This is a genomic window from Peribacillus sp. Hz7 (assembly GCF_042136355.1).
In the GTDB taxonomy this organism is placed as follows: Bacteria; Bacillota; Bacilli; order Bacillales; family DSM-1321; genus Peribacillus; species Peribacillus asahii_A.
In genome coordinates this window covers 346,029-403,699 of the sequence record NZ_JBHHJV010000002.1, presented here as the reverse complement: position 1 = coordinate 403,699, position 57,671 = coordinate 346,029, and the positions used below count along the sequence as shown (strand labels likewise).

Below are 57,671 nucleotides of genomic sequence, written 5' to 3'. Positions count from 1 at the left end.
ACGATTAATAATAGTGAAGGCTGTACAAGCTCCTGTTTTTAGAAGAAGATTTGACTAATAATATGGAATATAGCCTAGAAAAATGAGAGGTGCTTTTACGTACATGAATAAAGGGCAAAGGCATATAAAAATTCGAGATATTATTACAAATAATGATATAGAGACGCAGGATGATTTAGTCGATCAGCTGAAAAGCGCGGGCTATAATATAACTCAAGCAACGGTTTCGCGAGATATTAAAGAGTTGCATCTTGTGAAAGTTCCTTTACCAGATGGACGTTATAAATATAGTTTACCTGCGGATCAGCGTTTTAATCCTCAGCAAAAACTTAAGCGAATGTTAGTAGATGCTTTTGTTAAAATCGATGCAGCGAATAACTTGCTTGTTATGAAGATGCTTCCGGGAAATGCACAGGCAATATGTGCACTCATTGATAATTTAAATTGGGAAGAGATTCTTGGAACAATCGGTGGCGATGATACATGCTTAATTATTTGTCGCTCGGATAAAGAAGCAGAGATGGTTGCTCAAAAATTTTTAGATATGCTCTAGACGGTTTGGAGTGAGGAATTTTGTTATCAGAATTATCGATTAAAAATTTTGCCATTATAGATAGTTTAGCGATTTCTTTAGAAAAAGGTTTAACGGTGCTAACTGGAGAAACGGGAGCGGGAAAGTCCATTATTATTGATGCTGTTCACTTATTAGTAGGGGGACGGGGGTCAGCGGAGTTTATTCGACATGGGGAAACGAAGGCTGAAATCGAAGGGCTATTTCAAATTGATGAGCCGCAGCACCCTGTTTTTGTTAAAGCATCGGAATTTGGGATTGATATAAGTGATGGCATGGTTGTTATAAGACGAGAAATGTCTACGAGTGGCAAAAGCGTATGTCGAGTAAACGGAAAGCTTGTGACCATCGCTACGTTACGTGAAATTGGTCGAACGCTTATCGATATTCATGGACAGCACGAACATCAAGAGCTGATGGATGAACGTCTTCATTTACCTTTACTTGATCAATTTGGCGGGGAAGAGGTTATGTTAGCGCTTTCGGAATATGAAAAGCTATATAAGCGCTATAACACTGCTCAGAAGCAGTTAAAAAGTCTCAGCCAGGACGAGCAGCAAATGGTGCATCGACTCGATTTAATTCAGTTTCAATTTGATGAAATTCAAAAGGCTGATTTGAAGCTGCACGAAGACGAGCAGCTTCTTGAGGAACGAAAAAAAATTAATAACTATGAAAAAATTCATGAAGCTCTGCAAACGAGCTACAATGCTTTGAATGGTGAACAGCATGGGCTAGATTGGCTGTCGATTGCGATGCATCATTTAGAAGAAGCAGCTAACCTTGATGAATCTTTAAAGAATAGTTCAGATATTGTTTCAAATAGTTACTTTTTATTAGAAGATGCCATTTCAACGATTCGTGATCAGCTGGATTCTCTTGATTTTGATACGGAACGGATTGATTTTATTGAAGGGCGCCTAAATGAAATTAACCAATTGAAACGTAAATACGGACGTACGATTGAGGAAATTGTCGAATATGGAGCAAAGATTGAAGAAGAAATTGAAACGTTGCTTAATCGGGAAACGCATATTGCTAAGCTGGAAAAGGAATTAAACTCGATTAAAGCAGATTTACTCATTGAGGCCAAACATTTATCGAGTCTTCGTCAAACCTATGCAGAGCAATTAACGAAAAAAATTAAGCAAGAACTGAAAGAGTTATATATGGAAAAAACTGTTTTTGAAGCTCGTTTTCATCAAACGGCTCATACCTTTGATGAAACAATCGACAGAGAAATTAATCGAACAGGACTTGATGTCATGGAGTTTTATATTTCAACGAATCCTGGTGAACCGCTAAAACCGTTATCGAAAATTGCCTCTGGCGGTGAAATGTCCCGTATTATGTTGGCTTTAAAAAGTATTTTTTCGCAGCATCAAGGGATTACATCGATTATTTTTGATGAAGTCGATACAGGAGTAAGCGGACGAGTTGCTCAATCGATTGGAGAAAAAATTTACAAAGTAGCTACAGGTTCTCAAGTGCTTTGTATTTCTCATTTACCTCAAGTCGCTGCAATGGCTGATACGCATTTGTTTATTGCTAAAAAAGTGACAGAAGGAAGAACACATACATCTGTTACACCATTAGCTGAGGAAGAAAAAATAAAAGAAATCGGCCGGATGATAGCTGGTGTTGAAATTACTGATTTAACGAAGCAACATGCTAATGAATTAATTCAACAAGCTCATAAAATTAAAGTCACATCCTAAAAAAACTATGTCTTGAAAAGCTATCCATATTCGGATAGCTTTTATTTCGTTGTGAGGTTATAAATGATTGTAAGGAAGGCTAAATTAAAGATGTAGCCATAAGCGTGTAAATAGCGAGGAGAGTGTATAAATGAAGTTTGCAATGTTAAACAAAGTCATCGGTGGAATTCTCCTGATTTCGCTATTAACATTAGGGTTATACCAGCCATTGCGTGAAGTATTTTTAATTCCCAATCACCTTGTGTTATTTGAGGGAAGTCACTATAATATTTCTACATCCTTACCCGTTTCAGCTAAACATGTAAATGCAAGTACAGCTAGTGTTACGATTCATAAAGATGACTCGGCTATCATGTTAGATGCTGATAAGCCTGGTACAAACGAACTTCTTCTTGATGTGGCCGGATTGCCGGTTAAGAAAGTGGATGTTCAAGTGTTGGAAGATTTTAAAGTAGTCCCAGGGGGCCAATCTATTGGTGTAAAATTAAATACACTAGGTGTACTCGTTGTTGGTCATCATCTAGTTGCTACGTCAGAAGGAAAAAAATCACCTGGAGAAACGGCTAAAATTCAAGTTGGCGACATTATCACAAAAATTAATGGCCAAACGATTAAAAAAATGGGTGATGTTACTCCTTTTGTTCAAGAAGCAGGAAAAAAAGGTGAACCGTTGAATTTTGATATTCAACGAAATCAAGAAAAACTAAAAGCGTCCTTACTTCCTTTGAAAGATAAGAACGAGGGAACGTATAAACTAGGTCTGTACATCCGTGACTCCGCAGCAGGAATTGGAACGATGACCTTTTATCATCCATCTTCTAAAAAATATGGAGCACTTGGACATGTTATTTCTGATATGGATACGAAAATGCCGATTGTTGTCAAAGATGGACAAGTTGTTCAATCGACTGTTACATCTATTGAAAAAGGGAGCAACGGTGATCCCGGAGAAAAACTTGCTCGTTTTTCATCGAATCGAGAAGTAATAGGGAATATCAATCGTAATAGTCCATTCGGTATTTTTGGAAAATTAAATCAACAAATTGATAATGGAATTATGGATAAGGAGATGCCTATTACCCTTTCTCATGAAGTAAAGGAAGGTCCAGCGAAAATTTTAACGGTTGTCGAGGGATCAGAAGTAGAGGAATTTAATGTAGAAATAGTTAGTTCCATTCCACAAAAATTCCCGGCTATTAAGGGAATGGTATTAAAAGTAACTGACAAGGAGCTTTTAAAGAAAACAGGTGGGATTGTTCAAGGCATGAGTGGAAGTCCAATTATTCAAAATGGGAAATTAGTTGGTGCAGTAACCCATGTATTCGTTAATGATCCTACAAGCGGATACGGTGTTCATATCGAATGGATGTTAAATGAAGCAGGCATTAATATTTATGAAAAACCAGTCGTTAATAAGGCGAGTTAAAGGGGGGCGAATGTTCGCCTTCTTTTATTTTTGCATGTTTAATTAACGGTGTTACAGAACGCATGCGTATAAATTTTTCCGCCTGGACAAAAAATTACAGACTTTTTGCCTTTGTAGATTGCTTGTTTTTAGGGTAGGCTGTTAAGTAAGAAGAAAAGGTTTAGTAAATAGACAAGATTTTATGATAAAATATATTGCAGTAAAGCTTTTTTTGACAACTTTTAAATGTGTTTAGTAAGAAAAGTTAAAATTAGTAGAAATCTGGAGAAAAATATTATTTTTCATTATTTTCCTAAAAATAAAAGGTATTTTGTTTCTATTGTCGAAAAGAAAAACAAGACCAATTTATAGTAGAGGAGGAAATCAAGCTTGAAAAAAATTAAAGTGTGCGTTGTGGACGATAATAGAGAGCTTGTGGCTTTATTAGAAGAATATATATCAGCTCAGGACGATATGGAAGTCATGGCTGTTGCACATAATGGGCAGGAATGTCTAAATATGCTAGAAAACGTTCATCCTGATATTTTGATTCTCGATATTATTATGCCTCATTTAGATGGGTTAGGTGTGCTTGAAAAATTGCGCGAACAAAGGGGAACGATGCCCCATGTCATCATGCTGACTGCATTTGGCCAAGAAGATGTTACAAAAAAAGCAGTCGATTTAGGAGCGGCTTATTTTATATTAAAACCGTTCGATCTAGAGAGTTTAGTAAACCATATTCGTCAGGTGAGCGGAAAAGGGCAAGTGGTTATGAAGAATACGACACAAACAGCCTATCGTACACAACCGGAAGCAAAACCGAAAAATCTCGATGCGAGTATTACAAGCATTATCCATGAGATTGGTGTACCTGCCCATATTAAAGGATATTTGTATTTAAGGGAAGCTATTGCAATGGTTTACAATGATATAGAATTATTGGGTTCGATTACAAAAGTATTATATCCTGATATTGCTAAGAAATATAATACAACAGCAAGCCGAGTAGAGCGAGCTATTCGACATGCGATTGAGGTTGCTTGGAGCCGAGGAAATATTGAATCAATTTCATCTTTGTTTGGCTATACGGTCAGTATGACAAAAGCAAAACCGACGAATTCTGAATTTATTGCAATGGTAGCAGACAAGCTTCGCTTAGAACATAAAGCTTCATGAGAGAGTTAGGAATCCCCAGTACTTATAGTTATTGGGGATTATTTTTTTTGATAACGCTTACTTATGAATTAGTACAAATTATTCATAATTTAGTCAAAATTTCTGACTCGATTGTTATATAATAATATGTAGATAGTCCAAAAGTTGGTTAATGGAGGTGCTTCTATGATTATCGAAAAAAATGATGAAATGTTATTAGAGGAAGAAGATGGGGTCATTTATTTAACCGTCTATCAAAAAGGTTGCTCGTTTTTGCAGATTCATTCGATTATGGTTCAAAATCCACAATTAGATTTAGATTTGAAGAGCATTAATGATGCAATTACAGATGCCAGTGGCAGTAAAGTTCGTGCAGGTAGAAAAAAACCAATTATTGAATGGGGAATTACTTCAAACAAAATGTCTGCTTCTATAAAATTGAATTGTACAAATCAATACCTTCATCAGCATTACTCCGAAATCGTCTCCGATATATTCAACCATCTTAATCAAGAGAAAATTACGGAAGGGATTCTAATACATGTAATTCAAAATGAGCTAGTTGTGAATGAAAGTATTGTGATTGCTAAAGGGCAAGAACCTGTACCCGGAAGTGATGCAGTGATTACATACTATAAACGTTCAGAACGAAAGCCTGCCATTCGTGATGATGGGAAAGCTGACTATTATGATATGGGTTTCTTGGATCAAGTGAAAAAAGGGGATTGGCTTGGAGAGAAAATTCCTCCAACCAGCTCGATTCCTGGAAAAACCATTACAGGGGAATATGTTGTTATTCCAAATGGTAAAAATAAAAAGCTTCTCTATGATTCAAAAACAGTGGGTGCTTTTAAAGAAGATGGAAAAATTGTTCTTCGCGCTTTAATAAATGGTGTAGTCGAATTTCATTCAGGAAAAGTCACTGTCGGAGATCACTTTATTATTGAGGGGGATGTTGGCGTAGAGACAGGAAATATTAATTTTGATGGAAATGTGACGGTTACAGGAGCAGTGTTGGATGGTTTTTCAGTTACTGCAACGAAAGACATTTCGATTTTAGGTGAGCTGGGTGTGAGTAATGTTGAAATGATTGAATCAAAGCTAGGAGATGTCTTTATTAAAGGCGGTATTTTTGGAAAAGGCAAATCAAAAATTGCTGCAGGGAGAAATATTTACGTTAAGCATGCAAATGAATGTTATTTAGAGGCCGGGGGAGATATTCATATCGGTTATTATTCACTGGGCAGTACATTAAAGGCGCAAAATATTATAACAGACGAACGGTGCGGTAAATTAATTGGGGGCATGATTGAAGCGCGTGGGAAAGTAAGAGCAGGGGTTATTGGAAATCGAATGGAGCGTAAAACGTGTATTCATGTAGAGGGCTTTGATCGTAATCAGCTGAAAGAAGAGTTAAATGAAATATTGACTCATTATAAAACAAAAATTCAAGAACTTGAGAATATTAAAGAACGATTAAATGTGTACGATACCTTTATGGATGAACTTAATGCTGTCCAAAATAAACAATATGAGCAAACGACATTAGAATTTGAAAAAATTACTGAAGATATTTTTAATTTTGACCAAAAGCGTAAGGTATTAATGGAAATCCTCGAATCGAAGGGTGATGGAGAAATTACGATTGGACAAGTTGCTTATCCAGATACAAATTTACAAATTAAAAGTATGAGGAAGAAGCTAGTAGAATCGACGAAAGGAACGTTTTTTGTACAAGACAACAATATGCACTTTGAAAAATAACCATTATTAAATGTTTATCTCTCTTCATAAAAATGAAAAGATAGTGATTTTCATGAAGGGAGGTAAGTGTTTATGATGCATATTATTGCCCATCGAGGAGCAGCAAGTACGCATCCGGAAAATACAATGAGTGCATTTATAGAGGCACAGCGAGTGGGAGCGGATGGAATAGAAGTAGATGTGCAATTATCCGCGGATGGAGAAGTTGTCATTATTCATGATGAGAAACTAAATAGAACGACTGGAGCAAAAGGATATGTAAAGGATTGGAAGTTAAGTGATTTAAAAAAATTAAATGCTAGTTTTGGTCATAAAGCGAAATCGGTGTTTGAAAAAATTCCTACATTAGTGGAGCTGTTTGATTGGCTTCAAACTAATCAATTAAGCTGTATTATTGAATTGAAAAACACGGTCTTTGAGTATCCTGGATTAGAGGAAAAAGTGATTCGATTAATTCGAATGTATGGGTTTGAAAATAGAGTTATATTAGCTTCCTTTAATCATTACAGCCTTGTCTATTGTTATCGCTTAGCTCCTGATATAGAAACGGCTCCTAATTATCGAGAAGGAATATTTATGCCATGGATTTATGCGAAGTCAATTGCTGCCAAAGGAATTCATCCTCAATTTCGAGCTGCTCATGATGTAATCATTAAAGAGTCATTGGATGCAGGGGTGGCCATTCGGCCTTATACGATTAATACAGAAGTGCAAATGAAACATTTTTTTGAAAGAGGCTGTAGCGGCATTATTACAGATGATCCTAAACTTGCTAAACAAGTAAGGGATCGGTTGATTTCTATGACGAATTAAAGACCGAGCAACAGAGCTCGGTCTTTTATGATTTAAGGCAGTTTCATTTTATCAAACCGACTTTGAACTTTATGACGTTTACGATCACGGTGAAGAATAAATCCAGCTATAAAGGCAATCCCGCCAATTGTAAATAGAAGACCAGCTATAGATTGTACCCAAAGCGCAGGATAAGGCGGTTGTTGAATGGCGAATAACATATCTCTCATAAGCTTAATACCGTAAGCGGCCAATGCTCCGGGGATAAACAGGATTGTAAAAGCGATTAAACGTTTCATTTGGTCAAATCCCTTCCAATAGTTTCCTTTATAATAAAAATGATAAAGAATATGTATTATTTGTCAAGTTTCCAATATAAGGATTAAAATAGGGGGTAGACTATTTTTTTGCAGGGAGAGGAGTGACCTAGATGCAGAACGTCATGATTGTCGGCGCGGGTCAGGGAGGCACAACCCTTTTGAACATTCTTTTAGAAAGTGATGCTTTTTCGGTTCTCTGTATGGTAGATATTAATCGAGAAGCACCCGGGATGCAGTTAGCGCGGGGTTTCCATATTCCTACAGCATTATCATGGAAGAATGAATATACAAATAAGGCAGACATTATTATCGATACATCGGGAAATGAGTCCGTTTTTCAAGAGATAAGAAGGGAGAAAGGTCATGAAGCATTGCTGATTCCTGGCAGTGTAGCGCAGATTATCGCTAAATTGTCGAAAGAGAAACAACAGCTTATACATAAATTAAAGACAGAGTCGAATACGATGCTTGAGGCGATTATCCAATCGAGCGATGAAGCTATTTCCGTAGTAGATGAACAAGGACGCGGGTTGCTAATCAATCCAGCTTATACGAGGATTACCGGATTGACGAAGGAACAGGTGATCGGTAAACCTGCGACAACGGATATTTATGAAGGCGATAGCATGCATATGCAAGTACTAGAAACGAGAAAACCTGTTCGCGGTGTCAATATGTGTGTTGGTCCAAGACGAAAAGAAGTTATTGTCAATGTGGCTCCTATTATTGTAGATGGGGAATTGAAGGGAAGTGTTGGGGTTATACATGATGTATCTGAAATTCAAAAATTAACGACTGAATTAAAGCATGCTCAGCGACTTATCCGAACATTACAAGCGAAATATTCTTTTGAGGATATTATTGGACAGTCCGATGATATGGTGCTGGCAATTGAACAAGCTAAACTTTCTGCGAAAACGCCAGCAACGGTGCTGCTGCGCGGTGAATCAGGAACAGGAAAAGAGCTATTTGCTCATGCGATTCATAATGAGAGCGATCGGAAATTTAATAAATTTATACGTGTCAATTGTGCGGCTATTTCGGAATCTTTGTTGGAAAGCGAGCTGTTTGGCTATGAGGATGGGGCGTTTACAGGTGCAAAACGCGGCGGGAAAATTGGCTTTTTTGAGGAAGCAAATCATGGTAGTTTATTTTTAGATGAGATCGGCGAGTTAGCTCCGAAAATTCAAGCAAAGCTGCTTCGCGTACTGCAAGAGCGCGAAATTATGAGAGTTGGCGGAACAAAACCAATTCCGATTAATGTACGTGTCATTGCTGCAACGAATATTGATTTAGAACAATCTATTAAAAATGGGAGTTTTCGAGAAGATCTTTATTTTCGGTTGAATCGTATGCCTATTTTTATTGCTCCTTTGAGAAAAAGAAAAGGAGAAATGAAGGAGTTAGCGGAGCATTTAATTCATAAGATTAATCAAGAATATGGACGAGGCATTGAAGGAATCTCAGAAGATGCGATTGAGAAATTGAGGCAGTATGATTGGCCAGGCAATGTTCGGGAGTTAGAGAATATTTTAGGACGAGCGATTATTTTAATGAAGCTGAATGAACAAGTGATTGAGGCCAAGCATATTCCAAATTTAGTAGGTACAAGTGCTGAACATCCAAAGGAATCCGCTTTATTGTTTACACCTTCTTTTAAAAGCAGTGAGTCATTAAATGAGCTGGTCGGAGCTTATGAAGCGAAAGTAATTCAACAAGCGTTACAAACCTTTAAAGGCAATAAAACATTAACTGCTAAATCATTAGGGATTTCGGTAAGAAGCTTATATTATAAAATGGAGAAAACTAATTTGTGCAAATGATTGCATGCAATATTTTGCTTAACTGTGCAAAATATTGCATTTTACGAACGAGAGTGTACAGAAAGATGCTGTGAACCTATTCAGCATCCTCTTTTTTTCCTTATGAATACAAGGGGAGAGACTTCTTTTATGAAATTTATACAGAAATTACATATAGTGGCATTAAACTTGCATGTTATATGGGTGAGAAGTTTATTTCAGGTTAACCATGTGAATGAACTATTCATATTTTAATCAATATAAAATGAAAATACATCTTCCGGGGGATTTTACTATGGAAATGTTTCAATATCTTGAGAAATATGATTATGAACAGGTTGTTTTTTGCCAGGATAAACAATCGGGTTTAAAGGCTATTATTGCGATTCATGATACAACATTAGGCCCTGCCCTTGGTGGTACTCGAATGTGGATGTATCCATCTGAAGAGGCTGCAATTGAAGATGCGCTTAGATTAGCACGAGGGATGACATATAAAAATGCGGCAGCTGGTTTGAATTTAGGTGGGGGAAAAGCCGTAATTATTGGAAATCCACATACGGATAAAAACGAAGCTATGTTTCGTGCATTTGGACGTTATATCCAAAGTTTAAATGGACGCTATATTACGGCAGAAGATGTAGGGACGACTGTAGAGGATATGGATCTTATTCATGAAGAGACGGATTATGTAACAGGAATATCACCTGCCTTTGGTTCTTCGGGGAATCCATCTCCGGTGACTGCTTATGGTGTATATCGAGGGATGAAGGCTGCAGCAAAGGAAGCATTCGGTACCAATTCTTTAGCAGGAAAAACAGTCGCCGTCCAAGGAGTGGGGAATGTTGCCTATCATTTATGCCGTCATCTTTATGAAGAAGGAGTGCAGTTGATTGTAACAGATATTCAGCAAGCCGCTGTTCAGCGAGCAGTAAATGAATTTAGAGCAAAAGCGGTTGAACCAGCAGAGATTTATAGCGTAGACTGTGATATTTATGCTCCGTGTGCTCTTGGCGCTGTTCTGAATGATGAAACGATTCCGACCATAAAAGCAAAAGTCATTGCAGGATCAGCGAATAACCAATTAAAGAACTCGCTTCATGGCGAACAACTTCATGAAAAAGGGATTATTTATGCTCCGGATTATGTCATTAATGCTGGCGGAGTAGTCAACGTAGCAGATGAGCTAATAGGTTATAATCGTGAGCGCGCATTAAAGAAAGTAGAGAACATTTATGATAATATTACTAAAGTGTTTGAGATTGCAAAGCGCGACAACATTCCAACATATAAGGCTGCTAATCGTATGGCAGAGGAACGGATTGCTAGAATGAGATATTCACGCAGTCAATTTATACAAAATGAAAAACATATTTTAAATCGTCGTAAATAAGTCAAGGATATGTACAAGAGGAAGGAGGAGTAATATGGCAGAGGAGTATGATGTTGTTATTCTAGGTGGGGGGACGGGAGGCTATGTTGCCGCTATTCGGGCTAGTCAGCTCGGGTTGAAAACAGCTGTTGTTGAAAAGAGAAAATTAGGAGGAACGTGTCTTCATAGCGGCTGTATCCCTTCAAAGGCCCTTTTACGAAGTGCGGAAGTATACAGGACTGTAAAGAAGAGTGAAGAATATGGCATTTTAAAGGACCATGTTGGAATAGATTTCGCTAGAGTACAGCAGCGAAAAGAGGGAATTGTGAACAAACTCTACAGCGGTGTACAACATTTATTAAAGCAAGGGAAAATTTCTGTGTATGAAGGGATGGGCAGAATATTGGGCCCTTCTATTTTTTCCCCCATGCCAGGGACTATTTCTGTAGAGATGAATGATGGTAGTGATAATGCCATTTTGCTGCCGCAGCATGTCATTATTGCGACGGGCTCTCGGCCAAAAACATTACCTGGTTTATCAATTGACGGTCAGTATGTCCTTTCATCGGAAGAGGCTCTTCAATTAGAAACATTGCCGCAGTCGATCATTATAATCGGAGGAGGAGTCATTGGGGTAGAGTGGGCTTCGCTGTTGCACGATTTCGGGGTGCAAGTAACGGTCCTTGAGTATGCTCCGTATATTCTTCCTCACGAAGATGAAGAAGTGGCGAAAGAAATGATGCGTATTCTTCGGGAAAAAGGAGTTCGTATTGTGACGGAAGCAAAAGTATTACCTGAAACCTTGAAGACAGGAGAAGTTGTCTCAATTAAGGCAGAGGTCAATGGCGAACTTCAAGAATATATGGGAGACAAAATTCTTGTTTCCGTAGGACGGGACGCTAATGTAACTGATATTGGTTTAGAAAATACAGAGATTGCTCTGGAACAAGGTTACATTTCAACGAACAGCATGTACCAAACGAAGGAATCTCATATTTATGCAATAGGAGATTGTACCGGGGGATTGCAGCTTGCACATGTAGCTGCACGCGAAGGCATTATTGCTGTTGAGCATTTAGCAAGACAGCAGCCCACACCTTTAGATCCTTCATGGATTACAAGATGTATTTATGCCAGTCCAGAAATAGCAAGTGTAGGTTATACAGAGCAAGAGGCATTGAAAAAAGGATTTACAATAAAAGTCGGAAAGTTTCCATTTACAGCGATTGGTAAGGCACTTGTATATGGTGAAACAGAAGGCTTCGTTAAAATCATTGCGGATGAACAAACGAATGATGTGCTAGGTGTGCATATGATTGGGCCGCATGTGACGGATATGATCTCTGAAGCGAGTCTTGCAAAAGTATTGGATGCAACTCCGTGGGAAATAGCTTCAGCGGTTCATCCTCATCCAAGTTTATCGGAAGCTATCGGTGAAGCGGCTCTTGCAGTTGATGGCTTAGCATTACATTTTTAATAGACTGTAGGGAGGGGTTTAAATGGTTGAAAAAGTTGAGAAACGACACCATAAACTCGGTTTAAGTGATGAAATGGTTTTGGATATGTTTCGAACAATGCTTCTTGCTCGTCGGATTGATGAACGGATGTGGTTGTTAAATCGTTCAGGGAAAATACCATTTGTGATTTCTTGTCAAGGTCAAGAGGCCGCTCAAGTAGGAGCTGCATTTGCTCTTGATCGAAAGCTTGATTATGTACTTCCTTATTATCGGGATGTTGGTGTTGTATTGGCATTTGGGATGACGGCTCGTGATTTAATGTTATCAGGATTTGCCAAACTTGAAGATCCAAACTCAGGAGGTAGACAAATGCCTGGTCATTTTGGGCAAAAGCGCAATCGAATTGTCACAGGGTCCTCTCCTGTAACAACACAAGTGCCTCATGCAGTTGGTATTGCGCTGGCAGGTAAAATGAACCGGGAAAAATTAGTGACCTTTGTGACGTTTGGAGAAGGGTCTTCGAATCAAGGGGATTTTCATGAAGGAATCAATTTTGCCAGCGTTCATAAATTGCCGGTTATTTTTATGTGTGAGAACAATAAGTATGCTATTTCCGTACCAATTTCTAAACAATTAGCGTGTGAAAATGTATCTGACCGTGCTATCGGTTATGGAATACCAGGTGTAACGGTTGATGGAAATGATCCGTTGGCCGTGTATCAAGCAGTTAAAGAAGCGGCAGATCGTGCACGGGCAGGTCACGGTCCGACATTGATTGAAACGGTTTCTTACCGACTCACGCCTCATTCAAGCGATGATGATGATCGAGCGTATCGGACACAAGAGGAGGTAGCGGAAGCAAAAATAAAGGATGCTTTGTTGACCTTTAGCCAATATTTAAAAGACGTCGATGTAATGGATGAAGAGCGTGAAAAACAATTGAATGAAGAAGTGATGCAAATTGTTAATGAAGCAACAGATTATGCTGAACAGGCGCCATATGCAAGTCCAGAATATGCGATGAAACATGTATATGGGGAGGAATAAAGATGGGAGTCATTTCTTATATTGAGGCTGTTACACACGCTATTCGTGAGGAAATGGAAAGAGATGAACGCGTGTTTGTACTTGGTGAGGATGTCGGTAAAAAAGGCGGTGTATTTAAAGCGACACAAGGTCTATTTGATCAATTTGGTGAAGAGAGGGTAATCGATACGCCATTAGCAGAGTCAGCCATTGCTGGTGTTGGAATTGGTGCTGCCATGTATGGCATGCGGCCAATTGCAGAGATGCAGTTCGCGGATTTTATTATGCCTGCTGTCAATCAAATTATTTCGGAAGCGGCACGTATCCGTTATCGGTCGAACAATGATTGGAATTGTCCACTTGTTATTCGCGCTCCATATGGCGGCGGTGTTCACGGTGCTCTGTACCATTCACAATCAGTAGAAGCGGTCTTTGCTAATCAACCAGGCTTGAAAATTATTATGCCATCGACACCGTATGATGTAAAGGGCTTATTGAAAGCGGCGATTCGCGATGAAGATCCTGTTCTGTTTCTTGAGCATAAACGAGCGTATCGTCTGATTAAAGGAGAAGTGCCTTCGGACGATTATGTATTGCCAATTGGAAAGGCAGATGTGAAACGAAGCGGAGAGGATATTACCGTTATCACATACGGGCTTTGTGTTCATTTTGCTCTCCAAGCAGCTGAAAAGCTTGCTAGTGATGGGATTTCTGTTCATCTTTTAGATTTGCGTACAGTTTATCCGCTTGATAAAGAAAGTATTATCGAAGCGGCTGTCAAGACAGGGAAAGTTCTGCTTATTACAGAAGATAACAAGGAAGGGAGTGTCATAGGCGAAGTGGCTGCCATTATTGCAGAATATTGCTTATTTGATTTAGACGCTCCTATTATGAGATTAGCAGGCCCAGATATTCCAGCGATGCCCTATGCACCAACAATGGAGAAATACTTTATGGTAAACCCAGAAAAAGTAGAAAAAGCGATGCGTGAGCTAGCTGAGTATTAAATCTGCGCAGAAGGAGGAGTAATATGGCGATTGAACAAATGAAAATGCCGCAGCTGGGCGAAAGTGTAACAGAAGGAACGATTAGTAAATGGCTCGTTACACCAGGTGATTTCGTACAAAAATACAGTCCAATTGCCGAAGTGATGACGGATAAAGTAAGTGCTGAAATCCCATCGTCATTTACAGGTGTCATTAAAGAGCTAGTCGCTAAAGAAGAGGAAACATTAGCAGTGAATGAGATCATTTGTTTAATTGAAGTAGAGGAAGCGAGCCCAAAACAGACAATAGCTAGCTCTAGTACGAAATCACTTCCTGCACATCAAGATACCCTCTTGGAAAAGCATTCGATGAAGATGCGTTACTCACCAGCTGTATTAAAACTTTCACAAGAGCATGGAATCGACTTATCGCAAGTGGAGGGGTCTGGAAAAGGAGGGCGGATTACGAGAAAAGATGTGCTAGCCCTTATAGAAGCAAATAATGTACCCCAAGAGAAGCAAGAAGCGGTTGCTCCTTCTGTTACGAAAACAGAAGCTCGAGAACAATCCAGTAAAACTCTCTCTTTACCAGTAGAAGCTGGCGATCGGGAGATTCCTGTTACAGGGGTTCGTAAAGCGATTGCAGCCAATATGCAAAAAAGTAAGCAGGAAGCACCTCATGCTTGGATGATGGTTGAAGCTGATGCCACAAACCTTGTGATGTTACGAAATTCATTAAAAGATAATTTTTTACAAAAAGAAGGTTACCCTCTTACGTATTTTGCTTTTTTCGTCAAAGCAATCGCTCAAGCGCTAACCGAGTTTCCTGAAATGAATTCGATGTGGGCGGGCGATAAGATTATTCAAAAAAAGGATATCCATCTTTCCATTGCTGTAGCGACGGAGGATGCACTTTTTGTACCTGTCATTAAACACGCAGATGAAAAATCAATTAAAGGGATTGCCCGTGAAATTCATGAGTTGGCTGAAAAAGTACGTACAGGTAAACTTACACAGGAAGAAAGTCAAGGCGGCACTTTTACAGTGAACAATACAGGTTCGTTTGGTTCTGTCCAATCGATGGGGATTATTAATTATCCCCAGGCAGCTATTGTCCAAGTTGAAACAATTGTCAAACGTCCGGTAATTATAGATGATATGATTGCTGTTCGACATATGGTGAATTTGTGTTTGTCGTTGGATCATCGTGTATTAGATGGTTTAATTTGTGGTCGTTTTTTAGCAAGGGTGAAGAAAATTGTCGAAGGGTTTTCGAAAGAAAATACATCCATTTTTTGATTAAAAAACCAGTTTTCACTGGTTTTTTGCTATGTTATCAACTTTTTTTATAAAAAATAAAGGAAATTTTAAAAGAGTAATCGACAAATTTTCAGTTTTTTCGTATTATTTTAGGAGAGTTGTTCTACTACATGTAAATTTATTAATATTGTACTTTATAACAGGTATGAAACGAATCTTATTTTCGAATGATGTTATTCATGTAGATTTATGCTTATTGTATAACAAGCTCATTTTTTTCTTTTATTCTTTTACACTTATGTTAGAATGTGTTTGGCATTCAAAAATTGAAGGGAGGGCAGTTTTCTTATGAATACTGATTGAGCATTCGTTCTCAATTGTAGTATGGGCATAAGAAAGCGATTACAGATGGAATTGAAAGATGTAAAAAATATATCCTTTCCGAAACCTTCGTTGGAAGAGTGGAAGGTTGCCGTTGAAACGAGTTTAAAAGGTAAAACAGTTGATAAATTACGAACGAATACTTATGAAGGTGTTGTATTACAGCCCCTTTATACACAGCAATCTGCTGGTGAAGGACAAGCTGAATTACCAGGATCGTTTCCTTATACACGAGGAATTTCTGCAACAGGTTACCACACACAACCATGGCTTGCTTGTCAGCCAGTAAGCGGTGTGACAGCAGAGGAAGCAAATGAAAACTTAAAAGCTGTATTGAATCGTGGACAAAATGCGATTACGTACCCAGTAGAGCTATTAGCGAATGGTGCAAGATTGCCAAGACTATTAAAAGATTTACCGCTAGAATCTTTACCCTTCTTCATTGATTTAAAAGGAAAGCAAAAAGATTTATTACCTGAATTCCAAACAGTAGAAGGAAACGTGAGCGGCGTTCTTGCTGAAGATGCGATTGCTGAATGGGTATTGACTGGACAAATTCCGGAAGATACAGATAGCTATTTTGCAGAGTGGGCAAAAACGATTCAAGGATATGAAGCAGTTTCTGCAGACTTAAAAACAATTTTGATTAAAACATCTGTCTTCCATAACGGTGGAGCTAATGCGGTTCAAGAACTTGCATATGGACTAGCTGTAGCTGTGCAATATTTGATTGAAGGACAAAAGCAAGGTTTATCTGTAGAAAGTATTGCAGATAAAATGGTATTCTCATTTGCTGTTGATTCAAATTATTTCATGAATATAGCTAAATTACGTGCTGCTCGTCGACTTTGGGCTGGACTTTCAGCTGCATTTGAAGCAGATTCTGAACATTTCAAAATGAATATTCACGCACTTACATCGGAAGTAACGGAAACATTATACGATCAACATGTAAATATCTTACGTACAGCTAACCAAGCTTTCGCTGCTGCAATCGGCGGTATTCAATATTTACAAATCAATCCTTTCGATCATGTATTTGGTGAAACAAATGATTTCTCAGAAAGGATTGCTCGTAATACGCACTTAATTTTGAAAGAAGAAGCGCATATTACACAAGTAGTGGACCCTGCAGGCGGTTCATTCTATGTGGAGCAATTAACAGATGAGATTGCTGATCAAGCATGGGCGAAGTTTTTAGAAGTGGATGCAGCGGGCGGCATTCTCGAAGCACTTAAACAAAATATCGTTCAAGCAGAAATCGCTGAAGTGTTCAATAAAAAAGCACAAAATGCAGCATTAAGAAAAGAAAGCATCATTGGTACAAACGTATATCCTAACCCTGCTGATGAAGTGAAAGCACCGAAAGCAGCAGAAGTGGAATCTTATGTTGTTGTAAATAATCCAACTTCGATTACACCAATTAAGCTGAAGCGTATTGCTGAACAATTCGAGCAACTACGTTTACGTAGTGCAGCCTTTAAAGAAAACAATGGCGAAGCTCCGAAAGTAGGCTTAATTACATTACAAGAATTGAAGTCTTATAAACCTCGTGTAGATTTTGTAAAAGGATTAGTTGCTGCAGGCGGGATTGAAACAGTGGCAAGCGAAGGCTGTCATACAAGTGAAGAAGCAGTTGCTTATGTGAAAGAAACACAACTTCCAATCTATTGCGTATGCGGTAGTGACGAAGCTTATGGTGAACTAGCGGAGCAAGTTGTTGCTGATGTGAAAGAGGCTTTCCCTGAAACAACGATTTATGTAGCTGGTAAACAAGCAGAAGAATTAGAAAAAGCATTGCAAGCTGCTGGTGTGAAAGAGTTTGTTCATGTAAAAACAAATGCAGCTGACATGTTAACAGAATTATTACAAGCGCTGGGGGTGAACTAAAATGACAAAACCTAATTTTTCAAAAATCAATCCAGCAAAAGCTTCTGCACAAGGGTCAGTAGAAACTTGGAAGAAACAAGCAGAAGCGGCAGTTGGTCAAAATATCGATAACCTTTTATTTGAAACAAATGAACAAATTAAGGTGAAATCACTTTACGTTCAAGAGGATAATCAAAACTTAGAGCATATGGACAGCGTACCTGGAATCGCTCCATTTACACGTGGACCATATCCTTCGATGTATGTAAATCGTCCTTGGACAGTTCGTCAATATGCTGGATTCTCAACAGCTGAAGAGTCTAATGCGTTTTATCGTCGTAACTTAGCAATGGGACAAAAAGGTCTTTCTGTTGCGTTCGACTTAGCGACACACCGCGGTTATGATTCAGATCATCCACGAGTAGTCGGTGACGTTGGGAAAGCTGGCGTAGCGATTGACTCGATTCTTGATATGAAAATCTTGTTTGATGGTATTCCACTCGATAAAATGTCTGTATCGATGACAATGAATGGTGCCGTGTTGCCGATTCTTGCTTTTTATATTGTAACAGCCGAAGAACAAGGGGTTACACAAGATAAACTGTCTGGTACGATTCAAAATGATATTTTAAAAGAATATATGGTACGTAATACGTATATTTATCCACCAGAAATGTCTATGAAGATCATTGCAGATATTTTTGAATATACGTCAAAATATATGCCTAAATTCAACAGTATCTCTATCTCAGGTTACCACTTGCAAGAAGCGGGAGCACCAGCTGATATCGAGCTTGCCTACACGTTAGCAGATGGTCTTGAATATGCGCGTACAGGTATGAAAGCGGGCATTGATATTGATAAATTTGCTCCACGTCTTTCTTTCTTCTGGGCAATCGGTATGAACTACTACATGGAAGTAGCGAAAATGAGAGCAGGTCGTTTCATTTGGGCTAAATTGATGAAACAGTTCGATCCAAAGAACGATAAAGCTTTAGCGTTAAGAACTCACTCACAAACATCTGGATGGAGCTTAACAGAGCAAGATCCGTTTAACAACGTTGTTCGTACATTAATCGAGGCGCATGCTTCAGCGCTTGGTCATACACAATCCTTGCATACCAACGCATTGGATGAAGCCATCGCTCTACCAACAGACTTCTCGGCTCGTATTGCACGTAATACGCAGCTTTACCTACAAGAAGAAACAAACATTACAAAGGTTATTGATCCTTGGGCTGGTTCTTACTATGTAGAAGCATTAACAAACGAGCTAATTGATAGAGCGTGGGCTTTAATTGAAGAAATTGAAGATTTAGGCGGAATGGCTAAAGCGATTGAAACAGGCATTCCAAAAATGAGAATTGAAGAAGCTGCTGCAAAACGTCAAGCGAAAATCGATTCTCAAGAAGAAACAATTGTTGGTGTGAATAAATACCGCTTGAAAAAAGAAGATCCAATTGAAATTTTGGATATTGATAACACAGCGGTTCGTGAAAGCCAACTCAACCGCTTAGCTGAATTGCGTGCAAACCGCGACCAAGCACAAGTAGATGCGGCATTGAAAGCTTTAACAGAAGCAGCTAAAACAGGTGAAGGAAACTTACTTGAGCTTGCTGTTCAAGCAGCTCGCGTTCGCGCTTCTCTTGGTGAAATTTCAGATGCGATTGAAGAAGTTGCAGGCCGTCATAAAGCAACAATTCGCTCTATCAGCGGTGTATACAGCGAGGCATATTCTAAAGAAGATGAAATTCAAGAAGTTATTCAAATGACGGAAGAGTTCCTTGAACAAGAAGGTCGTCGTCCTCGTCTATTAATGGCGAAAATGGGGCAAGATGGTCACGATCGTGGAGCGAAAGTAGTCAGCACAGGCTTTGCCGATTTAGGATATGACGTTGATATCGGACCTCTATTCCAAACGCCGGAAGAAACAGCGCTTCAAGCGGTGGAAAATGACGTTCACGTTGTTGGTATGAGTTCACTTGCTGCCGGTCATAAAACGTTATTGCCACAGCTTGCAGCTGAATTGAAAAAATTAGGCCGTGAAGATATCGTCATTATCGTTGGTGGTGTTATCCCGGCTCAAGACTATGATTACTTGTTAGCGAATGGAGCTTCTGCCATTTTCGGACCGGGTACGGTTATTCCGCAAGCAGCTAAAAAAGTGCTCCAAGAAGTATATAAACGTCTAGGATACGAGGAAGTAGTAAACTAATGAGCGAAGATAAAAAACCGGAATGGGTTGACCCAAATAATCCCGAAGGTTTTAATTCTTCAATCATGAAAGGGGTCGAGTTAGCTGCCGACCACAATCAAGCGTCGAAAAACCGTTTTGTTAAAAAACAAAGGGAATCCATTTCGATACCGGATATTAAAGCAGGTATTCTCAAAGGAGAACGTGCGAAACTTGCAAAAGGAATTACTCTAATTGAAAGTAACGCAGCGCATCATTTTGAGCTGGCTCAAGAGCTATTGCAATCTATTTTGCCGCACACGGGGAAATCTTTACGAATCGGGATTTCCGGTGTGCCGGGGGCTGGGAAAAGTACGTTTATTGAAGCCTTTGGAACTTATTTATGCAGCTTAGGTCATAAAGTAGCTGTACTTGCTGTCGATCCAAGCTCATCTGTAAATGGCGGCAGTATTCTAGGAGATAAAACAAGAATGGAAGAGCTGGCGAGAAATCCTCGCGCTTTCATTCGCCCTTCTCCATCTGAAGGAACTTTAGGTGGGGTTCATCGGAAAACGCGTGAAACAATGCTTCTTTGTGAGGCAGCTGGTTTCGATGTTATCCTTATTGAAACAGTTGGGGTTGGACAAAGTGAAGCGATTGTTCGTGGGATGGTTGACTTTTTCATGATGCTTGCACTAACTGGAGCAGGTGATGAGCTGCAAGGGATGAAAAAGGGAATTATGGAATTGGTTGATGGCATCGTTGTGAATAAAGCAGATGGAGATAATCTTCCACGTGCTATCAAAACGCGATCGGAGTACAGCCGAATTCTTCATTTCTTACAGCCTGTAACAAAAGGCTGGATGTCTAAAGCTCTGACATGCTCTGCCGTTACAGGTAAAGGCATTGATGATGTTTGGAATATGTTGCAGGAGTTTTCTGAAACAACGAAGCAATCAGGAGTATTTGAAGATCGAAGAAGAATGCAATCGAGAGAGTGGTTCCATTCCTTAATTAATAGTCAACTTCATCAACTGTTTTATAAGAATAGTACGATTAAGCAATTGTTGCCTGTCCTTGAAAATCAAATCATGGCAGGGGATCAAACGATTACAAAAGCCGTTCAAGAAGTATTTCAAACGTTTTTAGACACTTTCGAAAAGAAATAAGGGAAGGGGACTCTACAGCTGATGGGAGTCCCTTTTTCTTTGTCAAATCAGAAAGTATTTTAATATATTGTAGTGGACTGACTGCCAGCATGTGCAGGGGGCAACGAAGGCGCTTTTGCTTTTCTTAAGTAAATTAATTGAATCGATGAAAATCAATTGTTATGATAGAGGAGAAACGAATATGGAAGGGGTATGGAGATGGGAATGGATTTTAATTTTTTAATGAATGATGTGGTAAAAACAGCACGTGATGAGATTGCGAAAGCTGGATATACAGAATTAAAAACAACAGAAGAAGTAAACGAGGCGTTAGCACAAAAGGGAACGACACTTGTTATGGTAAACTCCGTTTGTGGCTGTGCAGGTGGAATTGCTCGTCCTGCTGCGGCATATGCGATGCACCATGATAAACGCCCTGATCAATTTGTCACTGTCTTTGCGGGTCAAGATAAAGAGGCTACGGCACGCGCTCGTGAATATTTTGAAGGATATCCGCCATCATCGCCATCATTTGCCCTATTGAAAGACGGGAAAATTTTAAAGATGGTAGAACGTCATGAAATTGAAGGACATCATCCAATGTCTGTTGTTGAAAAGCTTCAATCGTATTTTGATGAATATTGTGAGGAAGTATAAGATCCGTTTTTACGGATCTTTTTGTTTTGTATAGTTTTCTTTAAAATGAAGGACACTATAGCTACATTATCAGCTCTTTCAATATTGTCCTATAGCAATTAACTGAAAATTTTTAACTATAAATTAATTTACCAATATATTGCATCATCATGAAAGTGTGTTAAAATACATGGGAGTGTATGAATATTAACAGAATGATTATTTGAACAGCGCACAATTACACTTTGACACATACTAACATAATAAGAAAAAAGTTATAGGAGGAAAATAACTATGCAGTGGAAAAAGCATTTTATGTTACTAGTTACTTCTATCTTATTGGTAGGTATTTTAGCAGCATGCGGGAATTCCGAAAAAGATGAAGCCAAAACGGGTGAGAGCGAAGAGAAAAAAGTGTTAAAGCTAGGAACATCAGCAGATTATGCACCATTTGAATTTGTAGATACAGCAAAGAGCGATGAAATTATTGGATTAGATATTGATATCGTTAATGCAATTGCAGACAAGCTTGGCTATGAGGTTCAAGCTCAAGATATTGATTTCAATAGTTTACCTACAGCACTTGAAAATGGCACGGTTGATCTTGTTGCTTCAGCGATGAATGCTACGGAAGAACGTAAGAAAACGTTAGATTTCAGCGATAATTATTATTCAGCTGCTAACATGATTGTGACAACAAAAGATAGCAATATTAAAACAGTGGAAGATTTAAAAGGTAAGACAGTGGGTGTTCAATTAGCATCTGTACAAGAAGAGCTTGCAACTAAATTAAATAAAGACGGCATTACTATGACGATTGAAAAACGCAATCGTGTGAATGAAATTGTACAAGAATTAATGGTAGGTCGTGTCGATGCAGCTATTATTGAAGATGAAGTAGCAAAAGGACACTTAGCTAATAATGAAACATTAGTAGCACATACGATTAAAACAGATGAAGAAGCAGAAGGTTATGCAATCGCTTTTCCAAAAAACAGTGATTTAACAGAGAAGTTTAATGCTGAATTGAAAAAAATGAAAGAAAGCGGCGAACTCGATGAGTTAATTGCTAAATGGATGAAGAGCGAAACTAAATAATATACAGAGAGAAAAACGTTCAGAATGGGATTATAACCCTCTGAACGTTTTTCCGCGCTTATGATAAAGCCGTGTTAAAAAGATTGTTGGTTTTACATGTCATGAGCCAAAAATCAACAGATTATAGCATATAGCCTATGATGAATGAATCAAAAGAGCTAATATGTTTTGGAGAGGATGAATAGGTTGAATCTAGATTTTGAAAGGATTATACCGTCGATTCCTTACATTTTGGAAGGAATACCGACGACACTGCAAGTCGTCTCGGTCGCAGCGGTTATTGGATTTATATTAGGGATTGTATTGTCTATTTTGAAAATTAGTAAAATCAAACCATTAAATTGGTTTGCTGATTTTTATACATCGATTTTTCGGGGAACACCGCTCGTTCTTCAATTGATGTTAATTTATTTTGGATCGCCACAAATATTAGGTATCCAAATTGAAGCGTATGAAGCAGCTTTTTTAGCATTTGGGTTAAACTCGGCTGCTTACATTTCGGAGATTATTCGTGGGGGAATTCAAGCAGTTGATAAAGGGCAGAGAGAAGCTGCTCTTGCACTTGGAGTTCCTGAATCTCAAATGATGCTCAATATCATTTTACCTCAAGCAATTAAAAATATTTTACCAGCACTTATGAATGAATTAATTTCATTAACAAAAGAATCAGCTGTTGTAACGATTATCGGTCTTGCGGATATCATGCGTCGCGCGTATATTGTTGGGGGAGAAACGTATAAATTTTTCGAGCCGATTCTTGTAGCTGGATTAGTTTATTATGTCATGGTTATGATTTTAACGCTTCTTGGTAAGTTGCTCGAAAGGAGAATGAGACGCAGTGATTAAGATTGAAGATTTGCATAAAAGTTACGGCAAGCTTGAAGTGTTAAAAGGGATTAGTACAGAAGTGAAGCAAGGTGAGGTCGTAGCCATTATCGGTCCGTCTGGATCTGGGAAATCGACTTTCTTACGCTGTATCAATATGCTTGAAGCGCCTACAAGCGGACATATTTGGTTTAAAGATCAAGACATTATGAATAAAAAGACGAATATTATGAAGGTCCGTGAAAACGTTGGGATGGTGTTTCAGCATTTTTATCTCTTTCCTCATAAGACGGTGCTGCAAAATTTAACGTATGCTCCGATGAAGGTAAAGAAAATGTCAAAAGAAGCAGCGGAGAAGCAGGGACGTGAGCTGTTACAAAAGGTTGGCTTGGCTGATAAGGAAGCAGTTTATCCAAATCGTCTTTCTGGCGGACAAAAACAGCGTGTCGCTATTGCACGAGCGTTAGCCATGAACCCGGAAGTGATTTTATTTGATGAACCGACGTCAGCATTAGACCCGGAGATGGTCAAAGAAGTACTAGCTGTTATGAAGTCGCTTGCTGACTCAGGAATGACAATGCTGATTGTGACACATGAGATGGGGTTTGCCCGTGAAGTAGCAGATCGCGTGCTCTTTTTAGATGGAGGGTTGCTAGTTGAAGATTCAGCACCAACTGAATTTTTCTCCCAGCCAAAAAGCAAACGTGCGCAAGAATTCCTGGAAAAAGTTCTATAGTTTTGTAAAAAAAGGTGATGAATGTATCACCTTTTTTTATTTTTGTAAAAAAAAGGATAAATATGTTGTAAGTTAATAAAAAATTTAGTATTTTCCTAAATAAAGGACTATAAAATTGTCGAATTTGCTGATAGTATTATAATAGAAGTAAAGAAATCCAGGTGATACATAACAATGTTTAAAATCGGTTATCGAACGATTAAAACGGCATTAGGTGCTACTTTAGCGATTGTTCTTGCCCAATTATTAAATCTGGATCATTTTCCTTCTGCTGGTATCATTACGATACTATGTATTCAAGTGACACAGAAGAAGTCTTTAAAAGCCTCTGCATCACGTTTTCTCGCTTGTTTACTAGCAATGGGCTATTCAACCTTATTGTTTGAGTTAGTTGCCTACAACCCATTTACAATAGGATTAATTCTTTTGATGTTTATTCCGACTACGGTGGCATTAAAGGTGAATGAAGGCATTGTCACAAGCAGTGTAATCATTCTTCATCTCTATTCGTCAAATGGTATCACGCTAGACTTGCTCATCAATGAAACCATTTTAATTGCTGTAGGAATTGGAGTTGCGCTAGTCATGAATATATATATGCCTAGTGTCGAAAAAGACTTGAAATCTTATCAGCGAAAAGTTGAAGCGAACTTTAGCGCGATTTTAATGGAAATTGTGAAGTATGTGCGTGATAATGACTACACTTGGAATGGGAAAGAACTGACAGAAACGTCGAAATGGTTAGCAGAAGCGAAAAGCTTAGCTTTTCGAGATGTAGAAAATCATTTCTTACGAGAAGAGGATTATTACTATCGATATTTTGATATGCGCGAGAAGCAATTCGAAATTATCGAGCGAATTTTACCTCTTGTCACGAACATACCAAGTATTGTGAAGCAAAGTGATATCCTTGCCAACTTTATTCAAGAGTTAGCAGAAAACGTTCATCCGCAAAACACAGCTAGCTTTTATTTGCGGAAGCTGGATGGGATGGAACAAGGGTTTAAAGAGATGCAACTTCCTGTCACACGTGAAGAATTTGAATCGAGGGCGGCATTACTTCAGCTTATGAAGGAAATGGAGAGATATTTATTGCTCAAACATTCCTTTAATGGTAGAAAAGCTGGAATGAAAAACGGCGGCTAGCTTAAACTAAGCAAAAAGAGAAAGGTCATGATTCTTCCTTTATTGCTTAGCTTAACGCTCCGACCGGATTCTTCTTTAAAGATTTTTAAACATTAGCAAAACAAATATAGAGCCATTCGATGAAACAAGAAAATAGAAAAGAGCGAAGCCGTTTGACTTCACTCTTGTTAGCATTACATTAAGAAGGCTATACCTGATAGTAATGTTGTTAACAACATCGAGATTAGCATTAAGTATACGATGATTTTTCTTATTTTTTTATTTTTCATATAGTGCTCTCCTCAATTTCAAATGAATGTGTTTAGCTTTATTGTAACGTGAACAATAATCGGAAACAAGGCTAAATACTTGTCTGAGCAATCTTGAAAAGTTAGAGGGTTTTGTTGGAAAATGTAGAACTATGTTATGTTTCGTTTACTAATTGTACAATCATGGAGGGTTAGGTAATGATTAAGAATATCGATCATATTGGTATTGCCGTTCGTTCACTCGAAGAAGCTTTACCACTTTATACAGAAACATTAAAGTTAGAGCTTGAAGGCATTGAAACAGTAGAAAGCCAAGGAGTTAAAGTAGCATTTATCCTTGCAGGAAATACTCGCCTAGAGTTATTGGAAGCGTTGTCACCTGAAAGCCCAATTGCTAAATTCATCGAAAAACGTGGAGAAGGCGTTCATCATGTGGCTTTAGGTGTGGATAACATCGAAGACCGCATTCAACAAATTAAAGAAGCTGGTCTACGTATGATTGACGAGACATCTCGATTGGGTGCCCATCATGCAAAGGTAGCATTCATTCATCCGAAGTCTACAGCGAGTATTTTATATGAATTAACAGAAAGACCTGAATAAGAGGAGGAGCCCATAATGAAAGACATCTACGAAACAATTAATGATTTATACGACAGACGCCGTGAGGTTGAGCTTGGTGGCGGTGACGAACGAATTGAAAAGCAGCACGCTAAAGGAAAGTTAACAGCTCGTGAAAGAATTGAGCTATTGCTTGATGAAGGTACATTTGTTGAATTAAATCCATTTATTCAACACCGCAGTACAAACTTCGGTTTAGATAAAGCAAAAGGACCTGGAGATGGTGTTGTAACAGGATACGGTAAAGTAAATGGACGCGATGTGTACTTATTCTCACAAGATTTCACGGTATTCGGTGGGGCGCTTGGGGAAATGCATGCTCTGAAAATTGCCAATGTTATGGATTTAGCTGCAAAAAATGGGGCACCGTTTATCGGGTTAAACGATTCAGGCGGCGCGCGTATCCAAGAAGGGGTTGTATCTCTTGATGGATACGGACAAATTTTCTATCGTAACTCAATCTATTCTGGTGTAATTCCACAAATCTCTGTTATTATGGGGCCTTGTGCAGGGGGAGCAGTTTATTCTCCAGCGATTACGGACTTCATTTTCATGGTTGAGAAGACGAGCCAAATGTTCATTACTGGACCAAAAGTTATCGAAACAGTTACAGGAGAAAAAATTACGTCTGAAGGCTTAGGTGGCGCAACTGTACATAATACGATCAGTGGTAACGCTCACTTTAAAGCACCAACTGATGAAGAAGTATTAAAAGATGTACGTAAATTATTAAGCTACTTACCGCAAAATAATACAGAGAAACCACCTGTATTAGAAGCAGACAACAATGATGATTACCGTGCGGATTTAACAGATATCGTTCCATTTGAAGGTATCCGTCCTTACGATATTCGTAAAGTTGTTGAGCAAGTTGTGGATGAAGGGTCATTCATGGAAGTACAAGAAGGATTTGCGAAAAACATTGTTATCGGTTTAGCTCGTATTAAAGGTCAATCAGTTGGTCTTGTATGTAATCAACCGAAAGTATTAGCTGGTGGACTGGATATCGATTCTTCTGATAAAGCATCTCGTTTCATTCGATTCTGTGATTCATTTAATATTCCAATTATCACATTCGAAGACGTTTCTGGTTTCTTCCCAGGCGTTAAGCAAGAGCATGGTGGAATCATCCGTCATGGTGCGAAAATGCTGTATGCATATTCTGAAGCAACTGTACCAAAGCTTACAATCATTCTTCGTAAAGCATATGGTGGTGCTTATGTTGCACTTAACAGTAAGTCAATCGGTGCAGACCTTACATTTGCATGGCCAAATGCTGAGATTGCGGTTATGGGATCTGCTGGTGCGGCTAACATTATTTTTGCTCGTGAAATTGCAAACAGTGAAGATCCAGAAGCAACACGTGCAGAAAAAGTTGAAGAATACCGTGAGAAGTTTGCGAACCCATACGTTGCAGCAAGCTTAGGAATGGTGGATGACGTTATTGATCCTCGTGAAACACGAATCAAAATCATCCAATCTCTTGAAATGCTACGCAATAAAAAAGAAGATCGTCCTTGGAAGAAACACGGAAACATTCCATTGTAATACACGATTTCTTCATAGAAGCTCAAGGCATAATGACCTTGGGCTTTTTTGGTTTAGCTTTGTTTCACAATATTTGCCGGTTTATTTTCTAAGAAGTATACTAAGGTAGGATAACTTTTTTGGAGGGTATAAAGATGATTAATGAAAATCGTTTAGTAGAAGAATTTTTTGAATTGGTTCAAATTGATTCGGAAACAAAAAATGAAGCAGCGATTGCCAAAGTATTAAAAGAAAAATTTACAGAGCTTGGTTTAGATGTATTTGAGGATGATACAACAGCAATCACAGGTCACGGTGCAGGTAATTTAATTTGTACCCTTCCAGCTACAAAAGAAGGTGTAGATACGATTTATTTTACATCTCATATGGATACGGTTGTACCAGGGAACGGTATTAAACCATCGATTCAAGACGGATATATTGTGTCAGATGGTACGACAATATTAGGAGCAGATGATAAAGCGGGACTTGCAGTGATGCTAGAGGTGCTAAAAGTTATTAAAGAGCAAAAGATTGCTCACGGAAAAATAGAATTTGTTATTACAGTGGGCGAGGAATCTGGTTTAGTCGGTGCAAAAGCGTTAGATCGTTCATTAGTGACAGCGAAATATGGTTATGCACTAGACAGTGATGGAAAAGTTGGGAATATTATTGTCGCAGCGCCAACACAAGCAAAGTTCGAAGCAAAAGTATATGGAAAAACGGCTCATGCAGGTGTTGCTCCTGAAAAAGGAGTTTCAGCGATTACAATTGCGGCTAAAGCCATTTCTAGAACGCCTTTAGGTCGAATCGATTCTGAAACAACAGCGAATATCGGTCGTTTCCAAGGTGGACAACAAACGAATATTGTATGTGATTACGTTGAGATATTAGCAGAAGCTCGCTCACTTGTACCAGAAAAAATGGAAGCGCAAGTTCAAAAAATGAAGGAGGCTTTCCAAACAGCGGCTGCAGAAATGGGCGGGCGTGCTGAGATCGATGTAACGGTCATGTACCCTGGCTTTAAATATAGCGAAGGTGATCATGTTGTAGAAGTAGCCAGACAAGCAGCAGAGAAGATTAATCGACCATGTGAATTACAACAAAGCGGCGGTGGCAGCGATGCCAATGTAATTGCTGGATTTGGTATTCCAACAGTTAACTTAGCTGTCGGTTATGAAGAAATTCATACAACAAACGAAAAAATTCCAGTGGAAGAATTAACGAAGCTTGCTGAAATGGTGTTGGGAATTATCGAAGTTGTTACGGGAGAATAATCTGCAAAAAATTTAGAAGAGTTTTGGCCTGGGGCGTCTGTAACTATAATTGCAGACGCCTTTTTCGCTATACAAGTAGAACGAAAAATATAATAAGAAACAACCAAATTGATTGTGTAAACTTCAAAAGGAGTTGTTTTGAACTGAAATTTAATGCAATGGGGAGAATATAATTAAAATGCTTCCTTAAACAATTTTGTGGATGAACATTGTTGTATAACATGGCTATTAAAAAGATTATTGACCAGAAATTAAAACATGAAGGCTGGAACAAGGGTCAGAAAAGAACTTTTATATAGGTGAGAAACGAAAAAGAGGTGAATGCTGTATGGCAAAGAAACAGATTGGTGTTATTGGTCTTGCTGTAATGGGTAAAAATCTTGTTTTTAATATAGAAAGTCGAGGCTATAGTGTCGCTGTATATAATCGTTCCCGTTCGAAAATAGAGGAAATGATGAAGGAGTTACAAGGAAAAAGTATTTTTCCAGCCTATACATTAGAAGAATTTGTTTCTTCCTTAGAGAGACCACGGAAAATTTTACTGATGGTAAAGGCAGGAAAGGCGATAGATGATACGATTTTTTCATTAAAACCTTTGCTCGAAAAAGGAGATCTTATTATTGACGGTGGCAATACTTTTTTTAAAGACACACAGAGGCGCCACCAAGAGTTAAAGGAGTCGGGCATTCATTTTATCGGGACAGGTGTCTCTGGCGGGGAGGAAGGAGCCTTAACAGGACCAGCTATTATGCCGGGGGGAGAGCAGGAAGCTTATGAATTGGTAGCACCGATTTTTCAAGCCATTTCGGCCAAAGTAGCAGGAGAGGCTTGCTGTACATATATTGGTCCGGATGGAGCCGGACATTATGTGAAAATGGTCCATAACGGCATTGAATACGGAGATATGCAGTTAATTGCAGAGTCTTATTTTTTATTAAAACATGTACTCAATCTGTCAACTAAGGAACTTCATAGAGTATTTTTCGATTGGAATAAAGGGGAGCTTGATAGTTATTTAATGGAAATAACAGCTAATATTTTAAAAAAATACGACAGCGAGACAGGTAAACCTCTTGTTGATGTTATTTTAGATCAAGCGGGTCAAAAAGGAACAGGCAAATGGACAAGCCAAAATGCATTAGATTTAGGTGTACCATTGTCTATTATTACAGAATCTGTTTTTGCTCGCTATATGTCAGCGTTGAAGAATGAGCGTATGGTGGCAAGTGAGCAATTACAAGGACCGGAATGCGTAGCGTATATTGAAGATAAACAGGCATTTATTGAAAAGATTCGTCAAGCCTTGTATATGAGTAAAATTATTTCATATGCTCAAGGCTTTGCTCAAATGAAGGCGGCTTCAGAGGAATACGACTGGAATCTGCAATATGGAGATATTGCGATGATTTTTCGTGGCGGCTGCATTATTCGTGCGCAATTTTTACAAAAAATTAAGGAAGCGTATGATCGAAATCCGAGTTTGAACAATTTGCTGTTCGATTCTTATTTTCAAGGAATTGCAGCAACCTATCAAATGGCTCTGCGTGAAGTGATTGCAACAGCAGTCATGAAAGGAATTCCAGTTCCATGTTTCTCAGCGGCACTTGCTTATTATGATAGTTATCGTACAAAAATACTGCCAGCTAATTTAATTCAGGCGCAACGCGATTACTTTGGTGCCCATACGTATCAACGGGTTGATCAAGAAGGACTATTTCATACGGAATGGATAGAGAAATAGAGTGAGGCTTCTGTAAGTGGGGGAGATTCGTCCTCCACTTCGCTTTTTTGTCTTCGTACAAGTTTGAGACCGGGATTTCACTATTCGTTAAATATGGATTAATCTGTTTTTGGTAAATTCTTAAGACATTTTTTATAGTAAGCAAGCATATAGTTATAGGAAATTAGTTTCATTACTTTTTTTACCAAAATAGTGTATAATTAATGAAAATAATATTCTGAATTATTAGATAAAAAGAAGTGGGGGGGAGGATAGCATAATGTTTATTGTTTGGCTTGTTCTATCCGTATTTATCTCTTTGATCGTAATAGAGACATCTGTTTCACTCTGGATTAATTCAGGTACAAGGCAAGAGAAGGCAGAAAACAAGTTATTCTTCAAAAATATTCAATTGAAGTTTTTAAAAAAGAAAGCTGTATAAATAAAACGAGGATGCTACAGTCTAGCATCCTTGTTTAGTGCTCTTGGTCTTCTTGCTCGATTTTTTCTATAGGCCACCAAATATGTCCGTCATGAGCTAATAAAGCATCAGCTGTTGGTGGACCAGGGGAACCAGCCGGATAATTCGGGAAGCTTTCATCCTTTGTCTTTTTCCAGACTTCAGAAATCGTATCAATAAATTTCCATGATAAAGCGACTTCATCCCAATGCGTAAAGTTTGTTGTATCTCCACGCATGCTATCTAATAATAGTTTCTCGTAAGCTTCTGGTGTATTAATATGATTGGTACCTTCATTTGCTATTTGTAATCTGACGGATTTTGTTTCTGTTGTCGTGCCCGATTTTTTAACATTTAGTAATAGGGTAATGCCTTCTTTCGGTTGAATATGGATGACTAGTAAGTTTGGTGTCAACTTTTGTTCTGCCTGATAGTATAGATTCATTGGCATATCTTTAAATTGGACAACAATCTTCGTTGATTTACGATCCATCCTTTTTCCTGTTTGAATGTAGAATGGCACCCCAACCCAGCGGAAGTTGTCAATCATAAGCTTACCTGCTACATATGTTTCAGTATTGGAGTCGATGCTCACATTTGCTTCTTCTCGATAAGCAGATACAGTCTCGCCATGGATTATACCTTGCGCATATTGGCCGCGAACAAAATAGGTGTTCACCTCTTCTTTACTCATAGGTCGTAATGAACGGAGTAATCGAACTTTTTCACTGCGAATTTCTTCTGGTGTTAAGGAAATGGGCGGCTCCATAGCAAGCAGGGCGACCATTTGCATCATATGGTTCTGAACCATGTCGCGCAGTGCTCCATTGTTTTCGTAATAGCGACCTCGTTCTTCCACACCTAGCGTTTCGCTGGATGTAATTTGAATATTAGAAATGTAGCGGTTATTCCATAGCGGTTCAAATAAGGCATTAGAGAAGCGAATCACTTCAATATTTTGAACCATCTCTTTTCCTAGATAATGATCAATTCGATAAATTTCTTCTTCTCGAAAAACCGTACTAATTTGTTCATTTAGTGCTTTCGCTGTTTCAAAGTTTGTTCCAAATGGTTTTTCTATTACGAGGCGTTTGTAGCCTTCTATGTTCGTTAAACCTTGTGTTTTGAGTTGATTTGTAATCGTACCGAAAAACTCTGGTGCCATAGCTAAGTAGAAAATGCAATTTCCTTTCAGCTCATATTGATCGTTGACTTGGACTGCAAGCTGTTTTAATTCAATGTAAGATTGCGAACTTGTAACATCATGGCAATGGTAGTGAAAATGAGAGATAAATTCTTCCATACGATGATTGACGTTTACGAATGTCATTACAGAGTCTTTGACGTTTTCTTGAAATTGTTCGGTTGTTAATGGACGCCGCGCGACACCAATAACGGCGAAATTCTGTAGTTTATTTTTGGTATATAATTGATAGAGAGAAGGAAATAGTTTTCGTTTTGCTAGATCGCCTGTTGCTCCAAAAATCATGATTAATGCAGTAGGTTTCGTACTTTCTGACACGGTCAATACCTCAACTTTCCTTTTTCACTAGGCTATGTGATAGAACGTGGTTGATTGTTGGCTATAATGAGTTTAAAATCGTTCGATTAACAGACCTTTTTCCTGTTAGAATGTTGGAATTATGTTTTTCATTTTACGTTTAGCATTCCCTAAAAAGCAATCGTTTCGTTCGTTAAAATTATCAAGCCTTTGTATGCAGCACGTTTGCTTGCAATTATGCTATAGTTAATATAATGAGGATAATCGGAGGTAAAAAAGTGGATTTTATGTTTTTAGGAACGGGTGCTGGTATTCCGGCAAAGGCGCGTAATGTAACATCTATTGCTCTTCAACTATTAGAAGAACGAGGAACTGTATGGTTGTTTGATTGTGGAGAAGCTACTCAGCATCAAATTTTAAAAACAGCCATAAAACCTCGTAAGATTGAAAAGATTTTTATTACGCATTTACATGGAGATCATATTTTTGGCTTGCCAGGGCTGCTTGGCAGTCGTTCATTTCAAGGTGGAACGGAAAAATTAACGATTTACGGACCAAAGGGGATTGCTGATTTTGTTCGAACGAGTCTTGCTGTAAGTACGACTCATTTAAAGTATCCGCTGGAGATTATTGAAATTGAAGAAGGAATGATATTTAAGGACGAGCAATTTACCGTTTATGCGCTACCGCTTGATCATGGTATTTATTGTGTAGGCTACCGCATTGTTGAACAGGATCGTCCAGGCAGTTTACTTGTCGATAAATTAAAGAGAGAAGGCGTGAAACCTGGGCCGATTTTTAAAGCGTTGAAAAAAGGAGAGCGTGTTCAATTAGAGGATGGTCGTTTACTAGACGGGAACGATTATTTAGGAGAAGCACAAAAAGGGAGAATTATTACGATTCTTGGAGATACGAGAATGTGTGAAAATGCAGTTCGTTTAGCCGTTGATGCGGATTACGTTATTCATGAATCGACCTTTGCAGCGGATGAAGAAGAGATGGCTAAAGCTTATTTTCATTCGACGACGGTACAAGCTGCTCAAGTAGCGAAAACAGCGGCAGCCAAACATCTTATTTTGACACATATTAGTTCGCGCTACACGGCAAATGAAGTGGAACAGCTCCGTCAAGAAAGCGCAGCTATTTTCCCAAATACAGTTGTCGCAGAGGATTTTTTACAAGTGAAGATCCCTCTATATATGGAGAAATAGAGTATAAAAGGAGTGAAGAGATATGATGGAACAAAACCTATTACATAAAAAAGCGATGGATTTTTTATTAACAACGAGTCGGACTTTTTTTATTCCGATTAGTCATTTACCATCTGGATTACAAGAAGCAATTGGTTCAGCTTATTTGTGCATGCGTGCCATTGATGAAATTGAAGATGATTCGAAGCTTCCTGCTGATACGAAAATTTTTCTATTACAATCTGTCGCTAAATTGCTACAAGAAGGTCACAGCGCAGCAAGAATCGAATCCCTTTTTACTCCATTTAAAAAAGATTTACCTGAGGTGACATTGCTTTTGTCGGATTGGATTGCATATTGTCCACCGGGTGCGTTAGATAAGGTGTTAGAGTCTACCATAGAAATGGCTGAAGGAATGGCGAAATGGGTTGCGAAAAATTGGACAATCGAAACGGAATCCGATTTAGATGATTATACGTATTATGTTGCTGGTTTAGTCGGTGTAATGCTCTCAGATATTTGGAAATGGTATGATGGGACAGAGACGAATCGTGAACAAGCAATTGCTTTTGGCCGCGGATTGCAAACGGTTAATATTTTACGTAATCGTGATGAAGATGCGGAGCGTGGCGTTCAGTTTTTCCCAAAAGGATGGGGGTTCGCTGAGATGCTTGCTCATACAGAGAAAAATTTAGCAATGGCAGAAAAATATTGCCAAACGATTCAAACGAAGGATATTGTACATTTTTGTAAAATTCCTTTAGAATTAGCGAAAGCCACATTAGTCGCTTTAAAAAAAGGAAAAGAGAAGATTAATCGAGTGGAAGTAACGGAGATTGTAAAGCATGTTATCGATCAGTAAATCAAAAACCCGAAAAGCTGTTGCAGCTTTCCGGGTTTTTATTATGCTATTTCTTTTTTTGATTGTTCTACTAAAATATGCTGAGGTATTTTACAAAGCTCAATCCATTTTTTAATAGATGTAAGGAGAATAATCACTCCAAGAACAAGCATCGTGATGGATAATGTACCGTTTAATACACTAAAACCTGGACTTTCTGCATTCCAGTATACATTTTTAATCATCCAATATCCTGCTACATTGACCGTTACATATAAGTAAGCCAGTGGGACTAGACAAGTTAGCATATACCAACGTTTGTCTGCAATTTTTAAAATAACGGTTGCTCCAACGATTAGGCCAATGGAAGCCATTAATTGGTTGGATACACCAAATAGTGCCCAGATAGAACTGATGTCACCTGAATATAAGAGGTATCCCCAAATGAAACATGCTAGCGCACTAGCGAATATATTCGAAAATAATGACTCTGTATTTTTTAAAGGTTTATAAAAATCACCGAAGAAATCTTGAATAAGATAACGAGCTACACGAGTTCCTGAATCAATGGCCGTTAAGATAAAGACTGCTTCAAATAAAATAACGAATTGGAAGAAATATGACGCTAATTTTTCGAAAATTGGTATTTCGGTAAAAATATAAGTCATTCCAACGGCAAGTGTTACAGCACCGCCTGTTCTTCCTTCAAGATCCATGCCGATTTCATCGCTTAACTCATCTAAATGTACCGTTTCTATTCCGAGTGTTGCAAATTTTTCAGGAGCGGAGTTGATAGCGAAATAGTCTCCTGGCTGTAATGATACTGCAGCAATTAAAGCCATAATGGCTACTAAACATTCAACAAGCATGGCACCGAACGCAACGCCTTTAATATCACTCCAGCGATTAATCATTTTAGGAGTTGTTCCAGAACCAACGAATGCATGGAATCCTGAGATTGCTCCACAAGCAATGGTAATGGAGATAAATGGCCAAACCGGACCAGCAACGATTGGACCGCCGCCGTTAATAAAGTCTGTCAACGCTGGAAACTGAACAGATGGGTTTACATAGAATACCCCGATAATTAAAGCGACGAAAACCCCGATTTTCATAAATGTACTTAAATAGTCACGTGGAGCAAGCAATAACCAGACAGGCAAGGCCGCTGCGAAAAATGCGTAGATTGGTAAAAGAATAGCAATTGTACTTGCTTCAAGTGTTAATAGATTACCAAGTGCTGTGCCTTGAAGATTTGGTCCGAAAAGAATTGCTGCGATAATTAGACCAAACCCAACGATTGTCGCGGCTTTTAGATTGCCAGTCTTTTTATGATAGAGACCAACACCCATTGCGATTGGAATTGTAATACCGACAACAAATGTACCCCATGGGTTGTTTTCTAGTGCATGTAATATAACTAAAGACAGTCCCGCCATTGTAATGGTAATAATAAACAACATCGCAAGGCCTGTACAAAATCCTGCTACAGGACCAAGTTCTTCTTTAGCTACTTCAGATAGTGACTTTCCGTCTCGACGCATAGAAGCAAATAGAACAACCATATCGTGAACTGCCCCACCAATGACTGCCCCAATTAGCAACCAAAGCAAACCGGGTAAATACCCGAACTGTGCTGCTAAAATCGGTCCAACCAATGGACCTGCAGCTGCAATTGCCGCGAAATGATGACCAAACGTTACCCATTTATTAGTTGGTACATAATCTTTACCATCTTCTAGTTTATGAGAAGGAGTAGGTTTAGAATCATCTAGCTTTAATACTTTAGCTGCCATAAATGTACCGTATAAGCGGTAGACAATTAATAATATACAAATGGAACCAATGACTATAGAAACCGCATTCATTTTTATGACCTCCACATTTCTGTTGTAGTACAGTAATCATACTAAATGAAAGTGTAAGCAGGTGGCTTTTTCAGTTGAAATACCAAAAAACAGTGTTTAATTACAGAAAATGCGGAGTGAGATACAATTAAATAAACTGAAAATTTAGTGTTCTTCTAGTTTTAACATTTTAGCTATATTGTTATATAACGCTTTTGAACAACAAAAGAATACCAGTTCAGAATTGTAATAGCTGCTTTAGTTCCTTTATGTAGGTTCGACTAACAGGAACGTTAGAACCGTCATTCATAATGAGGTTGTAGGTTGAGTTAAACCAAGGTTGTATTTCAGAAATGTAATGGATGTTGACGATATAGCTGCGATGTACGCGCATAAATGAACTATCCTGTAGTTTTTTCTCTAACGCAACAAGCGCTTCGCTTACTTTAAATATGTTATCCTTTGTTTTAATCATACATTTTCCTTCACTTGATTCAACAAATAGAATAGATGCAGCATCAAGTAATATGATTCGCTCTTCTACAAGGATAGCTATTTTGCCTGTTTTATTGATTGGAACGTTAGAAGAAGGCTGGACGTCTTGTTCACCTATTTTCTGCAGTTTTGTAATTTTGTCTAACATTTGATACATACGCTGTTCATCGAACGGTTTTAATAAATAATCGAGTGCGTTTAGTTCAAAAGCTTCGAGCGCATATTCGTCATACGCTGTTGCAAATACGATAGCAGGAGTCTTTTTCAAAGCATGAAGCTGTTTTGCTAACTGCAATCCATTATCTTCAGCTAATTCAATATCGAGAAAAACAAGATCGGGTTCTTGGACAGGGATGTCTGCCATCGCTTTCTCTAAACAATCTGCTTCTCCTACAATTTCTACTTGTTTGCTGCAAATGAGCAAGTACTTTAATTCATCTCGTGCTAACGGTTCATCATCTACTATGTATGCTCGTAACATGTTGTTCAAAAACTCCTTTACTATGAAGAGGAATAGAAATGATAATTTTCGTACCTACATTTAGTTCACTCTGAATAGTTAATTGTGCTTGCCCGTTATAAATACCCATTAAACGTTCGTAAATATTAAATAAAGCTGTACCCGTTCCCTTTTTAGAGCTGACGGTTCGGTGACCAAGTTCTCTTCTTCTTTCTTCTTCGATTCCTTTTCCATTATCTTGGACGATAATGTGTATCATTTCGTTTTGTGAAGAAATATCTATTAAGATAGTTCCTTTATTATGATCTTTTCGGATAAAAGCATGGTTAATTGCATTTTCAACTAAGGGCTGTAAAGTAAATGGTGGAATTAACACTTGATTAAGCCCTGGCTCTATATGGAGAGAGAGGTGATAAACATCCGGAAATCTGGCTTGCTCTAACGATAAATAGGCTTTTACATGTTCGATTTCCTTTTCTAATGGAATCATCATTTGCCTAGCTCCTTGTAAATTACTGCGAAAGAATGAACTAAGCTCAATTAATAGCTTTCTTGCTTTTTCTACATCTGTTCGGCATAGTACTGAAATGGTGTTGATGCTATTAAACAAAAAATGTGGATGAATTTGCGCTTGCAATGCTTTAATTTCTGCGTCTTTTAATAATTTTGTTTGCTGTTCGGCCTCTGCCAGTTCTAGTTGGGTAGAAAATAAGTTAGCAAGACCTTCTGCTAATTCTTTGTGTACTTTATCTAATTTAGCAGGGTCGGTAAAGTACATTTTTAAAGTACCTACGGTTTTATTTTGTACTTTTAAAGGTAGAACAATTGCTGCCTGCAAGGGGCAATCCTTTTGAAAACAATAAATTTCTTCTTTTACTTGTGCAATAGCAACCCTTCCGCTTTCCAATACTTCTTTCGTCAATCCTGTAGCAAGCTCCATGTTTAGAATATGATGATCAGCGCCTGCGCCAACATGAGATAAAATTTGACGGTCATCTGTAATCGCTACAGCATCTGCATCAGTCAGTTGCAACATAATCTCTGAAATTTGTTGACAGGAACTTGGATTGAGTCCTTGGCGAAAATAAGGTAATGTTTGATCGGCAATATGAAAGGCTTGATTTGTTTGATTAGCGCGTGCTCGTTCTTCATCCCTCATCATTGATTGAATAATGAGCATAAAAAGCAATGTTCCAAAACCATTAACAAGAATCATTGGTATACTAATTATTTCAACTAGTTTTGCTGCTTGTTCAAATGGTTTGGCGACGATTACAATAATGAGCATTTGTACAGCTTCTAAAATCATGCCAATTTTGACGGCATAGAGGGGAGTGATTTTTTTGCCACCCTTCCGTCGTTTCTTTCCGTAATAACCAGCTACAACCCCGGCTAAAAGGGTAGAGATTGCACAGGCAACAGCGGTAAAACCTCCTAATGTTAGGCGGTGAACTCCTGCAAGCAAACCGGCACCAATTCCGACTACTGGACCACCTATTAGACCGCCAATGACTACCCCCATTACTCTCGTATTGGCAATCGCATTATCGGGATTAACCTCAGTAATCCAATCTACTCTATGGATTGTATCGTGGTGAATCTCTATACCTGTATAATTACTAATTACTCCGAATGTTCCAAAAAGGACAATGAGCCATATTCGTTCTTTTATGTTGTGTTCACCGTGAACAATATGGCGAAAGGACTTCATCTGTGAAAGTAAAAAAGCCACAATGACAATAATTCCTACTTTTTCTAACATTAATGATACTAAATTGAACATGGCAATCCATCCTTATATGCAGCATTGAATTTATCTTATACTAGAAATAGGAAATTTGTCGAATACTCGTCATGAAAGTCTGAATTTTTTCTGAATTTTAACTTTCCTAATATATAGAAAATTTTAAAAAGAAGAAAAATATATTGAAATAATTGCGTGGAAGCGCTTATAATTTAATACATAAAAGCAAAAACGTATAACATTACTTAATTGAAGAAATTTTCATTATCGAAAAAGAGGGGGAGAAACATGAAGAAGAAATTATATTCAGCTGCAGCAATTACACTTGTAACGAGTGCGTTATTAGCTGGCTGTGGCAGCGATTCAAGCAGTGAAGATACAAAGAAAGGGGACAGCGGCGAAAAAACATATCAAGTTGGTGTTACACAAATTGTGCAGCATCCTTCTTTAGATGAAGCGACGAAAGGGTTCCAAGATGCTTTAAAAGAAAGCAAGCTGAATGTAGAGTTTGATGTTCAAAACGCACAAAATGATCAAAATAATAATCAAAAAATTGCGAATAACTTTGTCGGTGATAAAGTTGATTTAATTTTTGCTAACTCGACTCCAAGTGCATTAGGTGCTAAAAATGCAACAAGCGATATTCCAATTGTGTTTACATCTGTAACAGATCCAATTGAAACGAAACTTGTGACCTCTTTGGAAAAGCCAGGTGAAAATGTGACAGGAACAACAGATTCTCATCCTGATGCGATTGCGAATACGGTGAAATTTATTGCAGAAGAACTTGGAGCTAAAACGATTGGAACAGTCTATAACTCTGGTGAGAAAAACTCAGTCCTACAAGTAGAAAATATGAAGGCTGAAGCGGAAAAATTAGGAGTGAAGGTGGCTGAAGCTTCTGTTTCTACGTCTGCAGATGTAAAACGAGCAACGGAATCTTTAATTGGCAAAGCAGATGCATTCTATATTGTGACAGATAACACGGTTGTTTCAGCATTAGAATCAGTTGTAGGTGTAGCGCATGATAAAGATATTCCATTATTCGTAGGAGAGTTAGATTCGGTAGAACGCGGCGGGTTTGCTGCTTACGGTTTCAGCTATTATGATATCGGTTTTGAAGCTGGAGAAAAAGCTGTGGAAATTCTGAAAGATGGTAAAAATCCAGGAGACATTCCAGTTAGCTATCCACAAAATCTAAAACTTGTAATCAATGAAACAGCTGCCAAAGAAATGGGCGTTGAAATTAAAGAAGAATGGAAGAAAGAAGCGGAGTTTGTGAAGTAAGTTCGTTCTTGTTTCTTATCTATTTCTAGTCTAGGGTCCCTTACATTTTGATCTTGGGACCCTTTTATTTTCATTTTAGGAAGGAAGAAAAATATGTTTACAGCCCTATTCAATTCATTTGAATCTGGAATGATTTACGCCATTATGGCACTCGGTGTTTACTTAACGTTCAGGATTCTTGATTTTCCTGATTTGACAGTAGAAGGAAGCTTCGTTACGGGCGCTTCTGTAGCAGCGATTATGATTGTAAATGGCTATTCGCCAATTGTTTCCACATTAGCAGCATTAGGAGCTGGTTTTATCGCCGGTATAATAACTGGTTTGCTGCACACAAAAGGGAAAGTAAATCCGCTTTTAGCAGGGATTTTGGTTATGATTGCTCTTTATTCGATTAACCTGCGAATTATGGGTACTTCGAATATCTCGTTACTTTCACAAACGACTCTATTAACGAATATTCAAGATGCATGGGCAAAAACAGGCATAGATGATGTATTAAATGGTTTATTAACGGCAGTTGGTTTAGGAGACAGTTTACCAAAAACATGGTCTATTTTACTGATGATGTTATTATTTACGATTCTTATTCAAATAGGAATGTCTTTATTCTTGAAAACAGAAATTGGTTTAGCGATTCGTGCAACCGGTGACAATGAAGCGATGGTAAAAAGCTTCTCTGCTCACACTGGGAATATGAAGGTGCTTGGTTTGGCCGTTAGTAATGCGCTTGTAGCGTTTTCAGGTGCTCTTGTTGCTCAATATAACGGTTTTAGTGATATCGGAATGGGAATTGGGATGATCGTTATCGGTCTTGCTTCTGTTATTATTGGTGAAGCTATTTTTGGTGCGAAAACGATTGTTAGAGCAACGCTTGCTGTAATTGGTGGTTCGCTTATTTATAACCTTGTTGTCACGTTAGCTTTGCGTGTAGACTTCTTGCAAACAGGTGATGTGAAATTAATTACCGCTCTTATTGTAATTATTGCGCTCGTTCTACCGCTTATTACGGAAAAACGGAAAGTGAAAGCGCGTAAGAAGAAACGTCTGATGGAATTGCAACTTCGTCATCAATCATTGAAGGAGGGGAAATAAGATGCTTCATCTGAATGGAATTTATAAGGTATTTAATGAAGGAACACCAGATGAGAAGCTCGCTCTGCAAAACCTTCAACTTCAATTAAAAAAAGGTGAATTTGTTACGGTGATTGGGAGTAACGGTGCGGGGAAATCGACGTTAATGAATATGGTATCTGGAAAAATTCTTCCCGATGCGGGAGAAGTTCTTATTGATGGTCAAAATGTGTCCGGGATTGAAGAACATAACCGCGCTAAAATGATTGGTCGTGTGTTCCAAGATCCGATGGCTGGGACAGCCCCGCATATGACGATTGAAGAGAATATGGCCATTGCGTACGGTCGAACCAATCGCCGTGGTTTCCGCTTTGGCGTAACGAATCAACGAAAAGCATTTTTTAAAGAAAGTTTAGAAACGCTTCATTTAGGGTTAGAAAATCGAATGACAGCGAAGGTTGGTTTACTATCCGGAGGGGAGCGTCAAGCGCTATCCCTGCTTATGGCCACCTTTACTGGACCGAAAATCTTGCTTCTTGATGAACATACAGCAGCACTTGATCCTTCACGTGCAGAGCTTGTGACACAATTAACGAAGGAAATTGTCGATCAAAGCAAATTGACGACATTAATGGTCACACACAATATGCAGCAAGCGATTGATTTGGGTGACTCCTTAATTATGATGGACAAAGGACAAATTATTTTTGAAGCAAGAGGAGAAGAAAAACAGGCGTTAACTGTTGAAAAATTATTGAATGAATTCCAACGTATTAAAGGTGAAAAAATGAATAATGACCGAGCAGTTTTAGCCTAATCATATAAAAAAGTGCCTATTCCTTGAGAGTAGGCACTTTTTGTTTCACACTTAACGGGCAGTAAGACTCCCACCTAAAGCTTATGAGGAAGCAAAGAAGATAGGTGGGAGATGAAGAAAATCCCCGCTGATGCAAGTTTCACTGTATATAATTAGTTTGTTTGTGCTTCTTTTTTGGAGGAGCGAAAAAGAGTGCTGAAAAATGGCTTTTTCTTTGATTTTTCTGTTGAAGCTGCTTCGTCGAAGGCAAGGAAGCAGTCGGCTTGTGAGGCTACTTCTAGTTTGGTTTGGAGCGTTTCGATTTGTTGAGTTAGCTCGCAAACAACGCTTTGTAACTCTTCAATCTCGTTTCGGTGTTGTAAGATTTGATAGGAGACGACATCATCTGCTTTTGTTGATAATTTCCGTTCAAGATGTTCAATTCTCTCTACTAGCTTGTCATACATTTTACTTTCATCTTTAGGTGGTTTGTTTGCTGCTTTTGCCTTTCGTACTTTTTTTTCATGGATTTTGATGTTTTGCAGAGGGGTACCATTTTTCAGTTGTTCCTGAACCTGCTGGAGTAAAGCTACATCTTCTTCTGAAAATCGATAATGCTTAAGGGGAGTTCGTTCAATCTCTAGGCTTAATTGTGTGATCCAACGAAGAACGGTTTTAGGAGAAACACCTAATAATTTGGACACTTCATTTGTATTCATAGTATTCTCCTCCTCATTAATATTTACAGGCCGCTATAGTTAATAAGAAGAATTCTAGCTTTGATAGTTAATTCCTTTCAGGGTGACAAAACTAGTATTCTTTCGCTAAAGAAAGTGGTTTTTCGAGGAGTTTTATTGAGACAGAGCAAAATCCCGCTGTATGATGGGATTTTGCTTTTGAGTAGTTGTTTCACTATGAATTCGTCGTAAATAATCTTCTTTACCAGCCGCGCTTGTATGGCGTAGGTGCTTCTATTTCATAGCGAAGTTCTTTTGCCGCGTTTCTTGGCCAATAAGGGTCGCGTAACAGTTCACGACCGATAAAAATAAGATCGGCGCGCTCGTTTTGTAAAATTTCTTCCGCTTGGATGCCAGTTGTAATTAAACCAACTGCTCCTGCAGCAATAGAGGCTCCGTATTTAATCGTTTCACTGAACGGTACTTGGTAGCCTGGATAGACAGGAATAGACGCGGGCACAACAGCTCCAGAACTTACATCAATTAAGTCGACTCCATCTTCCTTCATCCATTTACTTATTTCGATATACTGCTCTGCTGTCATGCCGCCTTCTTGATAATCATGAGCAGAAATACGTACAAATAGTGGACCTTCCCATACTTGTTTTACTGCAGCGATGACTTCTTTAACGATTTTATAACGATTTTCGCTAGAGCCGCCGTATTCATCATTTCGTTTGTTGCTTAGCGGTGAGAGAAATTCGTTTAGTAAGTAACCATGAGCGGCATGTAGTTCAATGACATCAAATCCTGCTTTTTTTGCTCGTGCTGCTGCTTGTTGAAAGGAGAGGATTGTTTTTTCAATATCAGCTTGTGTCATTTCTTGGGGCTGTTTATAAGTCTCATTAAAAGCAATGGGTGACGGTGCGTAGATGTTGCCTGGTACTGTTGCTTTTCGACCTGCGTGAGCGAGTTGAATGCCTGTTTTTGCTCTTTGCTCTTTCATCATCGATACGAGCTGTGACAGTCCAGGGAGTTGTTCATCATTCCAAATGCCTAAGTCATTAACGGAAATCCGACCTTGAGGATTAACCGCTGTTGCTTCTAGAATAATTAAACCTGCACCGCCAACTGCTCGGCTTGTATAATGCGTTAAATGCCAGTTTTTAACGCGGCCATCTTCCTGACTAGAATACATACACATCGGTGCCATAACAATTCGATTTTTAAGAGTTACACCTTTGATAGTATAAGTAGAAAAAAGCTTAGCATTCATGTTAATCCCACTCCTTATTTCCTTAAATATGAAATTTAGTATAGCAATTTAAAAAATAATTAGCTAAACATTCGATTTATCCCACACTTAACGGGCAGTAAGACCCCCACCTCAAGCTTAGGAGGAGTCAAAGAAGATAGGTGGGGACAACTGCCCGTAAAGGTCCGATTGGTTCAACTAACCATCAGTGGGGGATGAAGGAACCCCCCACTGATGGAAGTTTCACTTTATCCCATACTTAAAGAGTAAAAAGAGCATGAATCAAAAGAGGCATATCCTGTCCCTTTTAATCATGCTCTTTTTATACTTAAGAATCTAGCTAAATTGGCATAAAGTCATGCCAATTTAGCGGGGAACAGCATATTGTGCAAGCTGGTCGCTAATTTGTTTCCCCATTCGTTTGGATTGTACAGTTGCTTCCTCAATGCACGCGATAAAAGCTCGATCGACTTCATAATTTTGTAGTACTTTTAATCCTGCTTCAGTCGTTCCGCCAGGAGACGTCACTTCTTTTCTTAAAGTAGCTGGTGATTTTGTAGAATGCTTAAGCATTTCGGCAGCACCTAGCATTGTTTGAATGATTAATTGTTTAGCAGTACCAGCATCGAGGCCGAGATCTTGTGCTGACTTTTCCATTGCTTCAACAAGATAATATAGGTAAGCAGGGCCGCTGCCGGATAGACCTGTTACAGCGTCTAGCTGCTCTTCTTCAACAACGACGACAGAGCCGATCGTTTCAAAAAGCGTAATCGCTGTTTGACGTTGTTCCGCCGATGTGTACGCATTTGTACTAATCGCTGTGGCTGATTGCCCGACCGTTGCGGACGTATTAGGCATCGCGCGAATAACGGCTACCTCTTTTGCCGCAATTCCCTCAAGGCTTGCGGTATGAACACCTGCTGCAACAGAGACGAGCATCATCTCAGTTGTAATATATGGTTGAATGGATTGCATGGTAGCTAACATATCTTTTGGTTTTACAGCTAGTAAAACAACGTCGGCTTCTTTCATAGCTTCTTGTATATTTCGTGTCCCTGTTACACCATATTTTTCGTTTAAGGATGCTAATCTAGCTTCATTTGATTTGTTTGTCACGTTAATATTTTTAGGATCTACCACTTGTTGGGCTACCAATCCTGAAATAATGGCCTCAGCCATAGAACCTGCCCCAATAAAGGTTATTTTCTTCATTTTCTTTCGCTCCTTTGTTAAAGTCAAAGGCTTTGTTAGCGAATGTAGCCATGTTTAAATCGCATTATGTAACAAAGCCAAATAAAAAAGATCTCTCATCCATAAAGGACGAAAGATCTTGCTTCCGTGGTACCACCTTTGTTCAGCTTTCTCTTTTACGTTCGCTGAAAGCTGCGCTTTAAGATCCTTTAACGTTGGATATACGTCAGGTTTTCCTGAAGGCTCATAAGGTAGGTTCAATACATGAGAGGGTGGTGAAGCCTTGCAGCCAAAAGGGAGCCTCACTCTCTATTCACCGTCATCTATTTACTTGGTCTTACTCATAGCCAAACGATTTAATTACTTGTGATTATGCAGGATAAACAAGTAAACTGTCAATATATAATATATGCGCGATACAAAAAAATAACCATAATTATGCGAAAATAATGACAATGCGGAAGAGAAAATGTAAAATATGGATTACATAAGTGCAAAGCTGTTGTGTAACAGATTTTCAATATCCTGCTTTGTTAAACGCTTTTGTTAATTAACAGCATCGTATAACAAAGTCAAATATAATGTTTAAGGTGGATAAAATAATGGTGAAATGGGAGAATAAGATCGCAAAGATTGCATTGCCGACACCGTTTGCGGTTGGTGATGTAAATGTATATGTTGTAAAAGGAGATGCCCTCACTTTAATTGATACGGGTGTCAAAACGAAGGAGTCAAAAGAAGTACTCGCTGATAAATTAGGCGAATTGGGCTTGAAAATAGGAGATATTGAACAAATCATTTTAACCCATCATCATCCAGATCATGCTGGTGGGCTTGATTTTTTTGACCGAGGTGTGCCGGTATATGGTCACAAAAATAATCAGCGCTGGCTTGAGTTGAGCGATGAGTTCATACACATGCATAATCAATTTTTCCTTGAATACGGCGGTAAGTGTGGGTTGACTGAAGAATTAAAAGATAAATTAATACGCACTCGTGAAGAGAAACGGTTTTTAAGTAATAGAAAGCTGGCTGGATTTTTGGCAGAAGGAGATGAACTACCTGGATTACCTGGGTGGAAGGCGATTGAGACGTTAGGGCATGCACAAAGCCATTTATCGTTTTACCGCGAAAGTGATGCTGTATTAATTGGTGGCGATCACTTGATTGCTAAAGTATCACCGAATCCGATTATGGAGCCACCACTTCTTCCTAATGGAGAGCGTCCGAAGCCATTGCTTCAACATAATGAGTCGCTTAGAAAACTACTCCATCTTCCTATTTCTAAAGTGTACTCTGGTCATGGTGAGGAAGTAGAAGAAGTGAAAGAGTTGATTCACTTTAGGTTGACGCGCCAGCATGACCGCGCGATGCATGTGAAAAAAATGCTCGAAGAAAAGCCATTAACCGTTTTTGAAGTTTGTAAGCAGTTATTCCCGAAAATATACAGCAAAGAGGTCGACTTGACGATGTGGGAAACGGTTGGGCAGTTAGACTATTTAGAAGATTTGGGCGAGATTCAGAGTGAAACTCAATTGGGTTTAACGCTGTTTTCCATTGCGTAATACGATGACGACATTACGAGGGAAAATTGTTGCCATTACAGGAGCTTCTGGTGGATTAGGAAAAGAAATTGCAATTCAAACAGCCAAGCAAGGGGCAAGCGTTGTGTTACTTGCAAGAAGCATGGATAAATTAACAGCGTTACGTACGATGCTTATAGAGATGTTTGGTGTTCATGTATTTGCTTTTCAACTGGATGTTGCGAATTCAAACGAGGTACGAGCCGTTTTTGAGCGAATTGCGAATGAGGTTGGGGAAGTTGATATTTTAGTGAATAATGCAGGGTACGGTATTTTTAAAGAAGCTGCTGAAACCAATATAGATGAAGCTAGAGCAATGTTTGATGTCAATGTACTTGGTCTAATGGCTTGTACAAATAACGTACTTTCTTCGATGAAACGTCGGAAAGCAGGGCATATTATTAATATTGCGTCCCAGGCCGGTAAAATGGCTACACCTAAATCATCGCTCTATTCTGCAACTAAATTTGCTGTACTAGGTTACTCAAATGCGCTGCGAATGGAAGTAAAAGAAGAGGGGATTTCTGTTACAACCGTGAATCCTGGACCTATTGCGACAAACTTTTTTGAAACGGCTGATGAATCGGGTAACTATGTCAAAAGCATTCAAAAATTTATGTTAAAGCCGGAAGCGGTTGCTCAAAAAATTGTTGAATCCATGTTGACCAAGAAACGGGAAATCAACTTACCGGGTTGGATGAATGTGGCGAGTAAGTTGTATTATTTATTTCCCGCAACAGCTGAACTAGTTGGGAAACGAGCTTTTTTCAAGAAATAAAATACTAGCAAGCTGTACTAAAAAGATATACTTTGGTACAGCTTTTTTGTTCAAGGCTATGTTATGGAAGTTTCACTTTATTTTTAATAGCGTTTGTTTCTTGATCCTGCCTTTTGGAAGATGAATGGGTACATATATTTAAAAAACATAAGGAGGCAACATTTTGAAGCGAAAGCTGATAAATTTATTATGTTTGTTTGTGATGATTGGGTTAGTCGGTTGTCACCCTTCTGATACTCAGAAAGAGCGGATTGAAAAAGGGGACACAGGGTTTATTACCGACCTTGATGACAAACGGGTTTTAATTAAAAGTACCTATTATAAGATGACGAAGGAGACTCTTATTCAAGATTTGAAGGGCAGAGAGCTCTCCTATGAGGATTTAGAAATCGGAATGAAAGTGAAGCCGTGGTATATAGGAGAGATTAAAGAATCGTTTCCGGCGAAAACGAAGGCAAAGTTCCTTCTTGTGCTGACCGATGCCCAAAGCATAGCTGAACAAGAGGCCGTCAAGAAAGCGATTGATTATGTAACAGAAGCTGCGAGTCAACGATTTATGGTGCTTCAGGTACTCTATGAGGTGAAGGAAAAAGCTTATAACATTGAGATGATGAATCGTTCTAATACAGACACAAGCTTTACGGTTATGGTAGATGAGCGTAAGAATGAAGTTCTGTATTAATCTGTATAATTAACATTAAAAGCTGTGCAAGCTGATATGCTGCATAATGGAAGGTTATTTGGAAAAAGTAATCCGTCACGAAGATTACGTGAAACCTATTTCTTTGCAAACTTAACTCCAACGGTGAAGCAATTAGAAAAAATGCGACAGAATATAGTGACAATCAAGTAAAAGAAGCTGGCTTGAAAATTTGCATTTTCGAGCCAGCTTCTTTTTCTATTTGCAGAAGTATAATTATTTTCCGAGAATCTCTTTATCTTTAAATGGTTTTGCTTTTAATATGCCTGTGTTGGCAAGCTTAACATCTATATGAATGGCTTGAAGGGCATCTCTGTGTAAATAATCATTTGGCTCATTAAAGTGATGAGCTTGCCAAAATCTGAGCTCTTTTCGATAGAGCGTTCCACCTAAATTAAGCGGGTCAGCGTTGTTTCTTAAGCCTGCTTCAAATGTTTTTCGGATGTCTTGGGCGATTGAAGATTTTAGTGATTTCTCTAGAGCCTTTATACTCTTATGAGACGTAAGTCCTAGAATACGTCCTGATACAGAACAATGAATGATAAATTTTGCTTGATTTCCTTCTATGATTGGTTTAATCTTCGTCTTTGGATGTGCCATGGAAAAATAGGCAAATCCATCTTTTGTTTGGATGTCAACAGGCGTTCTCGTTGTATCTTTTGTCATCCACCGAACACCTGCCAATTCTTCTTCTGAATACCATGGTTTGGATTTATTGTAGAATAAGGTATAGGCACCATCAATGGTGAATGTTTTTAGTTTCTTCTTACTATTATCCTTCCAATCTTTTGCATTCCATGTAATGGATGGGACTATGGCTGTTACTGCTGCTTCTCGATATTTGGCAATAAATTCTTGAATCGTAATGGGCCTGATGAAAGAGCGGTTTCTATATACTTCATCAGGAAAATGAAGCTCAGAATACATAGGAGATAAATTGAAAAAGCCAGTAATCTTAAGAAGCTCATCTATAGGCTTTTTCGTAACAAAAAAATTACTTGAATAACGGATAAAGTTATTACGAAAAGCAGAGTCAATAATGTCATTAATATCCTGCTTTAAGGCATTTTCTGTCAGGATAAACGTATGAACGTGTCCAAGAAATAAACGTTGCTGTGCTGTTTTGTATAAGTTATTAATCGCTTCTGTAATCGTTTTTCCACTATTATGACCTATATAGGATCTTGAAGGAGTAGTTGGCTTTACTTCTTGTTTGGCTACTCCAGCGAAATCAATTAGTTGGACATATACAATATACTTTCCGTCTTTATAATCAACCCCGAAAGTTGTGACATAGTGTATGTCCTGTATGTTTTTTTGATCCCAGCAACCAGATAAGAATAGCAGACAAATCATGAGTACCAAGCCTTTTTTTATAATCCTTTTCATGTTTGCCCTCCTTTTCTTGTTTGATCGATTGTTGATTCGTTCCTTTTGCTCGCCCATTTCCACGGCTTTTTTAAGAAGGAAACAACCATTTTGTGTAGAGTAGCAGGTGAGAAATCATTCATGTATGGAATGCCAAATGATTCTAAGCTTGATAGGAGAGCGGTTGTTATAATAAAACCGATAATTAAGCCATATATGCCAAGAATAGAGCTAAGAAACAGAATCGCAAATCGAAGTACTGTGACAGCACCTGTTAAAGCTTGGTTAACAAGTGTAAATGAAGCAACAGAAGTGATGGCTGCGACTACAAGCATTGTTGGGGATGTTAAGCCTGCACGAATGGCTGCATCTCCTACGATTAATCCTCCAACAACAGCAACCGTTTGTCCAACAGCTTTTGGAAGACGGACGCCTGATTCGCGAAAAAGTTCAAATAATGCAAGCATAAGGAACATTTCCATAGTTGCAGACAGCGGTAAACCAAGACGTGAGACACTGATTGTGGCAAGTAAGGTAAACGGGATTTGTTCGATATTAACGGTAGAAAGCGCGACCCAAAATCCAGGTATTAATATTGAGAGAAAAAAACCTCCAATACGCAAAATTCGCTCAAATGAAACGTAAAAAAAAGGAAGGTTAGAGTCTTCCGCTGTTTTTACTTGTAGAAGTAATGTCGTGGGAGCGACGATAACTGTTGGCTGCCCATCAATAATTAGTATGAATCGCCCTTGATTTAAACACTCGACACAATAATCAGGACGACTTGTATAATCTGTCAGCGGAAAAAGGTTGAGTGTATGTTCTGAGATTAACTCTTGTAGTTGTTGACTACTTGTTAGAATATCAATATTTAGCTCATTTATTTTTGCTGTAACGGTGGTCACTAAAGAAGGTTCAATAATATCATCCATATATAACAGGACAACTTTTGTTTGACTACGTTTACCAACAATGAATTCTTTTACTGTGAGGGTGGAAGTTCGTAATCTTTTTCTGATTAAGGCGACATTGACGGATACATCTTCAATAAAGCCATCGCGTGGTCCACGAATAGACACTTCAAAAGCAGATTCTTCTGGCTGACGATTTGGGACTTCGGGGACGGCAATTGAATATAGTTGTTGTTTTTCTTCAATAAAAATAAGTACTTCTCCACCAAAAATGAATTGGTATAAAGATTCGGAGTTACCATCAAAGGGTATTGAACGAAAATCCATTAAGGTATTTGTAAAGGAGTCATCTCGTTGTTTATTTTTATCTTCTTCAATATAAATAATTTTTTCGAGATCTTCTAAAATATGGTCATTCAATTCTGCCATATTGACGAGACTAGGAGCAAAAAAAACGAGCATTTTGACTGGACGATTGGTCGTACTTGAAAAAATTGTTTTAAAGTGAACATCAGGGCTATTGGAAAATTGATTACGAAAGGTATCATCTGTATATTTTTTAGTTTCGTTTTTAAACAGCTTCATTTTTCTTCACCTTTTTTCTTGGTTTCAATAGGGCACAAATGAAAAACAGAAGTCCGAGTGAGTGTAGAAAATAAGACGTATTTGTAAAATAATAGTTTTTCATAAAGGTGTAAAACGTAATATTGCTCCATGGGATAAGCGGCATGATTACGACTAATAAAGAAAGAAACATAAGAACGATTTTTTTGACAGCTGGTTTTTGAAGATTTAATAAATCGACAATCATAAACATAGGTAAAACAACACGAATAAAGGCACCTGCCAGCCATTGATAAATAGAGAAAAAATCTGTATGTGAAATGTATTTGCCAATTTTTAATAAGCGCCATTGTTCATAAGAAGGATGGCGTAATTCGCTAGATAAAATAGGGCCAAATTCAGCAAGTGCGCCAGTAATCGGCCCAACCATAAGGATGATTAACATAATCGTTAAAGAGACGAGTGTTTTCGCTTTAAACCGTTTGGCATCTGTAAAGTGATGTTGCAAAATAACAAGAAAAAGAAGCTCTAAAAAGCCGTTGGAGGCATAAATAATCGCTTTTGCTCCATGAAAATAGCCTTGTTCAAACAATGGAAATAAAAAATGAAAATTTTTCTTTGGCATATTCCCAGTAGAAACGAGGATGCCTAGTACAACGACAATAGGCAGCAATAGGGCTGAATTAATCGATATAGCACGAAGCCCTGCCTGTGCAAGAAAAAAACAAACAATAGCAAAGGGAAGGACAATTGCAAGTAATGGCGTTTCAAAAAGAAAGCTCGATATAACCCAATCTACCGTATCTTTAATGGTGACGAGTATAATTGATAGTAGATAAAGAATGATCAGCCAAATCGTTACTTTAGCGAATCGTTTTCCTATTCTATTTTCAAGCCATATATGGAAGGGTTCCTGTTGCTTTCGTCGTAAAATAAATAATAAAAAAACAACAAAGAAACAAGCAATTCCGCATGTAACTAACGTCCAAAACCAGGCATCCCGACCAGCTGTATCAAAAAGAATAGGTATAATCATCACATGATTAAAGAGGCCGATGGATAGGGAGAGTACAAAAAACATCTGCGTCGAATCAATTTTTTTCATAATAAAGACTCCGGCTATTTTTTTAATAGCTTAAGCGGAAAAGTGAAAAATATTCAGTAGGGGAATGATTCAACAGAAAACGATGGATTATGTATAATGAATAAGTTAAGGAGGGGCTTATATGTATATCGAATGGACAGAGAAAGCTTTAACGAAAGTAACGGAAAAGATGAATGGAGATAGCGGGTATCTACTATTAAAATACGATACAGATGATTGCGGCTGCGCAGTTAATGGAGTAACCGCGCTGTGGCTCGTTCAGGAGTTGGATGCAGATTTTGAGAAGATTGATACGAATGGTCCAACTATCTATGTAGAGAAGTCGAAAATGATTTATTTAGATGAAATGATGAAAATTGATTTTGTAGAATCAGCGAATTGTTTTATGCTCAAAAGTCCAAATGAAATTTTAAACCCGCGGCTTAGTTTTTATCGGAAATAGTTCACACGAATAAGGCTGTCTTAAAGTTGATTAGTTCTTAAGACAGCCTTGTGTATGTACAACTACCACATTGGCTCATCTTTATTGTTTAGCTTATATAGAAAGGGCATCCCAATCAGTGCTAAAACAATTGTTATGAATTGTAAAGATACAATGATTTTAATAGGTAAGTTGAATGATAATAACGGTATGGAACTTAAGCAAGGCATAACGGACAATAGGCTTATTTGGTTTCTTGACTTTTTTGATATATATTGAAATGTTTCGCAGGAGGAGCATTTGAGCTTATTTTTAAATGTAAACATTTTGCAAAATGTTTCTCTCCAACGCCATTTAGCATAACAATGCTGACAGGTCGGCATAATTAAGCACCCTCCTCTTTATCATAAACATATGTTTCTAAAAATAGTTTAATTTTAGCTTTATATTCTTCAGGATTTTCGTTATAGGACTGGGCATGAGCCCCTTTTTTCGCTAAGTAAAGCTGTTTTGGTCCTTGTTTTTGCTCATATAAGGCTTGTGTCATGGAGGCAGGAATGAAACGGTCGGGTTCACTATGGATAAATAAAACCGGTTTTTGAATATTGTTTACATAGTCAATTGGAGAGACTTCACTTGTCCAGTAGCCATCGCGCAGTTTAATGAAAGCACGACCGATTGGGAAAACAGCCCATGATGGTACAGGAACTTCCTGGCTCATTTGATGTTCAATTTGTTCCTCGAAGTTTGAGAAGGGACAATCAACGATATAAAAATCAGCCGCATCTTCAAGCATCCCAGCGTATAAAAGTGTCGTTACGGCTCCCATCGATTCACCGTGAATACCAAGCATAATGTCGTTTCCTTTGCGTTTCTTTACCTCAGCTATAACGGCTTGTAAATCAAACTTCTCATAGTGACCGTAACTGCTCGTTTTACCGCCGGATTCACCATGACGGCGATGATCGTAGATAACGGCATTAAATCCAAGTTTCATAAACATATCGGCATACTTAAAAGAATTGATTTTATTTTCGGTAACACCGTGACAAATAATGATCCATTTCTTTGTATCATAGGGTTCGATTAATACACATTTTAACGAATAGCCTTCTGGAGAGGGAATGAGGAGTTCTGTTCTTGGTAATGCTTCGAACTCTTTTATGCTAAACCGTTTTGCCTCAATTTCGCGATTTTGTATAAAGACATCTTCTTTTTTCTTCATAAACATAATGCGATTGGACATATACATTCCGATGCCTATTACATAACTTAGAATGCCTGCGATAATAACCCACCATTTTTTCATGAAATTCCCTCCTCTTGCTATTATTGTATCATTCTAAGCAAGAAATCAAAACAGAAGCTGTATCCCATGATATAATAGTGGCAACGTAAGGGAGGGGTTTACTAATGAGCAAAAAACAATCGCGTACTCATACGTCAAAAAAACAAACTCAAGATGATTCCTTAAAATTAGGGGATCTCATTAATGGAGATATCATGTCTAAGCTTCGCCAAACACAAAAAGAATTAACAGAAGCTGCACAGGTAAAAAAAGAAGCAGAAGAAGCGAGAAAGCGCGAAGAACGAAAACGACGCGAGAAAAATAAATCGTTTGAAGAGCTGTTAGAGGAAAGTAATTTAGATTGGAAAAATTATAAATAAAGAAAAGTCCCATATGTCATGAAACAGATATATGGGACTTTTTCGTAGATAAAAAGGAGGTTTTGTTAGATAAAGTGAAACTTCCATCAGTGGAGGGGTCCTTTATCCCCCACCTATCTTCTTTGACTCCTCCTAAGCTTGAGGTGGGGGTCTTACTGCCCGTTAAGTGTGGGATAAATCATAATCTCCGTTGATAAATATAGAATAATCGCAGATAAAGGATTAATCCCGATGGATATGGTACACATTCGCTTTTGTAAGCTGGCGTAATAATTGCAGTTCTTCAGAAGATAGGGCTTTACTTCGAACAGCTTCACAATTTTCACGCAATTGAGCGACAGAACTTGCGCCAGGAATTACAGCGGCGACAGTCGGTTCAGCGAGAACATATTGAAGAGCTGTTTTATTCATTTTTTGAGGAGACAACTTGTCCTTTAATAATGGAAGCAGTTCTTTTAATTCATTATAACTGTAGTCTAAATATCCGTCCGCGTTTAATTTACTTAACATGCGTTCACTTAATAATCCTTTTGCCACAGGCCCTCGGGCGATGATGCTAATGTTTTGTTCTTGTAATAAGGGAAGCCATTCTTCAGGACGACGGTCAAGCAAGCTATATTGCATCATAACTGAATCGATATGAGATTTCGCTGCATATTGTTTAATGACATTTGGTCGAATAGAAGAAATCCCGTAAGCGCGAATATAACCTGCTTTTTTTAAGTCCTCAAATGTATCAATTACTTCGTCTATATTGTCTTCCATTGTTCCTCCATGAAGTTGATACAAATCGATATAATCTGTTCTTAGGCGTGTTAAGCTATCTTTAACGGCTGTTTTGATGTAAGCACTTGAAGCATCCCAACTCCAGCCATCTTGGGCTTCATTCCAACGATTTCCGACTTTCGTTGCGAGGATGACTTGATCTCGGCAGTTTTTTAAAGTTTGACCGACAATGGCTTCATTCATGCCGTAATCATATAAATCAGCTGTATCAAAATACGTAATTCCTTCCTCTAAAGCAGCATGAATAATGTCTGCCGCTTTTTTTTCATCGGTTCCAAGTGACATACAGCCTAATCCGATTTCTGAAACCTTCATTATAGAGCTTCCTAGTTTTCTTGTTTTCATTGTATGTACTCCTATTTCTCATTTTCTTCCTCAGTTTACCTTAATTTTTAGTGAAGCGTGAAATGATTTGTTTTTTCATCATTTCATGAAAAAGAGGCTATTTGCTAGCCTCGATAGATTAAATAGTTTTTCGTTGTGGAGCAACAGTTTGTTGATGAACATCAGTAATCCATTCGTTCACATATCGATAGTGATGTTGCGATTCTTGGAGCTTTTGTTTAATTTCCCACGCTTTACCCGAGAATACAATACCTTTTTCTAACACGTATATTTTCATCAAATCGACCTCCACTGTTATTATGGTAAAATATATGAAGTTTCATGCTAAATAGAACAAAGGAAGTGGACAAGTTGAAAAAATTTGAAGAAAAAACATTGTCGTCACAAAAAATATTTACGGGAAAAGTGATTAGCTTACAGGTAGATGACGTTGAATTACCGAATGGAAAGACAAGTAAGCGGGAAATTATTAAGCATCCAGGTGCGGTTGCGGTCATTGCTATTACAGACGATGGGAAAATTGTGATGGTTGAACAGTATCGAAAAGCAATGGAAAGAAGCTTAGTGGAAATTCCTGCAGGAAAGCTTGAACCAGGGGAAGAGCCATTAAAGACGGCAGAACGTGAATTAGAAGAAGAAACAGGCTATGTATGCGAGCGGATGGAGCATGTCATTTCTTTTTATACATCCCCAGGGTTCGCTGATGAATTAGTGCATGTATATGTCGCTCATCAGTTATCGAAAAAAGAAGATGCTGCGTCATTAGATGAAGATGAATTTGTTGAAGTGATTGAGCTAACACTAGAGGAAGCGCAACAATATATAGAGGAAGAAAAAATTTATGATGCAAAAACAGCGTATGCTGTGCAGTATTTGCAACTAAGGGAGGCACTACAAAAATAGATGAAAGACGTATATGCTGATTTACATATTCATATCGGCAGAACGAAGAGCGGCAAGGCCGTTAAAATTACCGGAAGTAAATCATTAACACTTCAGCATATTCTTGAAGTAGCTAGTCATCGTAAAGGTCTAGATTTAATTGGCATTATTGATTGCCATTCACCGGAAGTAATTGAAGAAATAGAAGAACTTATTCAAATTGGCGAACTATTTGAACTGCCAGGAGGAGGCCTGCGGTTTCAACAGATGACGATTATTCCGGGAGCGGAAATTGAAATTTATGACGAACATTGTTATGGACCGATTCATGTGCTTGGCTTCTTTCCAAGTATTGAAACGATGAAAGTTTTTTCAAATTGGATGAGTGGGTACATGAAAAACATTCATTTAAGCTCACAGCGTATCTATTGTGATGGAGTGACTCTGCAAAATAAGGTTCGTTCATTAGCGGGATTGTTTATTCCAGCGCATGTGTTTACTCCCTTTAAAAGTCTTTATGGAAAAGGGGTCAAGACAAGCTTAAGTGAAGTGTTCGATCCAGCAAAGATTGATGGGATTGAACTAGGCCTTAGCTCGGACACACCGATGGTACAGGATATACAAGAGTTGCAGCAATACGTATTCCTTACAAATTCTGATGCGCATTCATTAGGGAAAATTGCTCGTGAATATCAAAAGCTTCGATTAGA

The 57,671-nt window shown here is 38.4% G+C and carries 52 protein-coding genes and 2 pseudogenes (1 of these 54 only partly in view); 38 read left to right on the top strand and 16 right to left on the bottom strand.

The genetic code is table 11. From position 1 onward, the window contains the following. Positions 1-103: 103 nt before the first annotated feature. The 6 genes from ahrC (at position 104) to ACE199_RS05535 (ending at position 7,429) form a co-directional block, all read left to right on the top strand. Complete coding sequence (ahrC, locus tag ACE199_RS05560; RefSeq protein WP_119115461.1) at positions 104-553, top strand: transcriptional regulator AhrC/ArgR; 450 nt, start codon at positions 104-106, stop codon at positions 551-553. 20 nt (positions 554-573) lie between these two features. Continuing rightward, complete coding sequence (gene recN, locus ACE199_RS05555; RefSeq protein ID WP_375348904.1) at positions 574-2,289, top strand: DNA repair protein RecN; 1,716 nt, start codon at positions 574-576, stop codon at positions 2,287-2,289. Positions 2,290-2,419: 130 nt separating this feature from the next. Then, positions 2,420-3,715: a SpoIVB peptidase gene (gene spoIVB, locus ACE199_RS05550; protein WP_127761282.1), complete on the top strand. Its 1,296-nt coding sequence runs from the start codon at positions 2,420-2,422 to the stop codon at positions 3,713-3,715. A gap of 369 nt (positions 3,716-4,084) precedes the next feature. Continuing rightward, positions 4,085-4,873 (top strand): sporulation transcription factor Spo0A, encoded by a 789-nt coding sequence (spo0A, locus tag ACE199_RS05545; RefSeq protein ID WP_127761281.1) that lies wholly within the window; start codon positions 4,085-4,087, stop codon positions 4,871-4,873. 165 nt (positions 4,874-5,038) lie between these two features. After that, on the top strand, positions 5,039-6,616 hold the full coding sequence (locus ACE199_RS05540; protein WP_375348903.1) for a flagellar assembly protein A: 1,578 nt from the start codon (positions 5,039-5,041) through the stop codon (positions 6,614-6,616). A gap of 72 nt (positions 6,617-6,688) precedes the next feature. Next, positions 6,689-7,429 (top strand): glycerophosphodiester phosphodiesterase, encoded by a 741-nt coding sequence (locus ACE199_RS05535; protein WP_375348902.1) that lies wholly within the window; start codon positions 6,689-6,691, stop codon positions 7,427-7,429. Positions 7,430-7,461: 32 nt separating this feature from the next. Here the strand turns inward: ACE199_RS05535 and ACE199_RS05530 are convergent, their stop codons facing one another. Then, a complete protein-coding gene (locus ACE199_RS05530) occupies positions 7,462-7,707 on the bottom strand; it encodes a DUF2627 domain-containing protein (protein ID WP_119115455.1) in 246 nt (81 codons plus the stop codon). 131 nt (positions 7,708-7,838) lie between these two features. Here ACE199_RS05530 and ACE199_RS05525 point away from each other — a divergent pair, with 131 nt between their 5' ends. From ACE199_RS05525 to ACE199_RS05460, 14 genes are all read left to right on the top strand, one after another. Beyond that, positions 7,839-9,551, top strand: a complete 1,713-nt coding sequence (locus ACE199_RS05525) for a sigma 54-interacting transcriptional regulator (protein ID WP_375348901.1) — start codon at positions 7,839-7,841, stop codon at positions 9,549-9,551. A gap of 274 nt (positions 9,552-9,825) precedes the next feature. Beyond that, positions 9,826-10,923 carry a Leu/Phe/Val dehydrogenase gene (locus tag ACE199_RS05520; protein WP_375348900.1) on the top strand — a complete coding sequence of 366 codons (1,098 nt, stop codon included), beginning with the start codon at positions 9,826-9,828 and terminating at the stop codon, positions 10,921-10,923. Between the two features lie 34 nt (positions 10,924-10,957). Beyond that, positions 10,958-12,379 (top strand): dihydrolipoyl dehydrogenase, encoded by a 1,422-nt coding sequence (gene lpdA, locus ACE199_RS05515; RefSeq protein WP_375348899.1) that lies wholly within the window; start codon positions 10,958-10,960, stop codon positions 12,377-12,379. Between the two features lie 22 nt (positions 12,380-12,401). Then, positions 12,402-13,406, top strand: a complete 1,005-nt coding sequence (locus ACE199_RS05510; protein WP_375348898.1) for a thiamine pyrophosphate-dependent dehydrogenase E1 component subunit alpha — start codon at positions 12,402-12,404, stop codon at positions 13,404-13,406. A 2-nt stretch (positions 13,407-13,408) separates the two neighbouring features. After that, positions 13,409-14,392 carry an alpha-ketoacid dehydrogenase subunit beta gene (locus ACE199_RS05505; RefSeq protein WP_375348897.1) on the top strand — a complete coding sequence of 328 codons (984 nt, stop codon included), beginning with the start codon at positions 13,409-13,411 and terminating at the stop codon, positions 14,390-14,392. Between the two features lie 23 nt (positions 14,393-14,415). Then, complete coding sequence (locus ACE199_RS05500) at positions 14,416-15,669, top strand: dihydrolipoamide acetyltransferase family protein (protein WP_375348896.1); 1,254 nt, start codon at positions 14,416-14,418, stop codon at positions 15,667-15,669. A gap of 369 nt (positions 15,670-16,038) precedes the next feature. Next, positions 16,039-17,901 (top strand): methylmalonyl-CoA mutase family protein, encoded by a 1,863-nt coding sequence (locus tag ACE199_RS05495; protein WP_375348895.1) that lies wholly within the window; start codon positions 16,039-16,041, stop codon positions 17,899-17,901. A 1-nt stretch (position 17,902) separates the two neighbouring features. Continuing rightward, the gene (gene scpA / locus ACE199_RS05490; protein ID WP_127761271.1) at positions 17,903-20,095 is read left to right on the top strand and encodes a methylmalonyl-CoA mutase; all 2,193 of its coding nucleotides are present in this window, start codon (positions 17,903-17,905) and stop codon (positions 20,093-20,095) included. After that, on the top strand, positions 20,095-21,222 hold the full coding sequence (gene meaB / locus ACE199_RS05485) for a methylmalonyl Co-A mutase-associated GTPase MeaB (protein ID WP_127761270.1): 1,128 nt from the start codon (positions 20,095-20,097) through the stop codon (positions 21,220-21,222). The genes scpA and meaB overlap by 1 nt, the downstream gene beginning before the upstream one ends. A 198-nt stretch (positions 21,223-21,420) precedes the next feature. Beyond that, positions 21,421-21,858, top strand: coding sequence for a BrxA/BrxB family bacilliredoxin (locus tag ACE199_RS05480; protein WP_127761269.1), 438 nt, complete (start codon positions 21,421-21,423; stop codon positions 21,856-21,858). Positions 21,859-22,131: 273 nt separating this feature from the next. Further along, the gene (locus ACE199_RS05475; RefSeq protein ID WP_375348894.1) at positions 22,132-22,935 is read left to right on the top strand and encodes a transporter substrate-binding domain-containing protein; all 804 of its coding nucleotides are present in this window, start codon (positions 22,132-22,134) and stop codon (positions 22,933-22,935) included. Between the two features lie 177 nt (positions 22,936-23,112). Then, positions 23,113-23,781, top strand: a complete 669-nt coding sequence (locus ACE199_RS05470) for an amino acid ABC transporter permease (RefSeq protein WP_286676279.1) — start codon at positions 23,113-23,115, stop codon at positions 23,779-23,781. Beyond that, complete coding sequence (locus tag ACE199_RS05465; RefSeq protein WP_375348893.1) at positions 23,774-24,496, top strand: amino acid ABC transporter ATP-binding protein; 723 nt, start codon at positions 23,774-23,776, stop codon at positions 24,494-24,496. Before ACE199_RS05470 ends, ACE199_RS05465 begins: the two co-directional genes overlap by 8 nt. 174 nt (positions 24,497-24,670) lie before the next feature. Continuing rightward, complete coding sequence (locus tag ACE199_RS05460) at positions 24,671-25,642, top strand: aromatic acid exporter family protein (RefSeq protein WP_127761266.1); 972 nt, start codon at positions 24,671-24,673, stop codon at positions 25,640-25,642. 173 nt (positions 25,643-25,815) lie between these two features. On the opposite strand, the gene prli42 is transcribed toward ACE199_RS05460, so the two are convergent. After that, on the bottom strand, positions 25,816-25,911 hold the full coding sequence (gene prli42, locus ACE199_RS05455) for a stressosome-associated protein Prli42 (protein WP_164853271.1): 96 nt from the start codon (positions 25,909-25,911) through the stop codon (positions 25,816-25,818). A gap of 177 nt (positions 25,912-26,088) precedes the next feature. Between prli42 and mce the strand changes: the two genes are divergently transcribed. The 5 genes from mce to ACE199_RS05430 all read left to right on the top strand — a co-directional run bounded on the left by mce (position 26,089) and on the right by ACE199_RS05430 (position 31,477). Further along, positions 26,089-26,493, top strand: coding sequence for a methylmalonyl-CoA epimerase (gene mce / locus ACE199_RS05450; RefSeq protein ID WP_119115441.1), 405 nt, complete (start codon positions 26,089-26,091; stop codon positions 26,491-26,493). A 15-nt stretch (positions 26,494-26,508) separates the two neighbouring features. Then, positions 26,509-28,059: an acyl-CoA carboxylase subunit beta gene (locus tag ACE199_RS05445; RefSeq protein ID WP_127761265.1), complete on the top strand. Its 1,551-nt coding sequence runs from the start codon at positions 26,509-26,511 to the stop codon at positions 28,057-28,059. Between the two features lie 134 nt (positions 28,060-28,193). Beyond that, positions 28,194-29,315, top strand: coding sequence for a tripeptidase T (locus ACE199_RS05440; protein WP_375348892.1), 1,122 nt, complete (start codon positions 28,194-28,196; stop codon positions 29,313-29,315). Positions 29,316-29,643: 328 nt separating this feature from the next. After that, on the top strand, positions 29,644-31,056 hold the full coding sequence (gene gndA, locus ACE199_RS05435; RefSeq protein ID WP_375348891.1) for an NADP-dependent phosphogluconate dehydrogenase: 1,413 nt from the start codon (positions 29,644-29,646) through the stop codon (positions 31,054-31,056). Positions 31,057-31,315: 259 nt separating this feature from the next. Beyond that, on the top strand, positions 31,316-31,477 hold the full coding sequence (locus ACE199_RS05430; RefSeq protein WP_375348890.1) for a hypothetical protein: 162 nt from the start codon (positions 31,316-31,318) through the stop codon (positions 31,475-31,477). Between the two features lie 34 nt (positions 31,478-31,511). Here ACE199_RS05430 and zwf read toward each other — a convergent pair whose 3' ends face one another. Then, complete coding sequence (gene zwf / locus ACE199_RS05425) at positions 31,512-32,984, bottom strand: glucose-6-phosphate dehydrogenase (RefSeq protein WP_375348973.1); 1,473 nt, start codon at positions 32,982-32,984, stop codon at positions 31,512-31,514. Positions 32,985-33,274: 290 nt separating this feature from the next. On the opposite strand from zwf, the gene rnz reads away from it, so the two are divergent. After that, entirely contained in the window at positions 33,275-34,207 is a 933-nt protein-coding gene (gene rnz / locus ACE199_RS05420; RefSeq protein ID WP_375348889.1) for a ribonuclease Z, read from the top strand. 22 nt (positions 34,208-34,229) lie between these two features. Continuing rightward, on the top strand, positions 34,230-35,048 hold the full coding sequence (locus tag ACE199_RS05415) for a squalene/phytoene synthase family protein (protein WP_375348888.1): 819 nt from the start codon (positions 34,230-34,232) through the stop codon (positions 35,046-35,048). 41 nt (positions 35,049-35,089) lie between these two features. Here ACE199_RS05415 and ACE199_RS05410 read toward each other — a convergent pair whose 3' ends face one another. The 3 genes from ACE199_RS05410 to ACE199_RS05400 all read right to left on the bottom strand — a co-directional run bounded on the left by ACE199_RS05410 (position 35,090) and on the right by ACE199_RS05400 (position 39,612). Beyond that, positions 35,090-36,895: a carbon starvation CstA family protein gene (locus ACE199_RS05410; protein WP_375348887.1), complete on the bottom strand. Its 1,806-nt coding sequence runs from the start codon at positions 36,893-36,895 to the stop codon at positions 35,090-35,092. A gap of 217 nt (positions 36,896-37,112) precedes the next feature. Beyond that, complete coding sequence (locus ACE199_RS05405) at positions 37,113-37,850, bottom strand: LytR/AlgR family response regulator transcription factor (protein WP_375348886.1); 738 nt, start codon at positions 37,848-37,850, stop codon at positions 37,113-37,115. Beyond that, on the bottom strand, positions 37,825-39,612 hold the full coding sequence (locus ACE199_RS05400; RefSeq protein ID WP_375348885.1) for a LytS/YhcK type 5TM receptor domain-containing protein: 1,788 nt from the start codon (positions 39,610-39,612) through the stop codon (positions 37,825-37,827). Before ACE199_RS05400 ends, ACE199_RS05405 begins: the two co-directional genes overlap by 26 nt. Before the next feature lie 249 nt (positions 39,613-39,861). Between ACE199_RS05400 and ACE199_RS05395 the strand changes: the two genes are divergently transcribed. The 3 genes from ACE199_RS05395 to ACE199_RS05385 all read left to right on the top strand — a co-directional run bounded on the left by ACE199_RS05395 (position 39,862) and on the right by ACE199_RS05385 (position 42,748). Beyond that, positions 39,862-40,860, top strand: coding sequence for an ABC transporter substrate-binding protein (locus tag ACE199_RS05395; protein ID WP_375348884.1), 999 nt, complete (start codon positions 39,862-39,864; stop codon positions 40,858-40,860). Positions 40,861-40,953: 93 nt separating this feature from the next. Further along, entirely contained in the window at positions 40,954-41,952 is a 999-nt protein-coding gene (locus ACE199_RS05390; protein ID WP_375348883.1) for an ABC transporter permease, read from the top strand. Between the two features lies 1 nt (position 41,953). Further along, positions 41,954-42,748, top strand: a complete 795-nt coding sequence (locus ACE199_RS05385) for an ABC transporter ATP-binding protein (protein WP_375348882.1) — start codon at positions 41,954-41,956, stop codon at positions 42,746-42,748. 152 nt (positions 42,749-42,900) lie between these two features. On the opposite strand, the pseudogene ACE199_RS05380 reads toward ACE199_RS05385, so the two are convergent. The 3 genes and pseudogenes from ACE199_RS05380 to proC form a co-directional block, all read right to left on the bottom strand. Beyond that, positions 42,901-43,386: pseudogene (locus ACE199_RS05380) on the bottom strand (MerR family transcriptional regulator); the annotation flags it as partial. A 280-nt stretch (positions 43,387-43,666) separates the two neighbouring features. After that, positions 43,667-44,680 (bottom strand): NADPH dehydrogenase NamA, encoded by a 1,014-nt coding sequence (gene namA / locus ACE199_RS05375; RefSeq protein ID WP_375348881.1) that lies wholly within the window; start codon positions 44,678-44,680, stop codon positions 43,667-43,669. A 345-nt stretch (positions 44,681-45,025) separates the two neighbouring features. Beyond that, complete coding sequence (proC, locus tag ACE199_RS05370) at positions 45,026-45,871, bottom strand: pyrroline-5-carboxylate reductase (RefSeq protein ID WP_375348880.1); 846 nt, start codon at positions 45,869-45,871, stop codon at positions 45,026-45,028. A gap of 581 nt (positions 45,872-46,452) precedes the next feature. Here proC and ACE199_RS05365 point away from each other — a divergent pair. From ACE199_RS05365 to ACE199_RS05350, 4 genes and pseudogenes are all read left to right on the top strand, one after another. Then, positions 46,453-47,415, top strand: a complete 963-nt coding sequence (locus tag ACE199_RS05365; RefSeq protein ID WP_375348879.1) for an MBL fold metallo-hydrolase — start codon at positions 46,453-46,455, stop codon at positions 47,413-47,415. 4 nt (positions 47,416-47,419) lie between these two features. Continuing rightward, on the top strand, positions 47,420-48,211 hold the full coding sequence (locus ACE199_RS05360; RefSeq protein ID WP_375348878.1) for an SDR family NAD(P)-dependent oxidoreductase: 792 nt from the start codon (positions 47,420-47,422) through the stop codon (positions 48,209-48,211). A 163-nt stretch (positions 48,212-48,374) separates the two neighbouring features. Then, on the top strand, positions 48,375-48,893 hold the full coding sequence (locus tag ACE199_RS05355) for a DUF3221 domain-containing protein (RefSeq protein ID WP_375348877.1): 519 nt from the start codon (positions 48,375-48,377) through the stop codon (positions 48,891-48,893). A gap of 9 nt (positions 48,894-48,902) precedes the next feature. Continuing rightward, positions 48,903-49,064, top strand: a pseudogene (locus tag ACE199_RS05350) (acyl-CoA dehydrogenase family protein); the annotation flags it as partial. 63 nt (positions 49,065-49,127) lie between these two features. Here the strand turns inward: ACE199_RS05350 and ACE199_RS05345 are convergent. From ACE199_RS05345 to ACE199_RS05335, 3 genes are read right to left on the bottom strand one after another with little or no spacing between them, the layout of a single operon-like run. After that, the gene (locus ACE199_RS05345) at positions 49,128-50,300 is read right to left on the bottom strand and encodes a Ger(x)C family spore germination protein (RefSeq protein WP_375348876.1); all 1,173 of its coding nucleotides are present in this window, start codon (positions 50,298-50,300) and stop codon (positions 49,128-49,130) included. Continuing rightward, on the bottom strand, positions 50,297-51,775 hold the full coding sequence (locus ACE199_RS05340) for a spore germination protein (RefSeq protein ID WP_127761246.1): 1,479 nt from the start codon (positions 51,773-51,775) through the stop codon (positions 50,297-50,299). The genes ACE199_RS05345 and ACE199_RS05340 overlap by 4 nt, the downstream gene beginning before the upstream one ends. Further along, positions 51,762-52,859 carry an endospore germination permease gene (locus ACE199_RS05335; protein ID WP_375348875.1) on the bottom strand — a complete coding sequence of 366 codons (1,098 nt, stop codon included), beginning with the start codon at positions 52,857-52,859 and terminating at the stop codon, positions 51,762-51,764. The genes ACE199_RS05340 and ACE199_RS05335 overlap by 14 nt, the downstream gene beginning before the upstream one ends. 121 nt (positions 52,860-52,980) lie before the next feature. On the opposite strand from ACE199_RS05335, the gene ACE199_RS05330 reads away from it, so the two are divergent. Then, entirely contained in the window at positions 52,981-53,301 is a 321-nt protein-coding gene (locus tag ACE199_RS05330) for an iron-sulfur cluster biosynthesis family protein (RefSeq protein ID WP_127761244.1), read from the top strand. Positions 53,302-53,363: 62 nt separating this feature from the next. Here the strand turns inward: ACE199_RS05330 and ACE199_RS05325 are convergent, their stop codons facing one another. Next, complete coding sequence (locus tag ACE199_RS05325; protein WP_375348874.1) at positions 53,364-53,663, bottom strand: TIGR04104 family putative zinc finger protein; 300 nt, start codon at positions 53,661-53,663, stop codon at positions 53,364-53,366. A gap of 2 nt (positions 53,664-53,665) precedes the next feature. Then, complete coding sequence (locus ACE199_RS05320) at positions 53,666-54,589, bottom strand: alpha/beta hydrolase (RefSeq protein ID WP_375348873.1); 924 nt, start codon at positions 54,587-54,589, stop codon at positions 53,666-53,668. A gap of 104 nt (positions 54,590-54,693) precedes the next feature. On the opposite strand from ACE199_RS05320, the gene ACE199_RS05315 reads away from it, so the two are divergent. Then, positions 54,694-54,948 (top strand): YqkE family protein, encoded by a 255-nt coding sequence (locus tag ACE199_RS05315; protein ID WP_127761241.1) that lies wholly within the window; start codon positions 54,694-54,696, stop codon positions 54,946-54,948. A gap of 222 nt (positions 54,949-55,170) precedes the next feature. Here ACE199_RS05315 and ACE199_RS05310 read toward each other — a convergent pair whose 3' ends face one another. After that, on the bottom strand, positions 55,171-56,079 hold the full coding sequence (locus tag ACE199_RS05310; protein ID WP_375348872.1) for an aldo/keto reductase: 909 nt from the start codon (positions 56,077-56,079) through the stop codon (positions 55,171-55,173). A gap of 118 nt (positions 56,080-56,197) precedes the next feature. Beyond that, on the bottom strand, positions 56,198-56,356 hold the full coding sequence (gene mciZ, locus ACE199_RS05305) for a Z-ring formation inhibitor MciZ (protein WP_375348871.1): 159 nt from the start codon (positions 56,354-56,356) through the stop codon (positions 56,198-56,200). A gap of 74 nt (positions 56,357-56,430) precedes the next feature. Here mciZ and ACE199_RS05300 point away from each other — a divergent pair, with 74 nt between their 5' ends. Beyond that, positions 56,431-56,982: an NUDIX domain-containing protein gene (locus ACE199_RS05300; protein WP_375348870.1), complete on the top strand. Its 552-nt coding sequence runs from the start codon at positions 56,431-56,433 to the stop codon at positions 56,980-56,982. After that, positions 56,983-57,671 carry the 5' portion of an endonuclease Q family protein gene (locus tag ACE199_RS05295; RefSeq protein WP_375348869.1) on the top strand. The gene runs 475 nt beyond the window's last position, so only the first 689 of its 1,164 coding nucleotides appear in the window; its start codon is at positions 56,983-56,985; the stop codon falls past the right edge of the window. It begins immediately after the preceding gene.

Coding starts and splice junctions, on each gene's coding strand:
- ACE199_RS05395 (WP_375348884.1), top strand. CDS start 39,862: ATGAAGAAGAAATTATATTCAGCTGCAGCAATTACACTTGTAACGAGT.
- ACE199_RS05430 (WP_375348890.1), top strand. CDS start 31,316: ATGTTTATTGTTTGGCTTGTTCTATCCGTATTTATCTCTTTGATCGTA.
- ACE199_RS05475 (WP_375348894.1), top strand. CDS start 22,132: ATGCAGTGGAAAAAGCATTTTATGTTACTAGTTACTTCTATCTTATTG.
- lpdA (WP_375348899.1), top strand. CDS start 10,958: ATGGCAGAGGAGTATGATGTTGTTATTCTAGGTGGGGGGACGGGAGGC.
- ACE199_RS05500 (WP_375348896.1), top strand. CDS start 14,416: ATGGCGATTGAACAAATGAAAATGCCGCAGCTGGGCGAAAGTGTAACA.
- scpA (WP_127761271.1), top strand. CDS start 17,903: ATGACAAAACCTAATTTTTCAAAAATCAATCCAGCAAAAGCTTCTGCA.
- ACE199_RS05525 (WP_375348901.1), top strand. CDS start 7,839: ATGCAGAACGTCATGATTGTCGGCGCGGGTCAGGGAGGCACAACCCTT.
- ACE199_RS05495 (WP_375348895.1), top strand. CDS start 16,039: ATGGAATTGAAAGATGTAAAAAATATATCCTTTCCGAAACCTTCGTTG.
- ACE199_RS05520 (WP_375348900.1), top strand. CDS start 9,826: ATGGAAATGTTTCAATATCTTGAGAAATATGATTATGAACAGGTTGTT.
- ACE199_RS05440 (WP_375348892.1), top strand. CDS start 28,194: ATGATTAATGAAAATCGTTTAGTAGAAGAATTTTTTGAATTGGTTCAA.
- gndA (WP_375348891.1), top strand. CDS start 29,644: ATGGCAAAGAAACAGATTGGTGTTATTGGTCTTGCTGTAATGGGTAAA.
- zwf (WP_375348973.1), bottom strand. CDS start 32,984: ATGATTTTTGGAGCAACAGGCGATCTAGCAAAACGAAAACTATTTCCT.
- mciZ (WP_375348871.1), bottom strand. CDS start 56,356: ATGAAAATATACGTGTTAGAAAAAGGTATTGTATTCTCGGGTAAAGCG.
- ACE199_RS05400 (WP_375348885.1), bottom strand. CDS start 39,612: ATGTTCAATTTAGTATCATTAATGTTAGAAAAAGTAGGAATTATTGTC.
- ACE199_RS05505 (WP_375348897.1), top strand. CDS start 13,409: ATGGGAGTCATTTCTTATATTGAGGCTGTTACACACGCTATTCGTGAG.
- prli42 (WP_164853271.1), bottom strand. CDS start 25,911: ATGAAAAATAAAAAAATAAGAAAAATCATCGTATACTTAATGCTAATC.
- ACE199_RS05540 (WP_375348903.1), top strand. CDS start 5,039: ATGATTATCGAAAAAAATGATGAAATGTTATTAGAGGAAGAAGATGGG.
- ACE199_RS05365 (WP_375348879.1), top strand. CDS start 46,453: ATGGTGAAATGGGAGAATAAGATCGCAAAGATTGCATTGCCGACACCG.
- ACE199_RS05445 (WP_127761265.1), top strand. CDS start 26,509: ATGAAAGACATCTACGAAACAATTAATGATTTATACGACAGACGCCGT.
- ACE199_RS05360 (WP_375348878.1), top strand. CDS start 47,420: ATGACGACATTACGAGGGAAAATTGTTGCCATTACAGGAGCTTCTGGT.
- namA (WP_375348881.1), bottom strand. CDS start 44,680: ATGAATGCTAAGCTTTTTTCTACTTATACTATCAAAGGTGTAACTCTT.
- ACE199_RS05330 (WP_127761244.1), top strand. CDS start 52,981: ATGTATATCGAATGGACAGAGAAAGCTTTAACGAAAGTAACGGAAAAG.
- ACE199_RS05480 (WP_127761269.1), top strand. CDS start 21,421: ATGGGAATGGATTTTAATTTTTTAATGAATGATGTGGTAAAAACAGCA.
- ACE199_RS05385 (WP_375348882.1), top strand. CDS start 41,954: ATGCTTCATCTGAATGGAATTTATAAGGTATTTAATGAAGGAACACCA.
- mce (WP_119115441.1), top strand. CDS start 26,089: ATGATTAAGAATATCGATCATATTGGTATTGCCGTTCGTTCACTCGAA.
- ACE199_RS05460 (WP_127761266.1), top strand. CDS start 24,671: ATGTTTAAAATCGGTTATCGAACGATTAAAACGGCATTAGGTGCTACT.
- ACE199_RS05390 (WP_375348883.1), top strand. CDS start 40,954: ATGTTTACAGCCCTATTCAATTCATTTGAATCTGGAATGATTTACGCC.
- ACE199_RS05510 (WP_375348898.1), top strand. CDS start 12,402: ATGGTTGAAAAAGTTGAGAAACGACACCATAAACTCGGTTTAAGTGAT.
- ACE199_RS05415 (WP_375348888.1), top strand. CDS start 34,230: ATGATGGAACAAAACCTATTACATAAAAAAGCGATGGATTTTTTATTA.
- ACE199_RS05325 (WP_375348874.1), bottom strand. CDS start 53,663: ATGCCGACCTGTCAGCATTGTTATGCTAAATGGCGTTGGAGAGAAACA.
- ACE199_RS05320 (WP_375348873.1), bottom strand. CDS start 54,589: ATGAAAAAATGGTGGGTTATTATCGCAGGCATTCTAAGTTATGTAATA.
- ACE199_RS05315 (WP_127761241.1), top strand. CDS start 54,694: ATGAGCAAAAAACAATCGCGTACTCATACGTCAAAAAAACAAACTCAA.
- ACE199_RS05410 (WP_375348887.1), bottom strand. CDS start 36,895: ATGAATGCGGTTTCTATAGTCATTGGTTCCATTTGTATATTATTAATT.
- ACE199_RS05405 (WP_375348886.1), bottom strand. CDS start 37,850: ATGTTACGAGCATACATAGTAGATGATGAACCGTTAGCACGAGATGAA.
- ACE199_RS05310 (WP_375348872.1), bottom strand. CDS start 56,079: ATGAAAACAAGAAAACTAGGAAGCTCTATAATGAAGGTTTCAGAAATC.
- ACE199_RS05530 (WP_119115455.1), bottom strand. CDS start 7,707: ATGAAACGTTTAATCGCTTTTACAATCCTGTTTATCCCCGGAGCATTG.
- ahrC (WP_119115461.1), top strand. CDS start 104: ATGAATAAAGGGCAAAGGCATATAAAAATTCGAGATATTATTACAAAT.
- ACE199_RS05470 (WP_286676279.1), top strand. CDS start 23,113: ATGAATAGGTTGAATCTAGATTTTGAAAGGATTATACCGTCGATTCCT.
- ACE199_RS05335 (WP_375348875.1), bottom strand. CDS start 52,859: ATGAAAAAAATTGATTCGACGCAGATGTTTTTTGTACTCTCCCTATCC.
- proC (WP_375348880.1), bottom strand. CDS start 45,871: ATGAAGAAAATAACCTTTATTGGGGCAGGTTCTATGGCTGAGGCCATT.
- ACE199_RS05340 (WP_127761246.1), bottom strand. CDS start 51,775: ATGAAGCTGTTTAAAAACGAAACTAAAAAATATACAGATGATACCTTT.
- spoIVB (WP_127761282.1), top strand. CDS start 2,420: ATGAAGTTTGCAATGTTAAACAAAGTCATCGGTGGAATTCTCCTGATT.
- ACE199_RS05345 (WP_375348876.1), bottom strand. CDS start 50,300: ATGAAAAGGATTATAAAAAAAGGCTTGGTACTCATGATTTGTCTGCTA.
- ACE199_RS05535 (WP_375348902.1), top strand. CDS start 6,689: ATGATGCATATTATTGCCCATCGAGGAGCAGCAAGTACGCATCCGGAA.
- meaB (WP_127761270.1), top strand. CDS start 20,095: ATGAGCGAAGATAAAAAACCGGAATGGGTTGACCCAAATAATCCCGAA.